The following is a 43,968-nucleotide window of genomic DNA, read 5'->3' as shown; positions in this document are numbered from 1 at the left end:
CTCCAGAGCCCCCGCTGAAAATATGCGAGGGACGGTTGAAACATGGGTCAATTCTCGATGGAAATATCGGGCTGCGCCGGGTCAGCTCTCAGTGGAAATCAACAGCTACCGGTTCCGGGTAGCTGGGAGGATAACGCCGTTGCAGCTCTTATCGATATGGTGTGCTTCATGGTCACCGATTGGGACCCCATCACGGAAGAGCTCGTGGAGGGCATAGCGCTGGAGTTCCGTAAGGTCTGGACCACAGGCACCATTGTGGAGACGCTGACAGCTATGCGTGGTGCGTTCCCTCGGGAGACGGATGAGGCGGGCATGCATTGGGTTGGCGTACGGCGGACTTAATTCTGCTAAGCTCCCGGCCAGCGGTAACGCCAATGCTCCACATCAAGGATGGCGCTGTGTATGCCAACAGCCGCGATGTGGCGAAGTACTTCGAGAAGCGCCACGATAACGTCCTGAGGGACATTGACGAGCTTCTCCAGCATTCCTCAGATTTGAGTGGTGTGTACTTCTCGACAAACTCCAAGCCACATCCGCTAATCAAAGGCCGAATGGATCGAACCTTTGAGATGACCCGCGATGGTTTCTCACTCCTCGCCATGGGCTTTACGGGACCCAAGGCGCTCCGCTTCAAGATTGCGTACATTGAGGCCTACAGCTTCGGCCAACGCCTGTCACCGCTCAGAAGATCGTAGATTTCCCGTGGTGTTAACGCCTGCCGCTCTCTAAGCGCCTTGATCTTTTGCCATTCCGCGAGTGCCTTCTCGGGTGCCAATGCGGCTCTGATTGGGGTGGTGAACGCATGGAGCAAACGCGTTTCCTTGGGGCCGTCATCTCCATTGAATACAATTCCAAAGAGTCCCCCCATGTACCAGTTGTTCAATATGCCATCCCAAAAGAAGCTGTAGGGGACCGGCGTATCCGTGCGGCCAAGCCTTGCAAACTTTCTGGCCATGTTCGCTGTCATCTCAGCGGTCTCGTCGCACTCTCTTAGCATAGCATCCCACCCCTCCGGGTTTGGAGGCAGCGCCATGCCAAGTTCCTTGACCGCTTTCTCCTGATTGATTCGTTTGTGGAAGTCTTCATAGAGCTCCTGCAAGCGAAGGGTCCTTAGAAGCCTGTCTACTATGTATTCCTCCTCTTCCTCCAACAGTTGTGTCAAATGGGCCGCATCACGGCGGTCCAGCCCATCGAGACCCGACTTCTTGCGGCGCTCTTCAACGATGCGGATCGCTTTAATATTCCATCGCCGGTTCTCGGCTAGACTTTGAGGGCTGGGCGGTTCGCGCTCCTCAGGAACCAAGCGCCATACCTCTTGCCCTTCTTTAGGTGGGAGGTAGCGTTGCTCCTCGGCTTGCTTACGCGCCTTCCAGTTCTTCACTGCTGCCGCTGGCCGCATGTACGCGAGGGATATTTCTGCGGAGAGGGGGACCTCAAGCTCTCGCTCATCGAAATCAGCGTATCGTTTTGCAGAGAGTCCGTCAGAAAAACGGGCTGTCAAAAGGAAACCGCGTCGCCTGCTGCTTTCTCCAATCTCGATGCTCAGATGGTCTCGTGGGTCGGTGTCAATTCCTGCCTCAGAGAGTTCCGTCAGACGCCTAGCGACTAATAAACGGACTTCCATGCTTTCGGCACAAAGCTCAGCAAAGCAAGCGGGGTAGGAAGCAGGCCCCTTGCGATTTGTATAGTTGTTCCAAGCGGCGTTGCTCGGTTCGTTTTGGCGAGCCCAATAGGCGCGACACTGAGCCTCAAGCTCGGGAAGTGCACCCGACTTCGCTCCGTCACACCCACCTAAGCGCTCAATCGAAAGCTTTTGGTCAAGTACGCCGAACGCTTTGGCAAGCTTGTAGAGATCAGCATCAAAGTTCTCCACGGTGAGGGTAGCCATTGCAAGTGCTCCTCTGTTCGCTATCAGTCCTCTTTTCCTGGCAGGTCAAGCACGCACTGCGGGACCACAATCTTGCTTATCGCGGCATGCAGTGTTTCGAGCCCAAAGCCATCCCCATAGTCTCGCCCTACACCACCCTTGCCGGTATGCCCGGTGAGCGCATCGTGCATTTCTTCCGGCACGGCATCACGCCCCAGCCGTTTGAAGGTGTGGCGGAAGGAGTGGAACACCTTGCCTACATCGGTGATGCCGATGGTCTCCCTGAGGTATCGATTGAACCACTTGGACCATGCCGTTGAGCGGTACTTCGGGTCTGCGGAGTAGAGCTCCGGCCACATGCTGGACGACTTCTTGGCACCCGCTTTGAGGAGGGCATCTCGGTATCGCAACAGGCCAAGCCGCATGAGCTCAGCGTGGATAGGGACCTGTCTGCGGGAGCTCACGGTTTTAACCGAGCGGTCACCATCGGTATCAATATTGACCACCCATATTCCCGTTTCCTCATCCTGCTGGATATCCTCAAGCCGCAGTTGGGCAATCTCATTGAGCCTAGCCCCGGTTAAGAGCGCCATGAGGGGAAGCCAATAGGCCGCTTCTCCCCGCCCACCTTTCGGCCTAGACCCCTCGGAATAGATTGCGCTGGTGAAGATCGCTTTGAGGTCGGACTGTGAGAAAAGCTTCCTTCGGTTAGGGTCATTTCGCTTGTCTACGGAGATGCCGAGCAGTGAGAAGGGATTGGTGAAGCCGGTTACATCGTCTAGCCTGCCATCCTTCAGCGCCGCATTCACCACAGCAGTCAAGCAGTTGAGATACTTGTTGACCGTGTTTGCGTGGATGGTCTCTTGGTCCGGCCTCGTGCTAGCAACTAGCGCCCGCAGTGCCATCTTTCGCTGAGTGCCCTTGAGCCGCTTCGGCATCTTGGCAAGGGCATCACGGAACTCTCTGGCTTTCGGCTTCGTGATATCCCCCAAAGGCAAGTCGCCGTGGAACTCCACGAAGAACCGGGCTGCTCGTTCGGCCTCACGCACAGACGAATGGGTGGGCTTCTTGCCGCCCCGTGCCGCTGTTCCGGCCTTCCAATCGGTGACGGCTTCAGAAAGCTTCGGGCCCCTGTTGACCACCACAGGCCCAGGTGTTGCCACCTTTGCGCCCGCCTGTCGCCGCTCAATGTCCTCATGACCAGCTATTTGCCCCGCTAGAGCGGCAAGCCCGGCTTGGTGATAGTATTCGGAAGTGGGGTCTACCGTCGCTGCCCCTCGGTCTCGCAGGAAGCCGGCAAGCTCTACCGCCACGATGTCTGTACGCTGGCGAGAGTACGCATTGCGATAATCCCTCAGGTGCTCAGCGTTGAGGTCGCCAATAACCTCGTGGTGCCCATCCGCCATGCCGAGTAGTCCCAAGCGGGCATCCGCAAGGGCTGGCCACTGTGTCCGCTCCAGAGGTGTTTGAAGATGGCGGCGGGGGTCTCCCTGTGCCCGCTCCTCGTCGTCCTTCTGAAGCACCTGTCGGTGAAAGTAGCTCTCAATCTCCTCAAGGGAGGGAAGGCCTGAGGGACTATCTGGTGCCGGAGCCTCAGGGCCGCCGCGTGCCGTCATCTCCAGCGCGAAGGCGAATAGGCCCTCCACGCGCCGTGCTTCGTCTAGGTCGCGCCTCTTGGCCAGCCGGTGGTCATTCGTGCGGAGCGAGACCGTGAGGTACTGCTTAAAGTTACCTGTGGATGGGTTGACCAACTCGGAGTGAGGAGGGGATTTCGCCCAAGCAGGCACCGGCTTTCCGGCAAGAGCTTGAGGGAGCCGCCTGCGAAACTCATAGATGCCTGAGGGTCTCCGCTGCATGAAACTCAATCCCGCCATCCGGTGTGTCCAACCCTTGTGCAGTAGCAATGTGAAGTAGCTGGCTGCGACTAAGGCCTTGGAAGCTTAGACGTTTTGCGTTTTCAATGCATTAGGAAAATAGTGGCGCACCCGACAGGATTCGAACCTGTGACCTTTGGAATCGGAATCCAACACTCTATCCAGCTGAGCTACGGGTGCATGCCTGAGGCGGTTTGAATCGCCTGTCCGATGGGTGGTTCTTAGCCTAGCTTCTCGCCAGCATCAATCTCCAAAATTGAAAAGTGCGCCGTTCTTGCAAACGGCGCACCGATTGTTGTCAGACCTGCATGGCGCCGGGGCCGGGGATGGCCTTGGGGGGCACCTTGCCGAGGATGATCATCCCGAGCACCTCGTCCTTGGTCACGTCCTCGGTGCGGGCGTGGCCGACGACCTGGCCGTTCTTCATGACCGAGACGCGGTCGGCGAGGTCGAAGACGTCGTGGATGTCGTGGCTGATGAGGAAGATGCCGATGCCTTCCTTCTTCAGCTGCTTGATCAGCTCGCCCACCTGAGCCGTCTCCTGCGGCCCAAGGGCTGCCGTCGGCTCGTCCATGATCAGGATGCGGGCGTTGAAGAGGATCGCGCGGGCGATCGCCACCGACTGCCGCTGGCCGCCCGAGAGCGCCTTCACCGGCTCCTTGAAGCGGCGGAAGTTGGGGTTGAGGCGACCCATCACCTCGCGCGTCGAGGCCTCCATGGCGACGTCGTCGAGGGTGCCCCACTTGGTGCGGATCTCGCGGCCGAGATAGAGGTTGGCGGCGGCGTCGACGTTATCGGCGACGGCGAGCGTCTGGTAGATCGTCTCGATGCCATACTTTTTGGCATCGCGCGGATTGCGTATGTCGGCCGGCTCGCCGTTGATCAGGATCTCGCCGCTGTCGCGCTTGTAGGCGCCCGACAGGATCTTGATCAGCGTGGACTTGCCGGCGCCGTTATGGCCGAGAAGGGCGACGACTTCGCCGGGGTAGAGATCGACCGAAGCATTGTCCACGGCATGGATGCCGCCGAAGGAGATCGAGATGTTTTTCAGTTCCACAAGGGGAGCGCGTTGATCAGTCATATCTAGGACTCCTCTTACTTCGACCGCGAGCGATAGACGGTGTCGAGCCAGACGGCTACGACGAGCACGGCGCCCACGACGACATTTTGTATGGGGGTATCGACGTTCGCGAGACCCATGCCGGACTGCAGCGACTGCATGACCAGAGCGCCGAGCATCGCGCCGGCGATGGTGCCGGTGCCGCCGGCAAGCGAGGTGCCGCCGATGACGGCCGCCGCGATGGTGTAGAGCTCGTAAGTCGTACCCTGCGAGTTGGCGGCGGCGTTGAGGCGGGCCGTCGAGATCGCCGCGGCAACGGCTGCCAGGAAGCCCATCAGCGCGAAGATGCGGACCGCGACCCAGCGGGTCTTGATGCCGGCAAGTTCTGCCGCTTCAGGGTTGCCGCCGATCGCGAAGACGTAGCGACCGAAGCGCAGGCGGGTGGCGATGAAAGTCATGACGATGCCGACGAGAACGGCGATCAGCACAGGCACCGCGATGCCGTAGGAGATGAAGAGCCCCGTTTCCGGCCAGGCGATACCGTTGGCTTCGGCGTATTTCTTGGCGATCGCAACCGGCCAGTAATAGATGGTCGAGACCCAGATGGCGCCGAGCACCAGCGCGCAGCCGAGAACAACAAGGAAATACTCGGCCCAGAGCGGCCGGCGCGGGAAGTTGAAGCGCTTGCGCTGGTGGCGCGAGCCGATGATGCCGACGATGATCAGCACGCAGGCGACAAGGCCGATGATCCAGCTCCATGTGGCGCCGACGGAGCCTTCGGCACCGCCGCCCATGATGCGGAAGGTGGTGTCGAGGGGGGCGACCGTCTGGCCCGATGTCACGTACCAGGCAAGGCCGCGCCAGGCGAGGAAGCCGCCGAGCGTGACGATGAAAGAGGGGACGCCCAGGAAGGCGATGATGACGCCCTGGAAGAGGCCGATCAGCGTTCCGGCGATCAGGCCGCAGACCAGCGTGATGAGCCAGGTCCAGGAATTGTCGAAGCCGAGATATTGCGGCAGGAACTTCGCCTGGACGACGCCCATGATCATGGCGACGAGGCCGAGCATCGAGCCGATCGACAGGTCGATGTTGCGGGTGACGATGACGAGCACCATGCCGGTCGCGAGAACCGCGATCTCGGTGGTCTGGACCGAGAGGTTCCAGAGGTTGCGTGGCGTCAGGAAGAGCCCGCCGGTGTAGAGATGAAAGCCGATCCAGATGACCAGCAGCGCCGCGACCATGCCGAGCAGGCGCGTGTCGATCTCGGTTGCGCGCAGGAAGCGCGTGAAAGCGTTGCCCTCCGCCGAGCGCGGATGGCCCGATGAGGATTGTGTGATGTTTGCCATGGGTTTGCCGTTTCCCCCACTGTTTGGGCTCTGGCGCGGGGGGCCGAAAGCCCTTGCCGAGGTGCCCTGTTCTTCAAATCGACCACCGAGAGACTTCCGAAGCGGCCGCCCGAGGGGCGGCATCGTTGCGGCAGGGAATCAAAGCGTTCGCGGTGCGTTGCGAGGCGGGGAGCGCTTCATTGGGGCTCCATCCGCATCCGGCGCCGCGGCGAGATCGCCACGGCGCCGGTGTGTTGGTTCAGCTGGCGAGGATTAGTCGCAAGCCTTGACGCTGCCGGCCTTTACGCCCTGGCAAGCTTCAGCCTTGGAGATCCAGCCGGCGTCGATGACGACGTTCAGGTTGTCCTTGGTGATTGCCTGCGGCTTCAGGAAGATCGACTGCATCTTCACCTTCTTCGGGCCGCCATCGAAGGTGGTTACACCGTCGATCTTGTCCATGGTCTTGCCGCCAGCGAGGTCGAGCGCGATTTCTGCAGCGCGCTTGCCGAGTTCGCGGCTGTCCTTCCAGACGGAAACCGTCTGGGTGCCGAGCGCGATGCGGTTCAGAGCAGCCTTGTCGGCGTCCTGGCCGGACACCGGAACGGTGCCTGCCATGCCCTGTGCGTCGAGAGCAGCCACAGCGCCGCCGGCGGTGCCGTCGTTGGAAGCAACAACGGCGTCGACCTTGTTGTTGTTGGCGGTCAGGAACTGTTCCATGTTGCGCTGCGCGTTCTGCGGCAGCCAGCCGTCGGTGTAGGCTTCGCCGACGTTCTTGATCTTGCCCGCGTCAACAGCGGCCTTCAGGACTTCCATCTGGCCGGCGAACAGGAAGTCCGCGTTCGGGTCGGAAGAAGAGCCCTTGATGAAGACGTAGTTGCCTTCCGGCTTGACCTTGAACACGCCTTCAGCCTGCAGACGACCAACTTCCTTGTTGTCGAAGGTGATGTAGAAGGCAGCGGGGTTTTCGATCAGGCGGTCGTAGCCGACGACAGGAATGCCTTCAGCAGCAGCCTTTTCGATGGCCGGGCCGATTGCGTCACTGTCCTGAGCGAGAACGATGAGTGCGTTTGCGCCCTGCGAGATCAGCGATTCAACGTCGGTGAGCTGCTTTGCGGCAGACGATTGTGCATCAGCGGAAATGTACTTTGCGCCCTTGGCTTCGAGGGCCTTCTTGATGGCGGCTTCGTCAGTCTTCCAACGTTCTTCCTGGAAATTCGACCAGGAAACGCCGACGACGAGGTCGGCAGCCATTGCGGCGGTATGCACCGATACGAGGATGGCAGCACCTGCCATCAGCTTCAAAATTGACTTCATAATGTCCTCCCGAGTGGATTGCGGCCAGCCCCAGCCAGTGGTTCCTCCGGCCGCCGCGGTTCGCTGACGAGAAGGTTCAAATTATTTTCTCGACAGTCGAGAAATTTAGTGTCAGAGATTTTTTCAACTGTCAACACCGCACTACCAGCTTAATTTTCTGCGCGGAAAGGTTGCTGGAGATACGGTGTGAACGAGGGTGGAATGCGAGGGGGAGAGGGCCGGCATATATGCTGACCAAGTCGAGCACGGAGTTGGTCCGGCAGAGAAACAGCGTGCTCGTGCTGTCAGCGCTTCGCAGACACGGCGCGCTGGCGCATACCGAAATTGCGGATTTCACGAAGCTGTCCTCGGCGACCATTTCGGCCATTACCGCCGACCTGGAAAAGGCTGAGATCATTGAGAAATCTGAGCAGCAATCGGCTAGCGGGCGAGGGCGTCCGCGGGTGCTGTTTCGGCAACGGCGCGACTGCGGCTATCTTATCGTGGTGGTCATTTCATCGGATGGCGTGCAGTATTCGCTGGTCGATTACGCTGGCAAGCTGATCGACCGGTTCAGCGAGGAGCGGTCGCATGATCCGGCCGGTGCCGAGCGGTTTGTTGCCTCGGTCAAGGATGGGCTAGCACGCATTCTTTCGCGCTCGAAACTCCCGCAGGAGAAGGTGCTGTTGATCTCGATCAGCAGCAAGGGGCTGGTGCATGCCACCGATCCAGTGCTCGTGTGGTCGCCTATCTTCGGCGGCGATCAGATCGATTTCGAATCGGCTCTTCGGCCCGCCTGGCAAGCCAGGATCATCCTTGGCAACGAGACGCAACTTGTCGCAGCCGCGCTCGGCGCGCATGAGGAGAATACGAGGCCGGCCGAGTTTCGCTCGCTTGCCGCGCTGTCGCTCGGGCACAGCATCGGGCTCGGCATTGTCAGGCGCACCGGGCCGGGGGAGCGGGAAATCTCCGCCCCGAACTTCGGACATATGCTGCACATGGCGAATGGCGGTCTTTGTCGCTGCGGCAGCAGAGGGTGCATCGAGGCCTATGCCGGCTTCTATGCCATTCTGCGCATGGCCTTCGAGGTGCCGCTCGATACGATCCCGGCGAAGTTCGTGCCGGTTGCCGAGCTCGACAAGATTGCCGCGCAAGCCCGCCACGGGCATCGCATGTCGTCCTTCGCCTTCAGGCAAGCCGGCATCGCGCTTGGAAACGGGCTTTCGCGTCTGCTCAGCCTGACGGAACGTATGCCGATCGCGATCACAGGTCCGGGAACCCGCTACTATGACCTTCTGCGGCAGGGCATCGAAGAGGGGCTTGCCCAGGCGCATGTCGTGCGGATGGAGGGGATGCCGGAAATCCGCGTCGTGGCAGACGAGTCGATCCTCGTCTTCGAAGGGCACCTGGAAAGAGCGCTGTCGGTCATCGATCAGGAACTGGTCATGTCCGGCACGCAGGCAGGCGAATAGTCGTGCATCTCATGGCGCATCATCCTCATGAAACGAGAAATGGCCGGGCAGGGGCCCGGCCATTTCACAGTTGGCTTTCGGTCGGGAGAGGGCCGTCAGCCGATCTTGATGAGCTTGCCTTCCTTGACGGACTGAACTGCCGCGTCTGCGAGTGCGAGTGCTGCCAGGCCGTCGGCGCCGGAGGGCGAGATCTTGGCGCCCTTCTCGATGGCGGCGATGAAGCTTGCGATTTCGTTGGCATAGGCTTCGGTGTAGCGCGTCATGAAGAAGTCATGCAGCGGCGGACGGGTGTAGCCTTCCCCGTTGGCGACCTCGATGGAAACAGGGCGCTGGTTCTCGGCCGATACCATGCCCTTCGAGCCATGCACCTCGATGCGCTGGTCGTAGCCGTAGGTGGCGCGGCGGGAGTTGGAGATGATCGCCTGTTTGCCGGATTTCGTCTGCAGGATCACCGAAACGCTGTCGTAGTCGCCGGCTTCGCCGATCGCCTTGTCGACGAGAACGGCGGCCGTGGCGCTGACGGCAACCGGCTCTTCGCCGAGCAGGAAGCGGGCCATGTCGAAGTCGTGGATCGTCATGTCGCGGAAGATGCCGCCCGAACGCCTGATGTAGTCGACCGGCGGGGCGCCAGGATCACGCGAGGTAATCGTGACCATTTCAACGTCGCCGATTCGGCCGTCGTCGATCGCTTTGCGCACAGCCATGAAGTGCGGGTCGAAGCGGCGGTTGAAGCCGACCATCAACTTCGCCTTGGTCTCGTCGACGACCTTGATGCAGGCCCTGACGCGGTCGACGTCGAGATCAACCGGCTTTTCGCAGAAGATGGCCTTGCCGGCACGGGCGAAATGCTCGATGAGATCGGCATGCGTGTCGGTCGGGGTGCAGATGACGACAGCGTCGATATCCTTGGCAGCCTCGATCGCTTCGATCGTGCGGACCTCGCAGCCATAGGCGGATGCGATCGCTTCGGCCGCCTGCGGGAACGCGTCGGCAACGGCGACGAGCCTAGCGTTGGCATCGCCGCTGACGGCCTTTGCATGCACCTTGCCGATACGACCGGCGCCGAGAAGACCAAATCGGACTGTCATGAAAACCTCCCTTGGTTCGGAATGAATGAACCGAACTTAGCTTATTCTGGAATTTTCATTCCATTTAATAGGCGCGGCGTCAAGCCGTCGCTCTTTCACATTTGCAGAAACCACCCTAAAGACATTCGACAGGTTTACACATGGGAACAAGATGCAGCTGATCGATCCGAACCATCCCGCCTATCGTCCGGTCTGGGCGCGCATGCTGATCGTGGCAGTCTGTTTCGGCTGGGCGTTGGTGGAGGCCTTCAAAGGCGACCCCTTCTGGGCGGTGCTGGCAGGCGGTGCCGGTTGCTATTCCGTGTACATGCTGTTCTGGAGCTACAAGCCACCGGCCGCCGCAGAGCCGGAAGCGCCCGCCGCAGCGGAAGAACCTGCAGCACCGGAAACGCCTACCCCCAAGGACGCGGATTAATTGCCGTCAGCGGCTTAGTCGCCGTATCGCTTCGTCGATCAAAAGGTTCGCGATCGTCATCCGCGCTGACGCCTGTTCACGGAATTTCGGGTACACGCCGTCGGGGTGATTCGATTTTGCGAACGAGCGCCGCTTTTCGCCGAGACTCTGAACAGTGTCACGCGCCGAGATCGCGAGCTCGGCTGCGACCTCCTGCGGGGACGTCCGGGCGAGATGCTCGGGCATGGCTGGCTCCGGTTCGGGCTCCGGGGGAGGCGGGACGATCGGCGCCGGCTCGATCATCGCGGCTGTCTCCGGTTCGAGGTTATCCAGATAAGCTTGGCCAGGCTGGGCGGAGGCGACAGAAATGCCTTCCATGACGTCGAAAGCGAGGCCGGTCGGAAGCCCATGGATGCGGGGCGATACCGCTATCGCATCATCATCAAGGTCCTCATCCGCTTTCAGGCGGTCGAGCACGGACTGGAATACCGATTGGCCAAACAGCATCTGTGCGGCTCCTTTCAACGGGCGGCATTAGAACCGGTCAACATGGAGCAGAACTTGTCAGATGCCGCCGATCTTTTTGCTTTCAGCCAGAACCATGTCGTAGAGCAGTCTTGCGCTTGGCGGCAGGGCGCGCTCCCTGGCGGTGATCAGGCTGTAGGGCCGGACATTGATCTCGAAATCGATCGGCAGGATCCGGACGTCGGCCGCTCTCGATCGTTGCGCGGCGAGAAACTGGGCGACGTCTATGGCGATGGGCGCAATGGCATTCGTCTGGCAGATGATCGCACAGGTCAGCAGCAGCGACGACGTGTTGACGATGTTTTCGGGCAGCGGGACGCCATGGCCGATGAACAGATCCTCGACGGTTCTGCGCAGCAACGTACCGGGTGGCTGGAAAACCCAGTCGTACTGCGGCAGGTCCTCGAGGCTCGCCACCTTCTTCTTCAGAAGCGGGTGACCACTGCGGACAATGAGGCAGGCACGCTCGATGCCGATCTCCTGGACCTCGAAGAGCCGCGGATTGAGATCGTCCGGGATCCGGCTGATGATGAAATCGTGGCGGGCGGCGAGCAGTTCGCGGGCAAGCACATTGCTCGTCTCGACCTGTATGTTCACCTCAATGCCGGGGAACGCGCCCCGCACCTGTTTGATGGCCGGGACGACGAGGCTCATGGCCGGCGCCGTCACCGCTCCGATGAAGACCGAACCGCCTTTTCCGGTCTTCAGCTCGCCAATCTCGCGGCTTGCTTCGCGAAGCTCGAGCATGATCTTTCGGGCCCGTCTGGCAAGTGCCGCGCCGAAGGTCGTGAGGACCACTCCACGGGCGACTCGCTCATACAGAGAGGTCTTAAGAATCGTTTCCATTTCCGACAGCATGCGCGACGCAGCAGGCTGCGAAATGTTCAGCGCCTCGGCAGCCGCCGAAATTTGCCCGCTATCTTCGATTGCGACGATCATGCGCAGGTGATTCAGCTTAAGTCCCGACCTCAGAAGGCCGTCATCGCCAAAAATATCGGTCTGGATATCCACATGATCGACCGCTGAGGGGTCGGAATTAATCGCCATGGTTGCAGCCTCCCAACTGCGTTCCATTAAAAGTAATACTTTTTAACGATATACCAAATTTGTTATGCCTTTTGCCAGTTATTCTATTTGACAGTTATAGGAATCCATACCAGTTTGCCGCCGTGTGCTGGTTGGCACTCAACACGTGAGAGCGTGGAGGAGACCTACTTCGTTTCTCACCATATGAAGTATTATCCAAGACGAAACCTGCCACAGTTTCGGGGCGGGCGATTTTTCGTCCGCGCGTTTATTAACTAAGGGAGAGAGAGATATGAAAACCATTATCTCATTGATGGCAGCGGCGGCCTTCGGCGTCGCGTCGTTCGTTATGCCGGCTCTGGCTGCCGACAAGGGGACTGTCGGTATCGCCATGCCTACGAAGTCGTCCGCTCGCTGGATCGACGACGGCAACAACATCGTCAAGCAGCTCCAGGAAGCTGGCTACGCCACCGACCTGCAGTACGCTGACGACGACATTCCGAACCAGCTGTCTCAGATCGAGAACATGGTCACGAAGGGCGTCAAGGTTCTCGTCATCGCCGCAATCGACGGCACGACGCTTTCCGACGTTCTCCAGAAGGCCCACGACGCAGGCATCAAGGTCATCGCTTATGACCGTCTGATCCGTGACTCGGGCAACGTCGACTACTACGCGACGTTCGACAACTTCAAGGTCGGCGTTCTGCAGGCAACTTCCATCGTTGACGCCCTCGGCCTCAAGGATGGCAAGGGCCCGTTCAACATCGAGCTCTTCGGCGGTTCACCGGACGACAACAACGCCTTCTTCTTCTATGACGGCGCAATGTCCGTTCTGCAGCCTTACATCGACAGCGGCAAGCTCGTCGTAAAGTCCGGCCAGACCGGCATGGACAAGGTCGGTACGCTGCGTTGGGATCCGGCAACGGCCCAGGCTCGTATGGATAACCTGCTCTCGGCTAACTACACCGACGCGAAGGTCAATGCAGTTCTGTCGCCTTACGACGGTCTGTCCATCGGCATCATCTCGTCGCTGAAGGGCGTCGGCTATGGCTCTGGTGATCAGCCGCTTCCGGTCGTTTCCGGCCAGGACGCTGAAGTTCCTTCGGTCAAGTCGATCATCGCTGGCGAGCAGCACTCCACGATCTTCAAGGACACCCGTGACCTCGCAAAGGTTACCGTCGGCATGGTCAACGCTCTGATGGAAGGCAAGGAGCCTGAAGTCAACGACACCAAGACCTACGACAACGGCGTCAAGGTCGTTCCGTCCTACCTGCTGACCCCGGTTGCAGTAGACAAGACCAACTACGAGAAGATCCTCGTAGAAGGCGGCTACTACAAGGCTGACCAGCTGAAGTAATCGTACCAAGTTGGCCGGAACCCGCTGCTTGCGGGTTCCGGTCTTCACTTTTATGATCGCCGCGCCCCTTTTGGCTGCTGGCGCTGGATATTGACCATGGACAATACAATCCTCGAAATGCGGAACATCACCAAGACGTTCCCAGGCGTGAAGGCGCTTGAGAATGTGAACCTCAAGGTTCGAAAAGGTGAGATTCACGCATTGGTGGGTGAAAACGGGGCCGGGAAATCGACCCTGATGAAAGTTCTCTCCGGCGTTTACCCCGCCGGCACCTATGACGGCGAGATCGTTTATGAAGGTGACGTCCGCAACTTCAAGGTCCTGAAGGACTCCGAAGAGATCGGTATCGTCATCATCCACCAGGAGCTGGCGCTTGTGCCGCTTCTGTCGATCGCCGAAAACATTTTCCTCGGTAACGAAGTCGCCAAGAACGGCATCATTGCATGGCAGGAAGCCTTCAAGCGCACGAAGGAGCTGCTGAGCAAGGTCGGCCTGAAGGAATCGCCCGAAACGCTCGTCACTGATATCGGCGTCGGCAAGCAGCAGCTCGTCGAAATCGCCAAGGCACTGTCGAAGAGCGTGAAGCTGCTGATCCTCGATGAGCCGACTGCGTCGCTCAACGAAAAGGACTCCGATGCGCTGCTCGAACTCCTGATCGAGTTCCGCAACCAGGGCCTGACGTCGATTATCATCACGCACAAGCTCAACGAAGTGCGCAAGGTCGCCGACCAGATCACGGTCCTGCGCGACGGCATGACGGTGAAGACGCTCGACTGTCAAACCGAAGAGATCAGCGAAGACATCATCATCAAGAACATGGTGGGTCGCGAGCTGGCCGATCGTTATCCACCGCGCTCCGTGCCGATCGGCGAGACGATTCTCGAGGTGAAGAACTGGAACGCCTATCACCAGCATCACCGTGATCGCCAGGTTCTGCACGACATCAATATCAACGTCCGCAAGGGCGAAGTGGTCGGCATCGCCGGTCTGATGGGCGCGGGCCGCACCGAATTCGCGATGAGCGTGTTCGGCAAGTCCTACGGCCACAAGATCACCGGCGACGTGTCGATGCACGGCAAGTCCGTTGATGTCAGCACGGTCCGCAAGGCGATCGACTCCGGTCTCGCCTATGTGACCGAAGACCGAAAGCATCTTGGCCTCGTGCTGGGCGAGAACATCGTTCACAACACGACGCTTGCCAACCTTGCTGGCGTGTCCAGCGCCACGGTCATCGACACCATCAAGGAATCGAAGATTGCGTCGGATTATCGCTCGAAGCTGCGTATCCGCAGCTCCAGCATCTTCCAGGAAACGGTCAATCTCTCGGGCGGAAACCAGCAGAAGGTGGTTCTGTCCAAGTGGCTGTTCTCCGATCCCGACATCCTGATCCTCGACGAACCCACTCGCGGTATTGATGTCGGTGCAAAATACGAAATCTATACTATCATCAACCAGCTCGCCGCCGATGGAAAAGGCGTTCTGATGATCTCATCGGAAATGCCGGAACTGCTTGGCACGTGCGACCGCATCTACGTCATGAATGAAGGACGTATCGTTGCGGAACTGCCAAAGGGAGAGGCGAGCCAAGAAACCATCATGCGCGCTATCATGCGCTCAGGGGAGAAGAAACAATGACTCCGGTCAACCCTTCAGCCACCGAGGAAAGCAACGTCGTATCCGTTGCCGACTATATCCGCGCCAACATCCGCGAATACGGCATGCTCATCGCGCTCGTCGCGATCATGGTGTTCTTCCAGTTCTACACGGGCGGCATCCTGTTCAAGCCGGTCAACCTGACGAACCTGGTTCTGCAGAACTCCTTCATCGTCATCATGGCGCTCGGCATGCTGCTCGTCATCGTGGCCGGCCACATCGACCTTTCGGTCGGCTCCATCGTCGCCTTCGTCGGCGCGGTCGCGGCTATCATGACCGTCAATTGGCAGATGAACTTCGTGCTTGCGGGCATTCTCTGCCTGATCATCGGTGGTGCCATCGGCGCTGCGCAGGGTTACTGGATCGCGTACCACCGCATTCCGGCCTTCATCGTCACGCTCGCCGGCATGCTCGTCTTCCGCGGCCTGACGCTTTTTGTCCTCGGCGGCAAGAACATCGGTCCGTTCCCGAAGGATTTCCAGGTCATCTCCACCGGCTTCCTGCCGGGTGACATGATCGACGTCGCCGGCACCCCGCTGCATTCGACCTCGCTGGTGCTGACCGTGATCGGCACTGTCGTGCTCTTCTATCTCGCCTGGCGCCGCCGCAAGGTCAACGAGAGCCACGGCATCGATGTCGAGCCGATGAGCTTCTTCCTGGCACAGAACGGTATCCTGTCGGTCGCTATCCTGTTCCTCGGCTACCAGCTGTCGAGCTACAAGGGCCTGCCGAACGTTCTCGTCGTCATGCTCGTACTGATCGCAGCCTATGCCTTCGTGACGCGTCGCACCACGATCGGTCGCCGCATCTACGCCATGGGCGGCAATGAAAAGGCTACCAAGCTTTCGGGTATCAACACCGAGCGCCTGAGCTTCTTCACCTTCGTCAACATGGGCGTTCTGGCCGGTCTTGCCGGCATGATCATCGCGGCCCGCCTGAACTCGGCAACCCCGAAGGCCGGCGTCGGCTTCGAACTGGACGTTATCGCGGCCTGCTTCATCGGCGGTGCTTCGGCATCCGGCGGCGTTGGCAAGATCACCGGTGCCGTCATCGGCGCGTTCATCATGGGCGTGATGAACAACGGCATGTCGATCGTCGGTCTCGGCATCGACTTCCAGCAGATGGTCAAGGGCCTTGTGCTCCTCGCTGCCGTCTTCTTCGACGTCTACAACAAGAACAAGGGCTAAGCGCTTCGGCGCTGCCCACGCATTCGCAGTGAAATGAACTTGCACATCCGGCTCCTTCGGGAGCCGGAACGGCGGAGCATATTCCGCGCAATCGAAAGAAGGATGAAGACCGTGCTTATTTCGCAGATCAAGGGTTCGAACGGAGAGATCATCGTCGCCGTGCGCGAGCCGGGCGGTACCGCGAAAGCCGTCAAGAACGCCGCCAGCGTCTATGCGCTGGCAATGGAAGCAGCAAATGGCGGCAAGTCGCTGGTGTCAGTGATCGAAGCGCATGGCCTCGGCGATGCCGTCGATCTCGAAAAGGCTTACGCCGAAGGCCGCTTCCTGCCGCCGATGACGCATCCCGACGCGGCGCATCTGCACCTGACGGGCACGGGCCTGACGCATCTGGGTTCGGCGGCAACGCGCGACAGCATGCACAAGAAGACCTCCGAGGCCGCCGAGGAAACCCTCACGGACTCGATGAAGATGTTCAAGATGGGCCTTGAGAACGGCAAGCCGAAGGACGGCGAAAAGGGCGTTCAGCCCGAGTGGTTCTACAAGGGCAACGGCTATGGTTCAGCTGCTCCAGGCGCGCCGCTCGTTTCTCCGTCCTTCGCGCTCGATGGCGGCGAAGAGCCTGAAATGGCCGGGATCTACGTCATCGCTCAGGACGGCACGCCGTTCCGCATCGGCTTTGCGCTGTCGAACGAGTTTTCCGATCATGTTACCGAGCGGATCAACTACCTCTACCTCGCGCACTCCAAGCTGCGTCCGGCAAGCTTCGGCCCGGAAATCCGCATCGGTGCTGCGCCGAACGATATTCGCGGTACCTCGCGTATCAAGCGCGGCGACAAGGTGATCTTCGAGAAGCCATTCCTGTCCGGTGAAGCGAACATGTCGCACACCTTCGCGAACCTCGAATACCACCACTTCAAGTACGGCCTGTTCCGTGTGCCCGGCGACGTTCACGTCCACATGTTCGGCACGGCCACGCTTTCGTTTGCCGAAGGCATCAAGGCGGAAGAGGGCGATGTCTTCGAAATCGAAGTCGCCGAATTCGGTCTGCCGCTTCGCAATCCGCTGAAGATCGACGTTGAAGAAGAGATCGTCGTCAAGCAGCTCTGAGTTTCTGATGGCCGGGCGCATATGCGCGTCCGGCCATTCTTTCATAAGCGGTAGAGGAGGCTGTTTCAGCCCATGACCATTTATCAGAACCTGATTGGCGGCGAATGGATCGGCTCGGACGCGACCGAAAATATCAACCCGTCCGATACCAATGAAGTCGTCGGTCTCTATGCCGATGGCTCGGCTGAAGACACGAAGAACGCGATCGCCGCAGCCAAGGCAGCTTTTCCCGCATGGTCGCGCTCCGGCATCTGGGAACGCCACGTCATCCTGAAGAAGGCTGGCGACGAGATCATGGCGCGCAAGGACGAGCTCGGCGCGCTGCTGGCCCGCGAAGAGGGCAAGACCCTTCCCGAGGCGATCGGCGAAACCATTCGGGCCAGCCAGATTTTCGAATTCTTCGCGGGCGAAGCCCTGCGTCTCGCCGGCGAGGTCATCCCGTCGGTTCGCCCGAACATCGGCGTCGAAATCACCCGTGATCCGCTCGGTGTCATCGGCATCATCACACCCTGGAACTTCCCGATCGCCATTCCGGCCTGGAAGATCGCGCCGGCGCTCTGTTATGGCAACACCGTCGTCTTCAAGCCGGCGGAACTGGTTCCAGCCTGCTCGTGGGCGATCGTCGACATCCTGCACCGCGCGGGCCTGCCGAAGGGCGTGCTCAACCTCGTCATGGGCAAGGGCTCGGTCGTCGGTCAGGCCATGCTCGACAGCCCCGACGTATCGGGGATCACCTTTACCGGATCGACGGGCACCGGCCGGCGCGTTGCCGCTGCCTCGCTCGAGCATAACCGCAAGTTCCAGCTGGAGATGGGCGGCAAGAACCCGATGGTGGTCCTTGATGATGCCGATCTCGACGTTGCAGTCGAGGCCGCCGCCAACTCCGGCTTCTTCTCGACCGGCCAGCGTTGCACGGCCTCATCGCGCCTGATCGTCACCGAAGGCATCCACGACAAGTTCGTGGCGGCGCTGACGGCCAAGCTCGAGACCCTGGTGGTGGACAACGCCTTGAAGGCGGGAACCCATATCGGTCCCGTGGTCGACGAGAAGCAGCTGAAGACCGACACCGATTACATCGAGATCGGCAGACAAGAAGGCGCCAAGCTGGCCTTTGGCGGCGAGCTCATCAGCCGCGAGACGCCCGGCTTCTACCTGCAGCCGACGCTGTTTACCGAAGCGACCAACGAGATGCGAATTTCGCGCGAGGAGATCTTCGGACCTGTCGTCTCTCTTATCCGGGTCAAGGATTACGAAGAGGCGCTGGCGACGGCCAACGACACGCCGTTCGGCCTCTCCTCCGGCATTGCGACGACGAGCCTGAAGCACGCGACGCACTTCAAGCGCAATGCCGAGGCTGGCATGGTGATGGTCAACCTGCCGACGGCGGGTGTCGATTTCCACGTTCCGTTCGGCGGCCGCAAGGGCTCGTCCTACGGCCCGCGCGAGCAGGGCAAGTACGCCGCAGAATTCTATACAACTGTTAAAACCAGCTACACGCTGGCTTGACGACCAACTGGTGATCCGGGCCGTCACGAGGGCGGCTCGACATCCCTCAAAAGGCAGAAGAAAATGTTCAAGAAAGCGGAATGGCCGCGTAAACTTCGATCGCAGGAATGGTACGGCGGCACGAGCCGTGACGTGATCTATCACCGCGGCTGGATGAAGAACCAGGGACATCCGCACGACCTGTTCGACGGACGCCCCGTCATCGGTATCCTCAACACCTGGTCCGACATGACGCCGTGCAACGGCCATCTGCGCGAGCTCGCCGAGAAGGTGAAGGCGGGCGTGTGGGAAGCCGGCGGCTTCCCGATGGAAGTTCCGGTATTTTCGGCTTCTGAGAACACCTTCCGCCCCACGGCGATGATGTACCGCAACCTTGCGGCGCTCGCTGTCGAAGAAGCGATCCGCGGCCAGCCGATGGACGGCTGCGTGCTGATGGTCGGCTGCGACAAGACCACGCCGTCGCTGATCATGGGTGCTGCTTCCGTCGACCTGCCGTCGATCGTCGTCACCGGCGGCCCGATGTTGAACGGCTATTTCCGCGGCGAGCGTGTCGGTTCCGGCACGCACCTCTGGAAGTTCTCTGAAATGGTGAAGGCCGGCGAGATGACGCAGGCCGAGTTCCTCGAGGCAGAAGCCTCGATGAGCCGTTCGTCGGGCACCTGCAACACGATGGGCACCGCATCCACGATGGCGTCGATGGCCGAAGCGCTCGGCATGGCGCTGTCGGGCAATGCTGCGATCCCGGGCGTCGACAGCCGCCGCAAGGTCATGGCGCAGCTTACCGGTCGCCGCATCGTGCAGATGGTCAAGGACGACCTGAAGCCTTCCGACATCATGACCAAGCAGGCCTTCGAAAACGCCATCCGCACCAATGCGGCGATCGGCGGTTCGACCAACGCCGTCATCCACCTGCTCGCCATGGCTGGCCGCGTCGGAATCGACCTGACGCTCGACGACTGGGACCGTTGCGGCCGCGACGTGCCGACCATCGTCAACCTGATGCCGTCGGGCAAATACCTGATGGAAGAGTTCTTCTACGCCGGTGGTCTGCCTGTCGTGCTGAAGCGCCTCGGCGAAGCCGGCCTGTTGCACAAGGATGCGCTGACGGTGTCGGGCGAAACCATGTGGGACGAGGTCAAGGACGTCGTCAACTGGAACGAAGACGTCATCCTGCCGGCCGAAAAGGCCCTGACGCAGTCGGGCGGCATCGTCGTCCTGCGCGGCAACCTGGCGCCGAAGGGTGCAGTCCTGAAGCCGTCGGCAGCTTCGCCGCATCTCCTGACGCATCGCGGCCGCGCCGTGGTGTTCGAGGACATCGACGACTACAAGGCGAAGATCAACGACGACAATCTCGATATCGACGAGACCTGCGTCATGGTCATGAAGAACTGTGGTCCGAAGGGCTATCCAGGTATGGCCGAAGTCGGCAACATGGGTCTGCCGCCGAAGGTGCTCAAGAAAGGCATCACCGACATGGTGCGCATCTCCGACGCGCGCATGTCCGGCACGGCCTATGGCACCGTCGTTCTGCACACCTCGCCGGAAGCCGCTGTCGGCGGTCCGCTGGCGGTCATCAAGAACGGCGACATGATCGAGCTCGACGTGCCGAACCGCCGCCTGCATGTCGACATTTCCGACGAGGAAATGGCGCGCCGCCTGGCGGAATGGAAGCCGCAGCACGACCTGCCGACCTCCGGCTACGCCTGGCTGCACCAGCAGCACGTGCAGGGTGCCGACACAGGCGCCGACCTTGACTTCCTCAAGGGTTGCCGCGGCAACGCCGTGGGCAAGGACAGCCACTAAGCGTTCGGTTTCGATCGCGCGAATTGACGAGGAGGCGGGGCGAGAGCTCCGCCTTTTTGGTCTTGCTGGGCAGAGCGACGATTGGAGGTAGCGGATCGCGTGTGTGAGGAGATCCGAGCCATTGAGGTGAGTGCGAAGGATTCCGTCAGTTCTTCTTTCGGGGGGCCGGTTTCGCTCTGATACGCAGCAGCTGGCCGTCTGCCTGATCAAGTTCGAAGGCGTTCGTCTTGCGAACCAGGTCACTCAAGTTCTTGGAATTGTATGTCCGATAACTGAAACCGGAAGGCAGCCGGACAAGTCGAGTGCCGATGCCATTGAGAGCAACCCAGCCATCATCGCTGTCCATTTCGGTGATGACTTTCAGGATAATCGGTGTTGCTGCGCTCGGGGGGCGTAACGAGACTGCCAGCTGTGCGCCTGTGGCTGCGGTTGGTGTCGCAGGCGGATGCAGGTTCTCGATGTTGATGAATCGTCGACATGCATTTTGGAAACTCTCGGGTGTCTTCTTGTTGCCAAAGCCGAACACATCGGTCCCCTGTTCTCTGATCCGTAACGCAAGCCGGGTGAAATCGCTGTCGGAGGAGACGATGCAGAAGCCATCGAAGCGGCCGCTGTGGAGCAGATCCATCGCGTCGATGACAAGCGTGATGTCGGACGCGTTCTTGCCAACCGTGTAAGCAAATTGCTGTTGCGGGATGATGGCATGCCTTGCCAGCACGTCGGTCCAGCCCTTCGAACGAGCATTGGCGAAGTCGCCGTATATGCGGCGCACGCTCGCATGGCCGATCTTTGCGATCTCCTCGAACAGTCGGTCCGCGATCTTCGCCGGCGCGTTATCGGCATCGATCAGCACGGCAAGGCGCGGCAAGTGAATTTCTGGCATGCGCACTACCTTCTCTTTGAGAGACTGACGAAGGATGAGTGAACAGGGGATGGATCGCACTACCGCGATGATTCTATAGTTTATAAATCGCCTATAAATGGTGGCCGCGTGGTGACTTGGCTTATTCTCATCGGTATCGACCTGATGCTCGACGAGTGGGCGGTTGCGTCCAGAGCCTGATAAAAGGCTGAGATGCAGCTTCGGCTTCTTCGCTCGAGAAGCGATGCGATGGTCACCGCGGATGCCTGGATCGGACAGCGCAAATTGAAATGAGGGCACGGCTCGTTGTAAACCTTCAGATGCCTGGCGTGGAGGAGGTGCGGTATGGACCGGTTTACGGGTGGTTGTCTTTGCGGCGGCGTGCGATTTGTGGCGTCGGGGCAGCCCTATCGGGTCGGCATCTGCCACTGCCTTGATTGCCGCAAGCATCATGGGGCGCTTTTTCACGCGTCCGCGATATTCCCTGAGGAAGCCGTGACGATCGATGGCGAGACGCGTGATTACGCGGGGCGGTTCTTCTGCCCGCGCTGTGGCTCGCCCGTCTTCGGGCGGACAGGTGACGAGATCGAGGTGAACTTGGGATCGCTGGATGCGCCTGACCAGTTGGTGCCGACCTACGAACTCTGGACCGTCCGCCGCGAGGCGTGGCTGCCGCCGTTTCCGCTCAAGAGAGGATACGACCGCGATCGCGACGCGACGAGCCGCTTCGAGGACTAGGCAGCGCTCTGGCCGAAGCTAGGCGTTAACAGGCGCGGGCAGTCTTTCGACCGGCTCTGCTTCGGCGTCGAAAAGCGCGCGGATTGCCGACCACTTGCGCCGAAAGGCGGCGACGCAGGCGGGGTCGAAATGCGTTCCGCTGCAGGCAATGATTTCGTCATAGGCTTTTTGCGGTGACCACGCCGGCTTGTAGGGCCGGGCGGAGCAAAGTGCATCGAACACGTCGGCGACCGCAACGATCCGGGCCTCGATTGGAATTTCCTCGCCGCTCAGGCCCTGCGGATAGCCGCTTCCGTCCCATTTCTCGTGATGACCACCAATGATGGCGACGGCCACTCTCGATAGTTCGGCGGAACTGTTGCGCAGGATGCCGACACCGATCGGCACGTGCTGGCGCATCTGCTCGATCTCATCGGGGGTGAGCTTGCCGGGCTTCTGCAGAATGGCATCGGGTATGCCGATCTTGCCGATGTCGTGCAGGGGGGCGGCCAGATAGATGTTACGGCGCTGCAGCCTGTCCAGGCCAATGCCTTCCGCAATCAGTTCGGCAACAGTGGCAACGCGCTCGATATGGTCGCCGGTGTTGCCATCGCGCGAGGCCATGGCCTGCGCAAGGCACCAGATGATCTCCTGCTCGCGCATGTCGGCGCGCCTGCTGGCATTGCGAAAGGCGAGGTCGAGGCTTCGCGCCCGATCAGCAAGCTCGACCTGGGCGTTGCGCAAGGCCATGAGGTTGAGAATGCGCGCCTGCAGCTCGAGCGGGTCGAATGGTTTCGTCAGAAAATCGGTGGCGCCGGCATCAAGTGCCTCGAGACGCACGGAGCGTTCGGTCTGCGAGGTGATCATGACCATCGGGACGCTCTCGTAACCGGGCTGCATCCTGAGGCGTCGAATGAAATCGACACCGTTCAACCCGGGCATCATGTAATCGACCAGCACGAGGTCGAAATCGATATCGCGGCTGCGCTCCAGAGCGGCGAGGGGATCGCCGAAACTCTCGAGCTCATAGGCGGCAAAGCTGCGCACAGCGGTTTCCAGCGCCAGGCGGCTCGATCTGCTGTCGTCGACAATGAGGAGGGGCATGAAAAGGCCTGATGATATGTACAACGCAGATGGCCGGCTTCCCCCAAGAGCCAAGTCTCGATGACCCGATTGCGATCGAGCCTGAAATCATTTCCATCGAAACCGCCGCAGTCGCATGCAACTGCATTCGCCGTCGTCAACATCGGACGGCGAAATTAAGATCGCGTTATTTCGAAATAGAGGATTTTCTCTAGTGATGCGTGCGCGTGCAAATAAAACTGCTTTTTACGGTTGTTGTAAAAAGCCAAGAGTTTTCAGGGGCGCGGCCATCAGCTCTGGCTTTGCATCTGCCCCTGTTCCTCGACCTTTACGGTGACCGCCAGCTTTTCGCCGGGCGTACCGATGCGCATGCCGGAGACAGGGGCGGCGTCGCGATAGCAGAGACCCGTTGCCATCCTGACGTAACGGGCATCCGGGCAGATCTTGTTCGCGGGATCGAAGCCGACCCAGCCAAGTCCCGGAATGTGGGCCTCGCCCCATGCATGCGTTGCCGCCTGCTCGATCTTCTCTTCCATCATCAGGTAGCCGGAGACATAGCGGGCTGGAATGCCCATCGTCCGCGCCGCGGTGATGAAGATATGCGCGTGATCCTGGCAGACGCCGCTCTTCTTCTCCAGCGCCTGCTCGGCCGTCGTTTCCGTGTCGCTGGTACCCGGGCGGTATTCGACCGTTTCGTGGATCGCGGCCATCAGCGCATGCATGCGCGCCAAATCGTTGTCGCCCGTGATCCCCTTGATCAGCTCTCGGACAAGCTTGCCCGGCTTGGTGCGGGGCGTATCGCGCAAGAACAGCCAGAGCGGGCAGAAACCGGTGTGCTGTCCGATGACGCCGTTGCGGTCTTCGGTTTCGACTTCTCCCTCGGCAACGATGCGCGTCACCCGCTGTTCGCCTTCGAGCGAGACGAGATTGATGTGGTTTCCAAACTGGTCGTCGTACTCCACCTCCGGCTTGGCCCCTTCGACATGAAGCGCCCAGTCATGGACGGATTGCCCGGCAATCGTCGGCGGTGTCAGACGCAGCCGCTGCAGCGAAAAGGCGGCTGGCTCGTCGTAGCGGTATTCGGTGACATGGCTAATCTTCAGTCTCATCTCATGACCCGCTCATACGTAGAATCGATAACCGTCGGAAATTTCCATGCCGAGCTGGTTGTTGCGCGTAACGAAATCCTCGAGGAATTCGTGCAGGCCCTGATCCATCACATCCTTGATCGCGCTGGTCTTCAGCGTCTTGTGAATGGCATCCGCCGTATCGTGAGCCGGCAGACGCATGCCGTAATCCTTGGCGAGATAGCCGAGTTCGCTGACGATCTTCTCGTAGCAATAGGCAAGCGAACGCGGCATCTGGCCATTCAGGATGAGGAAGTCGGCGATGTTCGTCGCGCGATACTCGCCGTCATAGGCCCAGCTGTAGGAGCGGTGCGCAGAGACCGAACGCAGGATCGATTCCCACTGCACGTTGTCGATCGAGGTGCCGACCGCCGAGACCGCCGGTAGCAGGACATAGTATTTCACGTCGAGGATGCGGCTCGTGTTGTCCGCGCGCTCGATGAAGGTGCCGATTCGGGCGAAGTTGTAGAGCTCGTTGCGCAGCATAGAGCCGTGGAATGCCCCGCGGATCACGCCGACGCGATGCTTGATGACGTCGATCGCCTCGGGCAGTTCCGAGGCCTTCAACCGCTTGGACAGGAGTGCCTTGAGCTCGATCCAGAGCTCATTGGTCGCTTCCCATGTTTCGCGGGTGAGGGCCGTTCGCACCATGCGGGCGTTGTTGCGACCGAAATCGGCGCAGGAGAGCACGCTCGACGGGTTCGAGCGATCCCTGAGCAGGTAGTCGATCGCATCGGCGCCTGTCAGCTTGCCGCGGCCCTCGTCGTAGGCTTCCCGGACGCCGGCGCTTTGAAGCACGCCGTCCCAATCGTCATCTCCTGCACCGCTTCGGGTGAGCGACATGCGCAGGCCGACATCTATGAGGCGCGCGATGTTTTCGGCACGTTCGATATAACGGAACATCCAGTAGAGTCCGTTTGCAGTTCTTCCGAGCATCAGTCCTCCAATACCCAGGTATCTTTTGTACCGCCGCCCTGGCTGGAGTTGACCACCAGCGAGCCTTGCTTCAACGCCACGCGGGTCAGTCCGCCCGGAATGATCTGCACCTTGTCGGATACGAGAACGTAGGGGCGAAGGTCGACGTGGCGGGGCGCGATCCCCTTGTTGACGAGGATCGGGACGGTCGAGAGCGAGAGGGTGGGCTGGGCGATATAGTTGTTCGGCCGCGCCTTCAGCTTTTCCGCGAATTCGGCACGTTCCTTCTTGGAGGCCGTCGGGCCGACCAACATGCCGTAGCCGCCGGAGCCGTGGACTTCCTTGACGACCAGTTCTTCAAGGTGTTCCACCACGTATTTCAGGCTGGAAGCCTCCGAACAGCGCCATGTCGGCACATTTTCAAGAAGCGCCTTACGGCCGGTATAGAACTCAACGATTTCAGGCATGTAGGAATAGATTGCCTTGTCGTCGCAGATGCCGGTACCCGGCGCGTTGGCGATGGTGATATTGCCCGAACGGTAGACGTCCATGATCCCGGGAATGCCGAGCGCTGAATCGGCGCGGAATGTCAGCGGGTCCAGGAAGTCGTCGTCGACACGGCGATAGAGAACGTCGATCGCCTCGTAGCCGCGGGTCGTGCGCATCTTCACCTTGCCGTCGATGACGCGCAGGTCCGAACCTTCGACCAGCTCGACGCCCATGGTGTCGGCAAGGAAGGAGTGCTCGTAATAGGCCGAATTGTAGATGCCGGGGGTCAGCACGGCGACGCGCGGCTTGCCCTTGCATCCGGGCGGCGCCAGCGATGCCAGGCTTTGGCGCAGGAGATAGGGATAATCCTCGACCCGCTGCACCTTGTTTTCGTGGAACAGCTCGGGGAACATCTGCATCATGGTTTCCCGGTTTTCCAGCATGTAGCTGACACCGGACGGGGTGCGGGCATTGTCTTCCAGCACGTAGAACTGATCTTCGCCGGTGCGCACGATGTCGGTGCCGACGATGTGGGTGTAGACGCCGCCCGGCGGGCGAAAGCCAATCATCTCCGGCAGGAACGTCGAGTTCCGCTCGATCAACTCGCGCGGGATGCGACCGGCGCGGATGATTTCCTGCTTGTGATAGATGTCGTCGAGGAAGGCGTTGAGGGCGATGACCCGCTGTTCGATGCCCTGGGCGAGTTTGCGCCATTCGCGGGCGGAAATGATGCGGGGGATGATATCGAAGGGGATGAGTTTTTCGGAGGAGTCTGCGTGTCCGTAGACCGCGAAGGTAATGCCGGTTTTCCGGAAGATGTTTTCCGCGTCGCGGGACTTGGCAATCAGGTGCGCTCGATCTTGGCTATTGTACCACTCAAAGTATTTCTCGTATGGCTGACGCGAACTTTCGTCCCCGATGATCATTTCATCAAATGCCAAAGGTGTGGCTCCCCTTTTTTCTTCATTTGAATACAACGCAAATAGCAATGCAAGAACCATGCTCAGTTCGAAGGCGAGATTCGTAAAATCCTTCCGCATGGCCAAAAGAGCCAAAAAACTGGGCATTCATCGAGATCTGGCGTGAAGGTAACATTCGTCAATCGCCGCCATTCGCCCAAAATGTGAGCATATGCTTGTTTTTGCTTCTCGTTTCGATTCAATTTCGCGCTGCCGCTATTTTCCGTGCACCACGCGAGCATCAGTGAAACTTCAGGTAAGCATCAACTCTTCGCCTTTGACGAAGCGCCCGCCGTCCGGCTATGAGCGCGCCAGCCGTGTTCCAGAGGTAGTCCGTGTTGCTCGATCGTTTTGCGCCCGCCATTTTTGTCCTGTTGTGGTCGACCGGCTGGGTCGTCGCCAAGTATGCGGCAATTCACTCCGAGCCGTTCACCTTCCTGGCGATACGCTACAGCTTGTCTGCGCTGGCGTTTCTCGGGCTGTGTGCTGCAATGCGGGCGTCATGGCCGGGAAGGGCGCTTGCCCTACGGGCGATTTACTCCGGCTTCTTTCTTCATGGTTTCTATCTTGCCGGCCTCTGGTGGGCGATCGCGAATGGCGTTCCGGCCGGAATATCGGGGATCATCGCCGCACTTCAGCCGTTGCTGACGGCGATGGCCGCGCCGTTCCTGATCGGCGAGCGATTGCAGCCGACGCAGAAGCTCGGTCTGCTGCTTGGCTTTCTCGGCATTGCGATTGCCATATCGCCGAAGCTGCTTGATCCCGCAACGGCCAACCTGGCGCATGCCATCGTACCGCTGGCGATCAACCTCATCGCCATGTGCTCGGTGACCTACGGAACGCTTTACCAGAAGAAGCATCTGCAGACGGGAAACCTGCAGACGATCGCGACGCTTCAGTATGTCGGGGCGCTGATCGTCACCGTGCCTCTGATGCTGTCCTTCGAACACATGCACTTTGACGGATCGCGACAGGCGATCGCGGCGCTGATCTGGTCGGTTTTCGGGTTGTCGATGGGTGGCGTCGGGCTACTGCTCTATCTCATTCGCCGTGGCCAGGTGTCGCGCGCGGCTTCGCTGATCTACCTCATGCCGCCGACAGTTGCGATCGAGGCCTTCATTGCCTTTGGCGAGCCTCTGACGGTGCCGCTGGTCCTGGGAACGGTCATCGTCGTCACAGGCGTCTATCTCACGAACCGAAAAGCCGCGGCACCGCTGCTGGCGCGGGAACAGGCGCAATAAAAAACGGCGGGATTTCTCCCGCCGTCGATTGTCTGCCAGTGCTGTCGCTTATGCGCGTTCGCGGCGCTGGCCGCCGTTACCGCCGCGCGAAGGGCCACCGCGACGGTTGCCGCCGTTGCCTTCGCGGCGTTCGCCACGCTCGCCGCCGCCATTCGCATGTGCGCCGCGGTCTTCGCCGTGCTTGCGGGCAGGGCGACCGTGGGCGTTGCGCGCGCCGCCGCCGGGATGATGGCGATTTGCGTCGCCGTTGCCGTGGTTGCCATGCTGTGGGCGCTGTTGCTTGCGGGCTGCGCCTGCGCCACGGAAATCCGACGTCGTTGCCAGATCGTTATCCGGACCTGCCGTCATCGGTGTAGCCTCGCCACGGCGCTGGCCGCGGAAGTCTTCGTTGCGCTGGGTCTGGCGTTCCGGACGCGGACGACGCTCGCGGCGCTCCTCGTTGTTGGCGCGGACTTCGTCACCGGCTTCGGGGCGTGCACGACGCTCCGGACGGCGGGCACGGGCATCGCCGCGACCTTCGCCACCACGACCTTCACCGCCACGACCCTGGCCCTGGCCACGGTGGCCATTGCCGCTGCCGCGCTTCGGCGCCGCGTTCATGTTGGCAGGCGCTTCGCCGCTGGCAACCGCGATCGAGATGTTCATCAGGCGCTCGATATCGCGCAGCAGACGGGTCTCGTCCGGTGCGCAGAAAGCGATCGCGATGCCGTCGCGACCGGCGCGGGCGGTACGGCCGATACGGTGAACGTAGGCGTCGGGCACTTCAGGCAGATCGTAGTTGTAGACGTGGCTGACAGCCGGGATGTCGATGCCGCGCGCCGCGACGTCGGTCGCGATCAACGTCTTGATATCGCCGTCCTTGAAGGCCTTCAGCGCGCGCTCGCGCTGACCCTGGCTCTTGTTGCCGTGGATCGAGGCGACGGAATAGCCGACGTGCTCGAGATGCTTCATCAGCTTCTCGGCGCCGTGCTTGGTGCGCAGGAAGACGATGGCGCGGCCATCGGGGTTCTCGGAGAGCGACTTCTTCAGAAGATCGGTCTTGTCGTTCTTGCCGTTGACGAAGTGAACATACTGCTCGACCTTGTCGGCGGCCTTGCCCGGAGGCGTCACTTCAACCTTGACCGGATCGGTCAGGAAGTCGGCGGCCAGATCGGCGATCGCCTTCGGCATGGTGGCGGAGAAGAGCATCGTCTGGCGACGCTTCGGCACCATCTTGGAGATCTTGCGCAGATCATGCACGAAGCCGAGGTCCAGCATCTGGTCGGCCTCGTCGAGCACGAGGTAGCGCACGGCGGTCAGGCCGATGGCGCGACGGGCAACGAGATCGAGCAGGCGTCCGGGGGTGGCGACCAGGATGTCGGTGCCCTTTTCAAGCTGCAGTTGCTGCTTGTTGATCGACACGCCGCCGACGACGACGTTGATGCGCAGATGCGACTTGCGCAGGAAGTTCTTCAGGTTCTGGGCGATCTGGTTCACCAGTTCGCGGGTCGGCGCCAGGATCAGCGTACGGGTCGTACGGTTGTCGGGGCGGCGTTCTTCCGGGATCAGCTTTTCGATGAGCGGCAGGCCGAAGGCGGCCGTCTTGCCGGTGCCGGTCTGGGCGAGGCCGATCAGGTCGCGGCCTTCGAGAAGAAGCGGGATCGCCTTTTCCTGGATGGGGGTCGGCGTTTCGATGCCGAGCTGGAACAGTGTGGCGACGATCGGCTTGGAGACACCAAGCGATTCAAAATTGGTCAAGTCATAACCTTTTTAGGGCGCGCCAAAACAATATCGCCGGAATGCAGCATGCGATCCGGTTTTACTCTGGCGTCAAGAACCCCGCGTGAAGTGGGAACTTGTCTTGTTGGAAAAAGCTTTCCAGCGCTTCTGCCGCGTCTTGGGATGCGGTCTATTCGAAATGCGCTTTTGCCCTTCTTCCTGCATCCTATTTGCTGGCAGGGGCACGCTCACGCGGCGGCCGGAAGGTGAAAGCTGGCCTGCATTTGGTCTAGTTCGGCTGGAATGTCAAGGGGAACACCCGATAAAGGCGCCAGAGCGCCGCCTGGCAAGCGGCGCTGCGAGCGAGGTTCAGGCTCAATAGGGGCAGACCCTGACCCTGTAGCTATCTCCCCAACTGCCGCGCCGCCATTCGGTGTGGCAGCGACGATAGGAGTTATAGTAGTAGGGCCGGTACTGTGAACGGTAGACCGGGTAGCCGCCGTAGTAGCCGGTGTAGGGCCGGTAGGCCCGATAGGGATAAGCATAACGATAGCCGTAGGCATACGGATAGCCGTAGCCGTCGGGATATCCATAGGTGTAGGGATAGGGACGGACGGCCTGCGAGAGCAGCACGCCGCCAACAGCGCCTGCCGCAACGCCGCCCCAGAAGTCATCGTGGGCAGCTGACGGTGCCGAGGTCACGATCGATGTGCCGGTCAAAGTCAACGCCATCAGGCCCGCCGCCATGCTTTTATGAAGTACGGACACGTTCGTCTCCTTTCGTGGACGAGGCTTGTTCTTCACGCCGCCAGCAGAAAGCGCACTGGCAGTGCTGGCCGGTGGTTTGCGGCTTTGCGGCAAATAAACAACGCGCCAAATGGTAGCACAGTTCCGCAGGATTTGCTTGCGGACATATTGTTATCAAGTCCCTGAATGCAGGGCGTTCCTGCCGTTAGACTTGAAGCCGGCGAACATTGTTTTTGCGGGTGGCCGTCATGGTTAATGCCTTATTAAAAGGCTTGCGAGTATGTTCGTCCCGACGGACCATTTCCTTAATCGATTTGCGCGGGAGCTTTTTTTGAGATCAAGCGGGGACCTTCTCGAACTGGCATGCCGCCGGATCGCAGATCTGGGTACCCCGGCCTATGTCAAGAACAGCGAACTCAGATATGTCGCGGTCAACCAGGCCTACGCGGATTTCTTCGGGAAGGACATTTCCGACTTCATCGGCTGCCGCAGCCTCGAGCTGTTTGATCGTCCGGAGGAAGAGGACCGCGAAGACAAGGAGCGCCGGGCGCTCGTGTTCGGCACCGAGGAAAGCGCCGTCTGCTTCGACGCGACGGGGATTGGTCACGATCGGGTGCGGATCGAGAGCTTCATGCCGTCGGAAGGGCGGATCTATGTACTCGGCCTCTTTGAGACGCAGCATAGAGGCGCAGCGCGCGTAGCGGGCAGCCCGCAGACGCGCATTGGCGACGAAGCCTCAGAGGTCGGGCTGTTGCGCGCGATCATGGAGGCGCTGCCGGTCGCGGCCTTCGTTCGCGACGAGGAGCACCGGCTCGTCTATGCAAACCAGTGCTACGAGATCTTCACGGGTCAATCGCGCGCCGACGTTCTCGGAAAAACCGAGCAGGAAATATTCGGCGATCATGCGGGAGATGTCATTCGCCGCGGTAATGTCGCCGTCCTGGAAAGCGGCGAAGCGACTGAGGTCGAGAGCCTGCTACCCGGTGCCGGCGGCAAGCTCTATCCCGTGCTTGCCCGTATCAATCGCGTCGAAGGGAGCGAAGGCAAGCGCTATGTCGTCGGTTCCTTCTCCGACGTCTCGCTGCTGAAGGGGCGCGAGCAGGAGCTGATTGCGGCACAGGCCCAGTCGGAGGTTCTGCACCGCGACATCGCCAGTATCCTGAACTCCCTGCCGGTCGGCGTTCTCATTCTCGAGGATGATCTGACGATCCTTTATGGCAACGCGGCATTCTACGACATCTCGGATCTGCCGCAGGGCAGCTTCGACAATCGTTCTTTCCGGGAACTCGTCGAGTATAATCACGCGCTTGGCCGCTACGGGCAGGGAGTGACTGCCGAGGAGATGTTCGAACGGCGCGTCACACAGTTCCGTGCGGAAGAGCAATCGCCGGCTGCCGAGATCAATTGGAGCAGCACATCTCTCATCGTCGATAGCCGACGGATATCGAGAGGGCGCATTCTTCTCACCTACGCCGATATTTCGGCTATCCGCCTGCACGAAAAGGAAATCCACGCGGCTCGCGAAGCCCTGGAGAGCCTTGGGGAACTGATGCAGGATGCGACGCAGGCGATGTCGCAGGGACTGTTGATCATCCAGGACGGCAAGATCCTGCTGGGCAACGATGCGCTCGCCGGGATGCTCGATATTCCGGACGACTATCTCGATGCCGGACGGGACTGGAGCGAGCTCTTCACATTCTGCGCTGCGCGCGGCGATTTCGCGGATGATCCGGCCGTTCTGGTCGATGGGCTACGCAAGAGCCTTGTCGAGGGGCAGCCGGTCTCGGTGATGTTTCGCGTGTCCGATGGCCGCTGGGTTCAGATGGAGGTCGCCGTCAGCGAGCGACGGCACTGGGTCGCGCTCTTTACCGACATAACGGCCACCAAGAGCCGCGAAGAGGAGCTGCAGCTGCTGTTGGCGCGAGCCGAGGCGGCCGACAGGGTGAAATCCGAATTCCTCGCGAACATGAGCCATGAAATCCGTACACCCATGAATGGCGTGCTCGGCATGGCGGAACTGTTGGCCAAGACCAATCTCGATACCCGCCAGAAGACCTTCGTCGACATCATCGTGAAATCCGGCAATGCGCTGATGACCATCATCAACGACATCCTCGATTTCTCCAAGATCGACTCCGGGCAGATGACACTTCGAAGGATGACCTTCGATGCAGTCGAGGCGATCGAGGACGTGGTGACGCTGCTATCGTCGCTTGCCGCGGAAAAGGGGATCGAACTTCTGGTGAGGGCGGCACCGGACCTGCCGGCCGCCATCATCGGCGATGCCGGTCGCTTTCGCCAGATCGTTACCAATCTTGTCGGCAACGCCGTCAAGTTTACCGAGCGTGGCCATGTGCTTGTCGATATTAGCCACACCGTCGGCGCTGCGGACGAGATCATGGCAAGGATCCGCATCGAGGATACCGGCATCGGCATGCCGCAGGACCGTCTCGATTCCATTTTCGGGAAGTTTTCGCAGATCGATTCCTCTTCGACGCGGCGTCATGAAGGAACGGGCCTGGGGCTTGCCATCACGGCTGGTCTCGTCGATCTGTTCGGCGGCTATATCGATGTCGAAAGCAAGCTGGGGCAAGGATCGGTTTTCACGGTCAGCCTGCCGTTTACCGTTGCCGCAGCCAGGATCGATCCGAAGCCGCTGCCGATCAACGTCAAGGGCGCGCACATTCTCGTCGTGGACGACAATGCGGTGAACCGCCAGATATTGACCGAGCAACTGGCTCTCTGGGGCTTTGACAGCGCCGCTGCCGAAAATGGCATTGAGGCGCTGGAGATCCTTGAGGGAGCCCATGAATTCGGCGTCGGGATCGACGCTATCGTTCTCGACTACCAAATTCCCGGTATGAACGGCGCGGATATCGCGCGAAAGCTGCGCACTGACGATCGGTTCAACGAGCTACCGATCATCTTCCTGACTTCGATGGATATCTCGGGTACGGAAAAGGAGTTTGCGGCACTCAACGGTCAAGCCCATCTGATGAAGCCGGCGCGGGCAAATGTGCTTCGCAATACGATCGTCGAGGTGGTGCGGGTCAACAGGATCCGCCTTGCGACCGCCGACGGCAGCATCCGGCAGATTTTGGAGGCGCCGGCGCTGCCGGAGCCAGACGCTTCGCTGCAGGCGGAACCGGAGCCCGCGGCATCGTTTATTGATGTGCTGGTCGCCGAGGATAACGACGTCAACCAGATCGTGTTCACGCAGATCCTGCAGGCCACGGGCCTCAAGTTTCTTGTCGTCAACAATGGCCAGGAGGCAGTCGAGGCCTGGGAGAAATACACGCCGCGCATCATCATGATGGACGTCTCGATGCCCGTCATGAACGGTCACGACGCGACGCGCCGTATCCGGTCGATGGAACGAGGGCAGGGACACCGCGTCCCGATCGTCGGTGTCACGGCGCATGCGCTGGAAAGCGACCGGGAGCTTTGCCTCGACGCCGGCATGGACGACTACATGTCGAAGCCGATCAGCCCCGAGCTTCTCGAGGAAAAGATCAGCCTGTGGCTCGGCAATGGTGCGCAGCAGGTCGGCGGTGCGGCAAGCTAGGCGCTGGCCTGCAAAAAAGAAATCGTGACACTGCGATCCGTTTCCCGTCCACGCTTCGTCTTTTGTATGTCCACATGAGAGGAGACATTCAAATGGCAGACAATTCCGTTGTTCTCGTCAACACGCTGAAGGTTGATCCGACCCGCCAGAAAGAGCTGATATCGATGCTGGAGCACAACATTGAAACGGTTATCCGCAGCCTCGACGGCTGGAGGGGCAGCCGGCTGATTGCTTCCAAAGACGGCACCGGCGTTGTCATCTATTCCGAATGGGAGACGCCGGCTGCCGTGCAAGCCATGCGGAGCGATGCTCGCATGGTCGCCTATTTCCCCAAGATCCGGGAACTGGCGAACTTCGAGTCGACGGTTGGCGAACTCGTGTTCGAACGGGGCTGCTGAGGGGAGCCGTGAAAGGGACCGGTGTAACCTTCGGACTGGCGAATGGGGATTGTCCTGTGAGGTTTGATGCATGACTGATCAGGAGTTCGAAGACAGCCTTCAAGCGCTGAGGCCGCGCCTGCACCGCTATTGCGCACGGATTACCGGTTCTGTCCTGGACGGCGAGGATGCCGTTCAGGATACGCTCGTCAAGGCCCTGCGGGCGCACAGGGAGGGGACGGAGGTCGACAACCTCGAAGTATGGCTGCTGCGCATCGCCCACAACACCTGTATCGATCACCTCCGCCGTGGAAGGCGTCAGGTGGTCGTTCCGCTGACCGACGATATCGAAGATCGTCCCATGCCTGAGGCTGACGTACTCGCCGTTGGTTTTCGCACCTTTCTGCAGCTGCCTGAACTCCAGCGCTGCGCGGTCATCCTGAAGGATGTGCTTGGCCACTCGGTGGAGGAGGTTGCCGAGATTGCGGATTGCACACCGGCGGCGGCCAAATCGGCGCTCCAGCGAGGACGGAAGATGCTGAAGTATCTTGCGGAAATGCCGGGAGACGTTCGGCTGCCGCTGTTGTCCGAGGCCGACCTTAGGAAAATGAGGGCCTATGTGCAGCTGTTTCAGCGGGGAGATTTTGATGCCATTCGTGCGCTATTGGCGGACGACGTGAAGCTCGATCTGGTGAACCGGCTCAAACTGGAGGGGCGCGAGAAGATCGGCGTCTACTTCACGCGGTATGCCGCCGAGTCCAAATGGCGTTTCTCAAATGGCGTTGTCGATGGGCACCCGGTCATGCTGGTGTTCGACAGCACCGAGCCTTCGCATCCCTCGCATTTTGTCGTCATCGATTGGCGGGGTGGCGAGATCGCCGCGATCCGCGACTTCCTCTTCGCACCCTATGCCACCGAGACGACCCATTGGGGCCAAACCGCTTGAAGTGAGGCGGCAGGCTCTAGGACTTCACGCCACACAGCATCTCGCGCTTGCCGGCGAATCCGCTGCGACGCGAGACGGCAAAGCCTGCCGCAATCAGGTTGCGCCTGACGAAGCCTGCCGCGGCATAGGTGGCGAAGCTGCCGCCGAGCCTTGTCTTGGCGCAGACCAGCTGCATCAACTCCTGCGACCACATGTCGGCGTTGCGCGACGGCGCGAACCCATCCAGGTACCACGCGTCGAATTCAGGGGCGGCGGCTGCCACGCCATCAATTGCTTGACCGCACACCACGCTGAGCGTGGTCTGGTCATCCAGTTCCAGCCGAACGGTGCCTTCCGGCGTTGTCGGCCAGGCCGCGACCAGAGCGCGGCGCTCGATATCGATCTCGCTCCAGTGCGACAATGCGCGATCGATCTCGTCGCCCTGCATGGGGTAGAGTTCGAACGACATGAAATGCAGGTGCTGGCCACCAACACGGTGCTGCTTCCACTGCCGCCAGGTCTCTGCGAAATTCAGGCCGGTGCCGAATCCCAGCTCGCCGATCAGGAACGAGGCGTGGTTCTGCCAGCGCTCGGGCAAGCCATTGCCTGCCAGGAAGACATGGCCGCATTCGAGCCGGCCGTCGGTCTGGCAATAAAAATGGTCGCCAAAGGCCGGCGAATAGGGCATATCGCCGTCGCGCCATTCAAGCGGCTGGTTTGTTTTGCCAATCTGATCGGGATCCGTATCTGCCATGCCAACAGCCGATAGTCCGGCCTTGCCTTCGGGTCAATCGTCTGCAGCGCTGCTAATCGTCGGCGGCGGGATAATGGGCCTTTGGGCCGCCGTTCATGCCGAGCGTCTTGGCATCGAGACGATCCTGATCGACGCCGGGCAACTCGGCCATGGCGCGAGCGGCGGATTGCTGGGCGCGCTGATGCCGCACATGCCGGACAAATGGAACGCCAAGAAGCAATTCCAGTTCGATGCGCTGGTGTCGCTGGAGACGGAAATCGCGGCAATCGAGAGTGCGACCGGTCGTTCCGCAGGTTACCGGCGCTCCGGGCGTCTCATACCTCTGCCGAAGCCGCACCTGCGCAATATCGCTCTCGGCCATAGCGCCGATGCCGAGCGTCAGTGGCACGCCGGCGCCCGCCGTTTTCACTGGCATGTCCTTGATGCCCCGCCCGTTGGCGGTTGGCTGGAAGCGGGAGACGTCGAAGGTGGTTTCGTGCATGACACGCTTGCCGGCCGAGTGGCGCCGCGCGCGCTGGTGGCCGCGCTGGCCGCATTCCTGCGTGACGCGAAGTATGTGCGGGTCATCGAGAACAACGCCCTGGCGGATATCGACCTCACGCGTAATGTCGCGGTCACGGAAGCCGGAGATATTGCCTTCAGTCATTGTATCGTCGCCGGCGGCCACAGCTCTTTTCCTTTGCTCGGCCGATTCACCGATCGATTGACGCAACCCTTGGGGCAAGCCGTCAAGGGGCAGGCGGCCTTGCTGAAAGCCGATGTCGATCCGTCGCTGCCGACGATTTTCCGCGACGGGCTCTATGTTGTTGCCCACGAGGGTGGCCATGTCGCCATCGGCAGCACGAGCGAGAACCGTTTCAGCGATCCCTACGCCACGGACGCTCAACTGGATGCTCTGCTGGCCAGCGCGCGGGAGCTCGTTCCGATTCTGGCGGACGCACCGGTGGTCGAGCGTTGGGCGGGCTTGCGCCCCAAGGCAATCGATCGCGATCCGATGGTGGGGCCGCATCCCGACCATGAACGGCTGCTCGCCCTGACCGGCGGCTTCAAGGTGAGCTTCGGCCTTGCCCACCGTCTGGCAGAATCTGTTGTCAGTGGGGTTGCGGGGCGCAAGCCGTCGTTCGAGCTGCCCGAAAGCTTCCATTTCGCCAGCCATATTCAGGTCGCTTCACGCTAAACGTGAATTAGCGTTTGCTGCCTTTCGTTATTCTGTCATGCAAATCACCTATCTGCATGCGCAATGGCAGCGCTGTGGAGCGGCGCGCCAGTTTCCGACGGAGGAACCGCATGCGCTACGCCATTTGTTTCACACCCGCTGCAAGCGATCCCTTGTCGCATGCCGCCGCAAACTGGCTTGGGCGAAACGTGTTCTCGGGCGACATGGTCGAGCCCACGGCAATTCGCGGCCTCAGCATCCACGAAATTGCGTTCCATACCGCGGTGCCCAGGCGCTACGGATTTCACGGTATCCTGAAGGCGCCGTTCCGGCTTGCGCCGGATGTTTCAGAAGCTCAACTTTTGCGCGATCTGATGCGGTTTTGCGGCACGCTGACGCCGTTTCACATCCGCCAGCTCGAAGTCGCGCGCACGGCCGCCTTCTACAGCCTTGTTCCGTCGCTGCCTTGCGAGCACATCCACTATCTCGCCTCGGCGATCGTGCAGCAGTTCGACCATTTTCGTGCGCCGCTCAGCGATGCCGATATCGAGCGCTGCGATCCCGATGGTCTCTCGGCCGCGCAATTTGCCAACCTGCATCGCTGGGGATGTCCGCATGTCATGGACGAGTTCAGGTTTCACATGCCGCTGACCGGGCCGGTCAGCCAGCAGGACATGCCGCGCATCGAGCAGGCTTTGCGTGGGGTCTTCGATCAGGTGCTCGTCGAGCCGGTGAAGGTCTCGAATGTCGCACTGCTGTTCGAGGAGGGCAATGGTGGGCCGTTCCGGGTGCATTCGCTGCATCCGATGGGGAAGGTCAGCGCGCGCCGGGAGCGCATCGCGGTCCCCGCCTAAGGGGTTGTGCCGTAAAGGCAAAACTCTGTTGCGTACTTTCCGTCTCGACATTCGCTGCCCGGATGCTACCGTTCGCCCGACTTTCAGAAGGTGATTTCATGGTATCCGAGACTTATCCGCGCAATCTCGTCGGCTACGGACGCAATACGCCCGATCCGAAGTGGCCGGGCGACGCCCGTGTCGCCGTTCAGTTCGTCATCAACTACGAGGAGGGTGGCGAAAGCTCGATCCTCGATGGTGATCCGGCCTCCGAAAACCTGCTGTCGGAAATCGTCGGTGCTGCCGCGTGGCCAAACCAGCGCAACCTGAACATGGAATCGATCTACGAGTACGGCTCGCGCGCAGGCTTCTGGCGGTTGTGGCGCATGTTCACGGATCTGAAGGTTTCGGCGACCGTCTACGGCGTAACGCTGGCGATGGCGCGCAATCCGGAAGCCGTCGCGGCGATGAAGGAAGCGGGCTGGGAAATCGCCAGCCATGGCTACCGCTGGTTGGAATACAAGGATTTCGCCGAAGATCTCGAGCGCAAGCACATTCAGGAAGCCGTGCGCCTGCACACCGAGCTGACGGGTGAGCGTCCCTACGGCATGTACCAGGGCAAGCCGTCGGACAACACGTTGCGGCTGGTGCAGGAAGAGGGCGGTTTCCTTTATTCGTCGGACTCTTATGCCGACGATCTGCCCTACTGGGTGAAGGGCGTGGATGACAAGCCCTTCCTGATCATCCCCTACACGCTCGAAACCAACGACATGCGGTTTGCAACGCCGCAGGGGTTCAACGCGGGCGATCAGTTCTTCACCTACCTGAAGGACGCTTTCGACACGCTCTATGAGGAAGGCAAGGAAGGCAGTCCGAAGATGATGTCTGTCGGCCTGCACTGCAGACTGGTCGGGCGTCCCGGGCGTGCAGCGGCTCTCAAGCGCTTCATGGAATATGTGCTGAAGCACGACAAGGTATGGATCCCGCGGCGGATCGAGATCGCTGAGCACTGGCGTCAGCACCATAAGCCGGAGACGATCTGATGATCTCCCGGGATGAATTCGTATCCCGCTTCGGCGGCGTGTTCGAGCATTCACCGTTCATTGCCGGGCGAGCCTATGACGATGGTTTCGTAGGCGACGAACTCACGGTCGATCGGGTGCACACGGCGCTCGTCGCGATCTTTCGCGCCGCGAGCCCGGAAGAGCGGCTGGGAGTGCTGCGCGCGCACCCTGATCTGGCAGGGCGTTTGGCGATCGCTGGCGAACTCACCGAAGATAGCAAGCAAGAGCAGGCCGGCGCGGGTCTCGACCGGCTGAGCGCCGACGAACATGCGCGCTTCACGACGCTCAACACGGCCTATGTCGAGAAATTCGGCTTTCCCTTTATCATCGCTGTGAAGGGGCTGAACAAGGACGACATTCTGGCCGCGTTCGAAACGCGGATCGACAACAGCCGCGACGAGGAGTTCGCGACGGCGACAGCGCAGGTGGAGCGGATCGCGCTGCTGCGGCTGACGGCGCTGCTGCCCGAGCGCTGAGGCCGGTTTGCTCTTTCATGTCCGTGGCTTATAGTTGCGGGCGAGAGGTCTGACGCGATGAAACCATCGGAAGCGCTGGAAAAGAACAGGCAGGCTATCCGCGAAGCGACGACGCGCTTCAACGCGACGAACCCGCGTGTCTTCGGCTCGGTGGCGCGCGGCGAGGACCGCGCGGATAGCGATCTGGATATTCTGGTCGATACGCTTCCCGGTACCACCCTGTTCGATCTCGGCGGGCTGTTGGAGGAGTTGAAGGATATTTTGGGGGTGAAGGTGGATCTTGTAACGCCGGGAGGCTTGCCTCCGAAGATTCGGGACCGGGTGCTAGCCGAAGCGGCAAGAATATGAGCGCAGGCAGATTGGTCGACTACATTGATCGGATGCAGGCCGCCGCAGAACAGGCGCGGATGCTGACGGATGATATGGAGCTGCATGACTTTCTATCAGACGTGCGGACCCAGCTTGCGGTTACTATGTCGCTTGTACTGCTCGGCGAAGCCGCCGCGCGGATCGCTGCCGATGACCCAGACTTTCTGCGTGATCACGCCGAGATACCGTGGAGCAAGATCCGGGGTATGCGCAACCTGATGGTACACGACTACTACCGAGCCGATCTGACGGCTATCTGGAGTACCGTGAGGAGCGACCTTGAGACATTGATCTCCCAACTCGATTCCTTACGCCACTGGCGTATTCAAGGCGAATAACCGTGACTGAATTCCTCGACATCCAGCCCCTTACCAAATCGGCCTTCGCGCCTTTCGGCGAGGTCATCGAAGCCGATCCGGCGACGATGCGGTTCATCAACAATGGCACGACCGAGCGCTTTCATGCGCTGGCGTCGGCGGAAGCAGCGGGCGAGGGCGCGCGTGTTATCATCAACCTTTTCCGTGGCCAGCCGCGGGCGTTTCCGTACGAGGTGGGCATGATGGAACGCCACCCCTTCGGCAGCCAGAGCTTCTCGCCGATTTCGGGCCGCCCCTTTCTCGTTGTCGTCTCGGAAGACGAAGGTGGTCGGCCGGGCCGTCCGCACGTGTTCCTGGCGCGCGGTGACCAGGGCGTCAATTATTTCAGGAATGTCTGGCACCATCCGCTGATGTCGCTGGGCGCCGTCAGCGATTTCCTCGTCGTCGATCGCGATGGGCCGGGCAACAATCTGGAAGAGTTCTTTTTCGATACCCCCTTCATCATCAGCGAGCCCGCCTTATGACCGGACTGACCACACATGTTCTCGATACCGCCTCCGGCAAACCGGCCGAAGGGCTGAAGATCGAGCTGTTTCATCTCGAAGGCGACGTTCGCCACCATATCAAGACGGTGACGACCAATTCCGACGGCCGCGTCGATGGCGGACCGATCCTCTCCGGCGAGAGCTTCAAGGCCGGCACCTACGAACTTTTGTTTCATGCCGGCGATTATCTGCGGGGAACAGGCGTGGCGTTGCCGCATCCCGCCTTTCTCGATCTCGTGCCGATCCGCTTCGGCATCGCCGACGAGAGCGGGCACTACCATGTACCTCTGCTGATCTCGCCCTATGGCTATTCCACCTATCGCGGGAGCTGATCGATGCGCTTCGCGGCGATCGCGGATGTCCATGGCAATCATCTTGCGCTCGAAGCGGTGCTTGCCGACGTCAGGGCGCAGGGCATCGACGAGATCGTCAATCTCGGCGATTGCCTGAGTGGGCCGCTCGAGGCGGGCAAGGTTGCTGACACGTTGATGGCGTTGGATGCGGTGACCGTGCGGGGCAACCATGACCGCTATCTGATTGAAAGCCCGGCGGATGCGATGCCGTCGTGGGAGCAGCACGCCTATTCGCAATTGGCGCCGCGTCATCTGAACTGGCTGCGCAGCCTGCCGTTCAGCGCAGTCTATCGCGACCTAGCCTATCTCTGCCACGCGACGCCCGTGGACGACCAGACCTATTGGCTGGAATCCGTCTCGCCCGAAGGGCATGTCTTCGTGAAGCCTCTCGAAGAGATCGAGGCATTGGCTGAGGGTATCCGGTTTCCGCTGATGCTGTGCGGCCACAGCCATGTCCCCCGGGTAATCCGCCTTTCCGATGGCCGTTTGATCGTCAATCCCGGCAGCGTCGGCTGCCCCGCCTACAGCGACGACCTGCCTTACGAGCATAAGGTCGAGGCGGGTCATCCACTGGCGTCCTACTGCGTCATCGAGAAGTCTGCTGACGGGTGGTTGCCGCAGTTCCGCACGGTCGCCTACGACCACATGGCGATGTCGCGGCTCGCAAAAGAAAACGCCCGCCCGGATTGGGCAGGCGCGCTTGCGACGGGCTGGGTGCGTTAGGCTGAGCAGACGGATCAGAAAAGGCACTGTTTCAAAATCAGCAATTGAAAACATTGAATAATTTCCAAATTATACCTGATAAGATGTCATTCCTGTCCTGTCAGATACGACACGAATTCCCAGAAAATCCCGGAATCAGGGCACAAAAAAGCCCCGACATGAGATGCCGGGGCACGGTTTGGACTAGAATTCTCGCTGGCTACGACTTGCGCGTTTCCGCTCTGTAACTCTCGATTTCAGAGCGTCGATAGATAGTTCCGTTCCTGCGCTGGCCGACCACCCACACTGGGTGAATGCCAGCATTTTCCAGCGCGACCTTCAGATTTCGATGAGGCATCCAGCCGGCAGAGGCTTCCGAGAGTGTTACATATTCACGACGAAACGCTGCATAGGCTTTGTGCTCGATCACGTAGTAAGGGACGCCGTTCAAGCTCTGAGTGACTTTCTTGAGCTCGAACAGACCCGAGTAGAAAAGCGGCTTGCCAACAGCATAGTCCAGCCCCAGTTCCCGCAGGAATTCGTGACACTTCACTCCGAGCGATGGCGGCGCGAAGGCGGCTTTCGTCTGCTTTACATCAATTAGCAGCCGATCGACACCAACACGCGAGGCGTCCTTGGAAAGGCATCTTGTCGATACCTTGCCCTGCAGGATCGCTCCAAAGATATCGACGATGGAGCAAACTGCCTTGTGGGCAGCCACCGCCAACTGGACCAGGTCCGGGGATTCGTCTCTCTCTTCGAGACCTCCAGTCAGCTTTTCCATAAGCTCGTCGACAGCCTTCCGCGAGAATTTCGGCTTCTGCTTCTTCACGAGTTTCGGCTTCTGCGTCAGCAAGCCCGCCTTAATTATCTTCTGCACTGTCGGAAGTGTCAGGCCCATCTTCCTGGTGATGGCTTCGATATCGATATCATCATGGTACTCAGCTACGGCTGCCTCGACGTGCGAGACTGGGAACACGACATAGTTATCCGTTTTTCGACGATCGGCCGGGACGAGTACACCATGCTGTTCGAGGATGCGGCGAAGTGTCCGGCTGTCGATACCTGTTTCACGCATTGCCGTGTGCGCAGTATGCCACCTGCGGGTGCCGCCGCCGCCGATGAACGGATCCTCGGGGCCGATCGGTACTTCCGACATCGCGCACTCGCGTACAAAGTCGATCAGTGGCCGCAAAGCAGCCACATCAACGTGTTCCGTGAGGAAACGCTGAAGCTCTCCGTACAGTGCGTATCCCTTCGAAAACTTGTTGCGGCTGATGAAGGCGTTGTTCACTTTGGAAAGGCAGCTCCGGAGCTTGTGGGCGTCAGCCAAAAGCTCGAACCCGCTCAGTCGAAGATCGCGCGATACTGAGACCCTGCCTCCAAATCTCAGGTCAGGATCGCTTGCCAGTCGTTCGATGCGTCCAGCGACAATGCAGAGCTTCTGCGCCATCGGGTATGAAAGCCCCTGTAGAAACTCCACGGATGAAGCCGATCCTGTCCTCAAACTCTCTGCGAAGAACAGGTCATACGGATGAAGCGACGTCTCCGAGCATGTCGCAATGGCAGACTCGACCTCCGTTTTGTTCTTGCGGAGGTACATAGCGAAGTCAAAACGGTCGCTGGCGGGGTATCGGAACGAGGACGTGAAGATCGGCGTGCGGTGTTCCACGCAGATCTCGTTGAATGCAAGAAGCCAATCCCAGCGCACGTGTGGTCGAGCCTCCCAGCGCCCGTACCCGCTACGGATCTCGCTCTCGATGCAACGCGGGCAGAAACGCGGGTTGCTCAGGTTCAGATGCCACCCGTTGAATTCACGATCACCGTAGCCAACGAGAGTACCTCGCACATGGAGATTTCGTGAGGCCAGCGTCTGTGTATCGATCCCACTGAGAGCGGAGAGGCCCTCAAGCGTTCTAGGATGCATGAGGTGGTGGTCCTGCCGGAAGTTCATGTGCCGGAGAAAGTCGCGGATGCTTGGGGCGGCATTAGCCGCCACAAGCCTGGAAACGAACATCTGCAGGGGCTCCGTGTCCGCCAGGACCGGCACGTGTGTGTTTCGGCGTGCAAATTTAACCCCCTTGGCGGGGTAATCGGCGTCCAATTTTGACCCCCCTCAGATTTCATCTGACCATCCGGCTTTTGGCGGCGGATGGA

Annotated in this window: 41 protein-coding genes and 1 tRNA gene; 24 read left to right on the top strand and 18 right to left on the bottom strand. The window is 60.3% G+C overall.

From position 1 onward, the window contains the following. Positions 1-168: 168 nt before the first annotated feature. Both QTL94_RS20390 and QTL94_RS20385 read left to right on the top strand, forming a co-directional pair. Complete coding sequence (locus tag QTL94_RS20390) at positions 169-342, top strand: hypothetical protein (RefSeq protein ID WP_289803059.1); 174 nt, start codon at positions 169-171, stop codon at positions 340-342. A gap of 32 nt (positions 343-374) precedes the next feature. Beyond that, complete coding sequence (locus tag QTL94_RS20385) at positions 375-695, top strand: Rha family transcriptional regulator (protein WP_289803058.1); 321 nt, start codon at positions 375-377, stop codon at positions 693-695. Here the strand turns inward: QTL94_RS20385 and QTL94_RS20380 are convergent. The 6 genes from QTL94_RS20380 to xylF form a co-directional block, all read right to left on the bottom strand. Continuing rightward, positions 653-1,888 carry a hypothetical protein gene (locus QTL94_RS20380; protein ID WP_289803057.1) on the bottom strand — a complete coding sequence of 412 codons (1,236 nt, stop codon included), beginning with the start codon at positions 1,886-1,888 and terminating at the stop codon, positions 653-655. The two genes, QTL94_RS20385 and QTL94_RS20380, sit on opposite strands and share 43 nt — an antisense overlap. Positions 1,889-1,911: 23 nt before the next feature. After that, entirely contained in the window at positions 1,912-3,723 is a 1,812-nt protein-coding gene (locus tag QTL94_RS20375; RefSeq protein ID WP_289803056.1) for a site-specific integrase, read from the bottom strand. A gap of 121 nt (positions 3,724-3,844) precedes the next feature. Continuing rightward, positions 3,845-3,921 (bottom strand) — tRNA-Arg (locus QTL94_RS20370). A gap of 118 nt (positions 3,922-4,039) precedes the next feature. Continuing rightward, positions 4,040-4,822, bottom strand: a complete 783-nt coding sequence (locus tag QTL94_RS20365; protein WP_016554837.1) for an ATP-binding cassette domain-containing protein — start codon at positions 4,820-4,822, stop codon at positions 4,040-4,042. A 14-nt stretch (positions 4,823-4,836) separates the two neighbouring features. Further along, complete coding sequence (locus QTL94_RS20360) at positions 4,837-6,147, bottom strand: sugar ABC transporter permease (protein ID WP_113522642.1); 1,311 nt, start codon at positions 6,145-6,147, stop codon at positions 4,837-4,839. Positions 6,148-6,399: 252 nt separating this feature from the next. Further along, on the bottom strand, positions 6,400-7,440 hold the full coding sequence (gene xylF, locus QTL94_RS20355; RefSeq protein WP_065690824.1) for a D-xylose ABC transporter substrate-binding protein: 1,041 nt from the start codon (positions 7,438-7,440) through the stop codon (positions 6,400-6,402). A 227-nt stretch (positions 7,441-7,667) separates the two neighbouring features. On the opposite strand from xylF, the gene QTL94_RS20350 reads away from it, so the two are divergent. Continuing rightward, complete coding sequence (locus tag QTL94_RS20350; protein ID WP_289803055.1) at positions 7,668-8,891, top strand: ROK family transcriptional regulator; 1,224 nt, start codon at positions 7,668-7,670, stop codon at positions 8,889-8,891. Positions 8,892-8,986: 95 nt separating this feature from the next. Here QTL94_RS20350 and iolG read toward each other — a convergent pair whose 3' ends face one another. Then, on the bottom strand, positions 8,987-9,979 hold the full coding sequence (iolG, locus tag QTL94_RS20345) for an inositol 2-dehydrogenase (protein ID WP_289803054.1): 993 nt from the start codon (positions 9,977-9,979) through the stop codon (positions 8,987-8,989). A 151-nt stretch (positions 9,980-10,130) separates the two neighbouring features. On the opposite strand from iolG, the gene QTL94_RS20340 reads away from it, so the two are divergent. Then, positions 10,131-10,394, top strand: a complete 264-nt coding sequence (locus QTL94_RS20340; RefSeq protein ID WP_289803053.1) for a hypothetical protein — start codon at positions 10,131-10,133, stop codon at positions 10,392-10,394. Positions 10,395-10,400: 6 nt separating this feature from the next. Here the strand turns inward: QTL94_RS20340 and QTL94_RS20335 are convergent, their stop codons facing one another. Further along, on the bottom strand, positions 10,401-10,880 hold the full coding sequence (locus QTL94_RS20335; RefSeq protein WP_289803052.1) for a hypothetical protein: 480 nt from the start codon (positions 10,878-10,880) through the stop codon (positions 10,401-10,403). A 57-nt stretch (positions 10,881-10,937) separates the two neighbouring features. Beyond that, a complete protein-coding gene (locus QTL94_RS20330) occupies positions 10,938-11,945 on the bottom strand; it encodes a LysR family transcriptional regulator (RefSeq protein WP_289803051.1) in 1,008 nt (335 codons plus the stop codon). A 271-nt stretch (positions 11,946-12,216) separates the two neighbouring features. Here QTL94_RS20330 and chvE point away from each other — a divergent pair, with 271 nt between their 5' ends. The 6 genes from chvE (at position 12,217) to araD (ending at position 20,537) form a co-directional block, all read left to right on the top strand. Next, positions 12,217-13,281 carry a multiple monosaccharide ABC transporter substrate-binding protein gene (chvE, locus tag QTL94_RS20325; protein WP_113522636.1) on the top strand — a complete coding sequence of 355 codons (1,065 nt, stop codon included), beginning with the start codon at positions 12,217-12,219 and terminating at the stop codon, positions 13,279-13,281. Positions 13,282-13,377: 96 nt separating this feature from the next. Beyond that, positions 13,378-14,916 (top strand): multiple monosaccharide ABC transporter ATP-binding protein, encoded by a 1,539-nt coding sequence (gene mmsA, locus QTL94_RS20320; protein ID WP_113522635.1) that lies wholly within the window; start codon positions 13,378-13,380, stop codon positions 14,914-14,916. Next, positions 14,913-16,121 carry a multiple monosaccharide ABC transporter permease gene (mmsB, locus tag QTL94_RS20315; RefSeq protein ID WP_289803050.1) on the top strand — a complete coding sequence of 403 codons (1,209 nt, stop codon included), beginning with the start codon at positions 14,913-14,915 and terminating at the stop codon, positions 16,119-16,121. Before mmsA ends, mmsB begins: the two co-directional genes overlap by 4 nt. A 111-nt stretch (positions 16,122-16,232) precedes the next feature. Further along, positions 16,233-17,228: an AraD1 family protein gene (gene araD1 / locus QTL94_RS20310; protein WP_289803061.1), complete on the top strand. Its 996-nt coding sequence runs from the start codon at positions 16,233-16,235 to the stop codon at positions 17,226-17,228. Between the two features lie 72 nt (positions 17,229-17,300). Further along, positions 17,301-18,734, top strand: a complete 1,434-nt coding sequence (locus tag QTL94_RS20305) for an aldehyde dehydrogenase family protein (RefSeq protein WP_289803049.1) — start codon at positions 17,301-17,303, stop codon at positions 18,732-18,734. Between the two features lie 63 nt (positions 18,735-18,797). Continuing rightward, the gene (gene araD / locus QTL94_RS20300; RefSeq protein ID WP_113522631.1) at positions 18,798-20,537 is read left to right on the top strand and encodes an L-arabinonate dehydratase; all 1,740 of its coding nucleotides are present in this window, start codon (positions 18,798-18,800) and stop codon (positions 20,535-20,537) included. 145 nt (positions 20,538-20,682) lie between these two features. On the opposite strand, the gene QTL94_RS20295 is transcribed toward araD, so the two are convergent. Next, positions 20,683-21,420, bottom strand: a complete 738-nt coding sequence (locus QTL94_RS20295) for an NYN domain-containing protein (protein ID WP_289803060.1) — start codon at positions 21,418-21,420, stop codon at positions 20,683-20,685. 324 nt (positions 21,421-21,744) lie between these two features. On the opposite strand from QTL94_RS20295, the gene QTL94_RS20290 reads away from it, so the two are divergent. Continuing rightward, entirely contained in the window at positions 21,745-22,137 is a 393-nt protein-coding gene (locus tag QTL94_RS20290; protein ID WP_289803048.1) for a GFA family protein, read from the top strand. An 18-nt stretch (positions 22,138-22,155) separates the two neighbouring features. Here QTL94_RS20290 and QTL94_RS20285 read toward each other — a convergent pair whose 3' ends face one another. From QTL94_RS20285 to QTL94_RS20270, 4 genes are all read right to left on the bottom strand, one after another. Then, positions 22,156-23,220: an HD-GYP domain-containing protein gene (locus QTL94_RS20285; protein WP_289803047.1), complete on the bottom strand. Its 1,065-nt coding sequence runs from the start codon at positions 23,218-23,220 to the stop codon at positions 22,156-22,158. A gap of 269 nt (positions 23,221-23,489) precedes the next feature. Then, a complete protein-coding gene (locus tag QTL94_RS20280; protein WP_289803046.1) occupies positions 23,490-24,308 on the bottom strand; it encodes a transglutaminase family protein in 819 nt (272 codons plus the stop codon). Between the two features lie 12 nt (positions 24,309-24,320). Beyond that, complete coding sequence (locus QTL94_RS20275; protein WP_065690840.1) at positions 24,321-25,262, bottom strand: alpha-E domain-containing protein; 942 nt, start codon at positions 25,260-25,262, stop codon at positions 24,321-24,323. Then, positions 25,262-26,671 (bottom strand): circularly permuted type 2 ATP-grasp protein, encoded by a 1,410-nt coding sequence (locus QTL94_RS20270; RefSeq protein WP_289803045.1) that lies wholly within the window; start codon positions 26,669-26,671, stop codon positions 25,262-25,264. Before QTL94_RS20270 ends, QTL94_RS20275 begins: the two co-directional genes overlap by 1 nt. A gap of 353 nt (positions 26,672-27,024) precedes the next feature. On the opposite strand from QTL94_RS20270, the gene QTL94_RS20265 reads away from it, so the two are divergent. After that, a complete protein-coding gene (locus QTL94_RS20265; RefSeq protein ID WP_289803044.1) occupies positions 27,025-27,930 on the top strand; it encodes a DMT family transporter in 906 nt (301 codons plus the stop codon). Between the two features lie 48 nt (positions 27,931-27,978). On the opposite strand, the gene QTL94_RS20260 is transcribed toward QTL94_RS20265, so the two are convergent. Continuing rightward, complete coding sequence (locus QTL94_RS20260) at positions 27,979-29,667, bottom strand: DEAD/DEAH box helicase (RefSeq protein WP_289803043.1); 1,689 nt, start codon at positions 29,665-29,667, stop codon at positions 27,979-27,981. A gap of 336 nt (positions 29,668-30,003) precedes the next feature. Next, positions 30,004-30,396 (bottom strand): hypothetical protein, encoded by a 393-nt coding sequence (locus QTL94_RS20255; RefSeq protein WP_289803042.1) that lies wholly within the window; start codon positions 30,394-30,396, stop codon positions 30,004-30,006. A 310-nt stretch (positions 30,397-30,706) separates the two neighbouring features. On the opposite strand from QTL94_RS20255, the gene QTL94_RS20250 reads away from it, so the two are divergent. The 3 genes from QTL94_RS20250 (at position 30,707) to QTL94_RS20240 (ending at position 35,263) form a co-directional block, all read left to right on the top strand. After that, on the top strand, positions 30,707-33,940 hold the full coding sequence (locus tag QTL94_RS20250; protein WP_289803041.1) for a response regulator: 3,234 nt from the start codon (positions 30,707-30,709) through the stop codon (positions 33,938-33,940). A 92-nt stretch (positions 33,941-34,032) separates the two neighbouring features. Beyond that, entirely contained in the window at positions 34,033-34,338 is a 306-nt protein-coding gene (locus QTL94_RS20245) for a putative quinol monooxygenase (protein ID WP_289803040.1), read from the top strand. Positions 34,339-34,408: 70 nt separating this feature from the next. Beyond that, entirely contained in the window at positions 34,409-35,263 is an 855-nt protein-coding gene (locus QTL94_RS20240) for a sigma-70 family RNA polymerase sigma factor (RefSeq protein ID WP_289803039.1), read from the top strand. Between the two features lie 16 nt (positions 35,264-35,279). On the opposite strand, the gene mnmC2 is transcribed toward QTL94_RS20240, so the two are convergent. After that, positions 35,280-35,996 carry a tRNA (5-methylaminomethyl-2-thiouridine)(34)-methyltransferase MnmC2 gene (gene mnmC2 / locus QTL94_RS20235; RefSeq protein WP_289803038.1) on the bottom strand — a complete coding sequence of 239 codons (717 nt, stop codon included), beginning with the start codon at positions 35,994-35,996 and terminating at the stop codon, positions 35,280-35,282. Here mnmC2 and QTL94_RS20230 point away from each other — a divergent pair. From QTL94_RS20230 to QTL94_RS20190, 9 genes are all read left to right on the top strand, one after another. Beyond that, on the top strand, positions 35,995-37,173 hold the full coding sequence (locus QTL94_RS20230) for an NAD(P)/FAD-dependent oxidoreductase (RefSeq protein WP_289803037.1): 1,179 nt from the start codon (positions 35,995-35,997) through the stop codon (positions 37,171-37,173). The genes mnmC2 and QTL94_RS20230 overlap by 2 nt on opposite strands. 110 nt (positions 37,174-37,283) lie before the next feature. Continuing rightward, positions 37,284-38,006, top strand: a complete 723-nt coding sequence (locus QTL94_RS20225; protein WP_289803036.1) for a DUF1045 domain-containing protein — start codon at positions 37,284-37,286, stop codon at positions 38,004-38,006. Positions 38,007-38,104: 98 nt separating this feature from the next. After that, a complete protein-coding gene (gene puuE, locus QTL94_RS20220) occupies positions 38,105-39,028 on the top strand; it encodes an allantoinase PuuE (RefSeq protein WP_289803035.1) in 924 nt (307 codons plus the stop codon). Further along, the gene (gene uraD / locus QTL94_RS20215; RefSeq protein ID WP_289803034.1) at positions 39,028-39,525 is read left to right on the top strand and encodes a 2-oxo-4-hydroxy-4-carboxy-5-ureidoimidazoline decarboxylase; all 498 of its coding nucleotides are present in this window, start codon (positions 39,028-39,030) and stop codon (positions 39,523-39,525) included. The genes puuE and uraD overlap by 1 nt, the downstream gene beginning before the upstream one ends. Positions 39,526-39,582: 57 nt before the next feature. Further along, a complete protein-coding gene (locus QTL94_RS20210) occupies positions 39,583-39,873 on the top strand; it encodes a nucleotidyltransferase family protein (RefSeq protein ID WP_065690852.1) in 291 nt (96 codons plus the stop codon). 11 nt (positions 39,874-39,884) lie between these two features. Further along, on the top strand, positions 39,885-40,232 hold the full coding sequence (locus QTL94_RS20205) for a HepT-like ribonuclease domain-containing protein (protein WP_289803033.1): 348 nt from the start codon (positions 39,885-39,887) through the stop codon (positions 40,230-40,232). 2 nt (positions 40,233-40,234) lie between these two features. Then, the gene (locus QTL94_RS20200; protein WP_289803032.1) at positions 40,235-40,735 is read left to right on the top strand and encodes an ureidoglycolate lyase; all 501 of its coding nucleotides are present in this window, start codon (positions 40,235-40,237) and stop codon (positions 40,733-40,735) included. Further along, a complete protein-coding gene (gene uraH / locus QTL94_RS20195) occupies positions 40,732-41,088 on the top strand; it encodes a hydroxyisourate hydrolase (RefSeq protein WP_289803031.1) in 357 nt (118 codons plus the stop codon). Before QTL94_RS20200 ends, uraH begins: the two co-directional genes overlap by 4 nt. A 3-nt stretch (positions 41,089-41,091) precedes the next feature. Continuing rightward, positions 41,092-41,832 (top strand): metallophosphoesterase family protein, encoded by a 741-nt coding sequence (locus QTL94_RS20190; protein ID WP_289803030.1) that lies wholly within the window; start codon positions 41,092-41,094, stop codon positions 41,830-41,832. A gap of 199 nt (positions 41,833-42,031) precedes the next feature. Here QTL94_RS20190 and QTL94_RS20185 read toward each other — a convergent pair whose 3' ends face one another. After that, complete coding sequence (locus tag QTL94_RS20185) at positions 42,032-43,915, bottom strand: TniQ family protein (protein ID WP_289803029.1); 1,884 nt, start codon at positions 43,913-43,915, stop codon at positions 42,032-42,034. Between the last annotated feature and the right edge of the window lie 53 nt (positions 43,916-43,968).

The organism is Rhizobium sp. S96 (assembly GCF_030382195.1).
Lineage (GTDB): Bacteria > Pseudomonadota > Alphaproteobacteria > Rhizobiales > Rhizobiaceae > Rhizobium.
This window is presented reverse-complemented; position numbering and strand designations above follow the sequence as displayed.

What these genes read in the sequence shown, in the direction of transcription:
- QTL94_RS20390 (WP_289803059.1), top strand. Translation starts at nt 169, where the DNA reads ATGGTCACCGATTGGGACCCCATCACGGAAGAGCTCGTGGAGGGCATA.
- QTL94_RS20385 (WP_289803058.1), top strand. Translation starts at nt 375, where the DNA reads ATGCTCCACATCAAGGATGGCGCTGTGTATGCCAACAGCCGCGATGTG.
- QTL94_RS20380 (WP_289803057.1), bottom strand. Translation starts at nt 1,888, where the DNA reads ATGGCTACCCTCACCGTGGAGAACTTTGATGCTGATCTCTACAAGCTT.
- QTL94_RS20375 (WP_289803056.1), bottom strand. Translation starts at nt 3,723, where the DNA reads ATGCAGCGGAGACCCTCAGGCATCTATGAGTTTCGCAGGCGGCTCCCT.
- QTL94_RS20365 (WP_016554837.1), bottom strand. Translation starts at nt 4,822, where the DNA reads ATGACTGATCAACGCGCTCCCCTTGTGGAACTGAAAAACATCTCGATC.
- QTL94_RS20360 (WP_113522642.1), bottom strand. Translation starts at nt 6,147, where the DNA reads ATGGCAAACATCACACAATCCTCATCGGGCCATCCGCGCTCGGCGGAG.
- xylF (WP_065690824.1), bottom strand. Translation starts at nt 7,440, where the DNA reads ATGAAGTCAATTTTGAAGCTGATGGCAGGTGCTGCCATCCTCGTATCG.
- QTL94_RS20350 (WP_289803055.1), top strand. Translation starts at nt 7,668, where the DNA reads ATGCTGACCAAGTCGAGCACGGAGTTGGTCCGGCAGAGAAACAGCGTG.
- iolG (WP_289803054.1), bottom strand. Translation starts at nt 9,979, where the DNA reads ATGACAGTCCGATTTGGTCTTCTCGGCGCCGGTCGTATCGGCAAGGTG.
- QTL94_RS20340 (WP_289803053.1), top strand. Translation starts at nt 10,131, where the DNA reads ATGCAGCTGATCGATCCGAACCATCCCGCCTATCGTCCGGTCTGGGCG.
- QTL94_RS20335 (WP_289803052.1), bottom strand. Translation starts at nt 10,880, where the DNA reads ATGCTGTTTGGCCAATCGGTATTCCAGTCCGTGCTCGACCGCCTGAAA.
- QTL94_RS20330 (WP_289803051.1), bottom strand. Translation starts at nt 11,945, where the DNA reads ATGGCGATTAATTCCGACCCCTCAGCGGTCGATCATGTGGATATCCAG.
- chvE (WP_113522636.1), top strand. Translation starts at nt 12,217, where the DNA reads ATGAAAACCATTATCTCATTGATGGCAGCGGCGGCCTTCGGCGTCGCG.
- mmsA (WP_113522635.1), top strand. Translation starts at nt 13,378, where the DNA reads ATGGACAATACAATCCTCGAAATGCGGAACATCACCAAGACGTTCCCA.
- mmsB (WP_289803050.1), top strand. Translation starts at nt 14,913, where the DNA reads ATGACTCCGGTCAACCCTTCAGCCACCGAGGAAAGCAACGTCGTATCC.
- QTL94_RS20305 (WP_289803049.1), top strand. Translation starts at nt 17,301, where the DNA reads ATGACCATTTATCAGAACCTGATTGGCGGCGAATGGATCGGCTCGGAC.
- araD (WP_113522631.1), top strand. Translation starts at nt 18,798, where the DNA reads ATGTTCAAGAAAGCGGAATGGCCGCGTAAACTTCGATCGCAGGAATGG.
- QTL94_RS20295 (WP_289803060.1), bottom strand. Translation starts at nt 21,420, where the DNA reads ATGCCAGAAATTCACTTGCCGCGCCTTGCCGTGCTGATCGATGCCGAT.
- QTL94_RS20290 (WP_289803048.1), top strand. Translation starts at nt 21,745, where the DNA reads ATGGACCGGTTTACGGGTGGTTGTCTTTGCGGCGGCGTGCGATTTGTG.
- QTL94_RS20285 (WP_289803047.1), bottom strand. Translation starts at nt 23,220, where the DNA reads ATGCCCCTCCTCATTGTCGACGACAGCAGATCGAGCCGCCTGGCGCTG.
- QTL94_RS20280 (WP_289803046.1), bottom strand. Translation starts at nt 24,308, where the DNA reads ATGAGACTGAAGATTAGCCATGTCACCGAATACCGCTACGACGAGCCA.
- QTL94_RS20275 (WP_065690840.1), bottom strand. Translation starts at nt 25,262, where the DNA reads ATGCTCGGAAGAACTGCAAACGGACTCTACTGGATGTTCCGTTATATC.
- QTL94_RS20245 (WP_289803040.1), top strand. Translation starts at nt 34,033, where the DNA reads ATGGCAGACAATTCCGTTGTTCTCGTCAACACGCTGAAGGTTGATCCG.
- QTL94_RS20240 (WP_289803039.1), top strand. Translation starts at nt 34,409, where the DNA reads ATGACTGATCAGGAGTTCGAAGACAGCCTTCAAGCGCTGAGGCCGCGC.
- QTL94_RS20230 (WP_289803037.1), top strand. Translation starts at nt 35,995, where the DNA reads ATGCCAACAGCCGATAGTCCGGCCTTGCCTTCGGGTCAATCGTCTGCA.
- mnmC2 (WP_289803038.1), bottom strand. Translation starts at nt 35,996, where the DNA reads ATGGCAGATACGGATCCCGATCAGATTGGCAAAACAAACCAGCCGCTT.
- QTL94_RS20225 (WP_289803036.1), top strand. Translation starts at nt 37,284, where the DNA reads ATGCGCTACGCCATTTGTTTCACACCCGCTGCAAGCGATCCCTTGTCG.
- puuE (WP_289803035.1), top strand. Translation starts at nt 38,105, where the DNA reads ATGGTATCCGAGACTTATCCGCGCAATCTCGTCGGCTACGGACGCAAT.
- uraD (WP_289803034.1), top strand. Translation starts at nt 39,028, where the DNA reads ATGATCTCCCGGGATGAATTCGTATCCCGCTTCGGCGGCGTGTTCGAG.
- QTL94_RS20210 (WP_065690852.1), top strand. Translation starts at nt 39,583, where the DNA reads ATGAAACCATCGGAAGCGCTGGAAAAGAACAGGCAGGCTATCCGCGAA.
- uraH (WP_289803031.1), top strand. Translation starts at nt 40,732, where the DNA reads ATGACCGGACTGACCACACATGTTCTCGATACCGCCTCCGGCAAACCG.
- QTL94_RS20190 (WP_289803030.1), top strand. Translation starts at nt 41,092, where the DNA reads ATGCGCTTCGCGGCGATCGCGGATGTCCATGGCAATCATCTTGCGCTC.